The 48,730-nt window shown below is 63.5% G+C and carries 52 protein-coding genes, 2 tRNA genes and 1 pseudogene (1 of these 55 cut by a window edge); 9 read left to right on the forward strand and 46 right to left on the reverse strand.

The genetic code is table 11. The annotated features are described in order from the left end of the window. Positions 1-1,172 carry the start of a translation initiation factor IF-2 gene (gene infB / locus AC1AXT_RS04595; protein ID WP_476541752.1) on the reverse strand. The gene continues 1,648 nt to the left of window position 1, outside the view, so the window shows 1,172 of its 2,820 coding nt (coding positions 1-1,172); its start codon is at positions 1,170-1,172; its stop codon lies off the left edge, out of view. A gap of 211 nt (positions 1,173-1,383) precedes the next feature. Beyond that, positions 1,384-2,436: a transcription termination factor NusA gene (gene nusA / locus AC1AXT_RS04600; protein WP_476541750.1), complete on the reverse strand. Its 1,053-nt coding sequence runs from the start codon at positions 2,434-2,436 to the stop codon at positions 1,384-1,386. 159 nt (positions 2,437-2,595) lie between these two features. Here nusA and AC1AXT_RS04605 point away from each other — a divergent pair, with 159 nt between their 5' ends. After that, complete coding sequence (locus AC1AXT_RS04605) at positions 2,596-3,825, forward strand: hypothetical protein (protein ID WP_476541749.1); 1,230 nt, start codon at positions 2,596-2,598, stop codon at positions 3,823-3,825. Positions 3,826-3,915: 90 nt separating this feature from the next. Then, positions 3,916-4,004: transfer RNA gene (locus tag AC1AXT_RS04610), tRNA-Ser, on the forward strand. Between the two features lie 354 nt (positions 4,005-4,358). On the opposite strand, the gene AC1AXT_RS04615 is transcribed toward AC1AXT_RS04610, so the two are convergent. Beyond that, a complete protein-coding gene (locus AC1AXT_RS04615; RefSeq protein ID WP_476541747.1) occupies positions 4,359-5,306 on the reverse strand; it encodes a BsuBI/PstI family type II restriction endonuclease in 948 nt (315 codons plus the stop codon). Beyond that, a complete protein-coding gene (locus tag AC1AXT_RS04620) occupies positions 5,288-6,691 on the reverse strand; it encodes an Eco57I restriction-modification methylase domain-containing protein (RefSeq protein ID WP_476541746.1) in 1,404 nt (467 codons plus the stop codon). Before AC1AXT_RS04620 ends, AC1AXT_RS04615 begins: the two co-directional genes overlap by 19 nt. Before the next feature lie 564 nt (positions 6,692-7,255). Between AC1AXT_RS04620 and AC1AXT_RS04625 the strand changes: the two genes are divergently transcribed. Further along, positions 7,256-7,648: a hypothetical protein gene (locus tag AC1AXT_RS04625; RefSeq protein WP_476541744.1), complete on the forward strand. Its 393-nt coding sequence runs from the start codon at positions 7,256-7,258 to the stop codon at positions 7,646-7,648. A gap of 36 nt (positions 7,649-7,684) precedes the next feature. Here AC1AXT_RS04625 and AC1AXT_RS04630 read toward each other — a convergent pair whose 3' ends face one another. Next, the gene (locus AC1AXT_RS04630) at positions 7,685-8,596 is read right to left on the reverse strand and encodes a tRNA pseudouridine synthase A (protein WP_476541742.1); all 912 of its coding nucleotides are present in this window, start codon (positions 8,594-8,596) and stop codon (positions 7,685-7,687) included. Between the two features lie 372 nt (positions 8,597-8,968). Between AC1AXT_RS04630 and AC1AXT_RS04635 the strand changes: the two genes are divergently transcribed. Then, a complete protein-coding gene (locus AC1AXT_RS04635; RefSeq protein WP_476541741.1) occupies positions 8,969-9,577 on the forward strand; it encodes a thymidine kinase in 609 nt (202 codons plus the stop codon). Positions 9,578-9,787: 210 nt separating this feature from the next. On the opposite strand, the gene rplQ is transcribed toward AC1AXT_RS04635, so the two are convergent. The 32 genes from rplQ to adhE form a co-directional block, all read right to left on the reverse strand. Next, positions 9,788-10,285, reverse strand: a complete 498-nt coding sequence (gene rplQ, locus AC1AXT_RS04640; RefSeq protein WP_476541740.1) for a 50S ribosomal protein L17 — start codon at positions 10,283-10,285, stop codon at positions 9,788-9,790. Positions 10,286-10,457: 172 nt separating this feature from the next. After that, the gene (locus AC1AXT_RS04645; RefSeq protein ID WP_476541738.1) at positions 10,458-11,453 is read right to left on the reverse strand and encodes a DNA-directed RNA polymerase subunit alpha; all 996 of its coding nucleotides are present in this window, start codon (positions 11,451-11,453) and stop codon (positions 10,458-10,460) included. A gap of 84 nt (positions 11,454-11,537) precedes the next feature. After that, positions 11,538-11,936, reverse strand: a complete 399-nt coding sequence (gene rpsK / locus AC1AXT_RS04650; protein WP_006295251.1) for a 30S ribosomal protein S11 — start codon at positions 11,934-11,936, stop codon at positions 11,538-11,540. Positions 11,937-12,021: 85 nt separating this feature from the next. Beyond that, complete coding sequence (rpsM, locus tag AC1AXT_RS04655) at positions 12,022-12,399, reverse strand: 30S ribosomal protein S13 (protein WP_476541736.1); 378 nt, start codon at positions 12,397-12,399, stop codon at positions 12,022-12,024. Positions 12,400-12,580: 181 nt separating this feature from the next. Continuing rightward, positions 12,581-12,694, reverse strand: coding sequence for a 50S ribosomal protein L36 (rpmJ, locus tag AC1AXT_RS04660; protein ID WP_003814578.1), 114 nt, complete (start codon positions 12,692-12,694; stop codon positions 12,581-12,583). A 22-nt stretch (positions 12,695-12,716) separates the two neighbouring features. Further along, on the reverse strand, positions 12,717-12,935 hold the full coding sequence (infA, locus tag AC1AXT_RS04665) for a translation initiation factor IF-1 (RefSeq protein ID WP_006295254.1): 219 nt from the start codon (positions 12,933-12,935) through the stop codon (positions 12,717-12,719). Between the two features lie 123 nt (positions 12,936-13,058). After that, the gene (locus AC1AXT_RS04670; protein ID WP_476541734.1) at positions 13,059-13,646 is read right to left on the reverse strand and encodes an adenylate kinase; all 588 of its coding nucleotides are present in this window, start codon (positions 13,644-13,646) and stop codon (positions 13,059-13,061) included. Positions 13,647-13,964: 318 nt separating this feature from the next. Beyond that, a complete protein-coding gene (gene secY / locus AC1AXT_RS04675) occupies positions 13,965-15,437 on the reverse strand; it encodes a preprotein translocase subunit SecY (RefSeq protein ID WP_476541733.1) in 1,473 nt (490 codons plus the stop codon). Positions 15,438-16,190: 753 nt separating this feature from the next. Further along, positions 16,191-16,649: a 50S ribosomal protein L15 gene (gene rplO / locus AC1AXT_RS04680; RefSeq protein WP_476541732.1), complete on the reverse strand. Its 459-nt coding sequence runs from the start codon at positions 16,647-16,649 to the stop codon at positions 16,191-16,193. 2 nt (positions 16,650-16,651) lie between these two features. Continuing rightward, positions 16,652-16,834, reverse strand: a complete 183-nt coding sequence (gene rpmD, locus AC1AXT_RS04685; protein WP_476541731.1) for a 50S ribosomal protein L30 — start codon at positions 16,832-16,834, stop codon at positions 16,652-16,654. 3 nt (positions 16,835-16,837) lie between these two features. Beyond that, positions 16,838-17,560 (reverse strand): 30S ribosomal protein S5, encoded by a 723-nt coding sequence (rpsE, locus tag AC1AXT_RS04690; protein ID WP_476541730.1) that lies wholly within the window; start codon positions 17,558-17,560, stop codon positions 16,838-16,840. Beyond that, positions 17,557-17,928 carry a 50S ribosomal protein L18 gene (gene rplR, locus AC1AXT_RS04695; RefSeq protein WP_476541728.1) on the reverse strand — a complete coding sequence of 124 codons (372 nt, stop codon included), beginning with the start codon at positions 17,926-17,928 and terminating at the stop codon, positions 17,557-17,559. The genes rpsE and rplR overlap by 4 nt, the downstream gene beginning before the upstream one ends. Before the next feature lies 1 nt (position 17,929). Continuing rightward, on the reverse strand, positions 17,930-18,469 hold the full coding sequence (gene rplF, locus AC1AXT_RS04700; RefSeq protein ID WP_476541726.1) for a 50S ribosomal protein L6: 540 nt from the start codon (positions 18,467-18,469) through the stop codon (positions 17,930-17,932). A 17-nt stretch (positions 18,470-18,486) separates the two neighbouring features. Further along, on the reverse strand, positions 18,487-18,885 hold the full coding sequence (gene rpsH, locus AC1AXT_RS04705) for a 30S ribosomal protein S8 (RefSeq protein ID WP_476541724.1): 399 nt from the start codon (positions 18,883-18,885) through the stop codon (positions 18,487-18,489). Positions 18,886-19,017: 132 nt separating this feature from the next. Then, positions 19,018-19,203 carry a type Z 30S ribosomal protein S14 gene (locus tag AC1AXT_RS04710; RefSeq protein ID WP_476541723.1) on the reverse strand — a complete coding sequence of 62 codons (186 nt, stop codon included), beginning with the start codon at positions 19,201-19,203 and terminating at the stop codon, positions 19,018-19,020. Between the two features lies 1 nt (position 19,204). Continuing rightward, the gene (gene rplE / locus AC1AXT_RS04715; protein ID WP_476541722.1) at positions 19,205-19,777 is read right to left on the reverse strand and encodes a 50S ribosomal protein L5; all 573 of its coding nucleotides are present in this window, start codon (positions 19,775-19,777) and stop codon (positions 19,205-19,207) included. Next, the gene (gene rplX, locus AC1AXT_RS04720; RefSeq protein WP_476541721.1) at positions 19,774-20,109 is read right to left on the reverse strand and encodes a 50S ribosomal protein L24; all 336 of its coding nucleotides are present in this window, start codon (positions 20,107-20,109) and stop codon (positions 19,774-19,776) included. The genes rplE and rplX overlap by 4 nt, the downstream gene beginning before the upstream one ends. 2 nt (positions 20,110-20,111) lie before the next feature. Beyond that, complete coding sequence (gene rplN, locus AC1AXT_RS04725; protein ID WP_476541720.1) at positions 20,112-20,480, reverse strand: 50S ribosomal protein L14; 369 nt, start codon at positions 20,478-20,480, stop codon at positions 20,112-20,114. A gap of 92 nt (positions 20,481-20,572) precedes the next feature. Then, on the reverse strand, positions 20,573-20,833 hold the full coding sequence (gene rpsQ, locus AC1AXT_RS04730) for a 30S ribosomal protein S17 (RefSeq protein ID WP_476541718.1): 261 nt from the start codon (positions 20,831-20,833) through the stop codon (positions 20,573-20,575). Further along, positions 20,833-21,090 (reverse strand): 50S ribosomal protein L29, encoded by a 258-nt coding sequence (gene rpmC / locus AC1AXT_RS04735; RefSeq protein WP_476541716.1) that lies wholly within the window; start codon positions 21,088-21,090, stop codon positions 20,833-20,835. The genes rpsQ and rpmC overlap by 1 nt, the downstream gene beginning before the upstream one ends. Continuing rightward, on the reverse strand, positions 21,090-21,509 hold the full coding sequence (gene rplP, locus AC1AXT_RS04740) for a 50S ribosomal protein L16 (protein ID WP_476541714.1): 420 nt from the start codon (positions 21,507-21,509) through the stop codon (positions 21,090-21,092). Before rplP ends, rpmC begins: the two co-directional genes overlap by 1 nt. 8 nt (positions 21,510-21,517) lie before the next feature. Then, positions 21,518-22,336, reverse strand: a complete 819-nt coding sequence (gene rpsC, locus AC1AXT_RS04745; RefSeq protein WP_476541712.1) for a 30S ribosomal protein S3 — start codon at positions 22,334-22,336, stop codon at positions 21,518-21,520. Positions 22,337-22,338: 2 nt separating this feature from the next. Continuing rightward, a complete protein-coding gene (rplV, locus tag AC1AXT_RS04750) occupies positions 22,339-22,698 on the reverse strand; it encodes a 50S ribosomal protein L22 (RefSeq protein WP_476541710.1) in 360 nt (119 codons plus the stop codon). Between the two features lie 17 nt (positions 22,699-22,715). Beyond that, a complete protein-coding gene (rpsS, locus tag AC1AXT_RS04755; RefSeq protein WP_006295273.1) occupies positions 22,716-22,994 on the reverse strand; it encodes a 30S ribosomal protein S19 in 279 nt (92 codons plus the stop codon). Between the two features lie 15 nt (positions 22,995-23,009). Then, positions 23,010-23,840 (reverse strand): 50S ribosomal protein L2, encoded by an 831-nt coding sequence (rplB, locus tag AC1AXT_RS04760; RefSeq protein ID WP_476541708.1) that lies wholly within the window; start codon positions 23,838-23,840, stop codon positions 23,010-23,012. 35 nt (positions 23,841-23,875) lie between these two features. Beyond that, positions 23,876-24,172: a 50S ribosomal protein L23 gene (gene rplW, locus AC1AXT_RS04765; protein WP_476541707.1), complete on the reverse strand. Its 297-nt coding sequence runs from the start codon at positions 24,170-24,172 to the stop codon at positions 23,876-23,878. A gap of 5 nt (positions 24,173-24,177) precedes the next feature. Then, on the reverse strand, positions 24,178-24,837 hold the full coding sequence (gene rplD, locus AC1AXT_RS04770) for a 50S ribosomal protein L4 (protein WP_476541705.1): 660 nt from the start codon (positions 24,835-24,837) through the stop codon (positions 24,178-24,180). Positions 24,838-24,842: 5 nt separating this feature from the next. Next, positions 24,843-25,493: a 50S ribosomal protein L3 gene (gene rplC, locus AC1AXT_RS04775; RefSeq protein WP_476541704.1), complete on the reverse strand. Its 651-nt coding sequence runs from the start codon at positions 25,491-25,493 to the stop codon at positions 24,843-24,845. A 17-nt stretch (positions 25,494-25,510) separates the two neighbouring features. Next, complete coding sequence (gene rpsJ, locus AC1AXT_RS04780) at positions 25,511-25,819, reverse strand: 30S ribosomal protein S10 (protein ID WP_004268570.1); 309 nt, start codon at positions 25,817-25,819, stop codon at positions 25,511-25,513. Between the two features lie 384 nt (positions 25,820-26,203). After that, positions 26,204-27,121, reverse strand: coding sequence for a YwiC-like family protein (locus tag AC1AXT_RS04785; RefSeq protein ID WP_476541702.1), 918 nt, complete (start codon positions 27,119-27,121; stop codon positions 26,204-26,206). 481 nt (positions 27,122-27,602) lie between these two features. Further along, on the reverse strand, positions 27,603-27,938 hold the full coding sequence (locus AC1AXT_RS04790) for a helix-turn-helix domain-containing protein (RefSeq protein ID WP_476541700.1): 336 nt from the start codon (positions 27,936-27,938) through the stop codon (positions 27,603-27,605). A 500-nt stretch (positions 27,939-28,438) separates the two neighbouring features. Beyond that, positions 28,439-31,192 carry a bifunctional acetaldehyde-CoA/alcohol dehydrogenase gene (gene adhE / locus AC1AXT_RS04795; RefSeq protein ID WP_476541698.1) on the reverse strand — a complete coding sequence of 918 codons (2,754 nt, stop codon included), beginning with the start codon at positions 31,190-31,192 and terminating at the stop codon, positions 28,439-28,441. A gap of 397 nt (positions 31,193-31,589) precedes the next feature. On the opposite strand from adhE, the gene AC1AXT_RS04800 reads away from it, so the two are divergent. Both AC1AXT_RS04800 and glgX read left to right on the forward strand, forming a co-directional pair. Then, on the forward strand, positions 31,590-32,804 hold the full coding sequence (locus tag AC1AXT_RS04800; RefSeq protein ID WP_476541696.1) for an ROK family protein: 1,215 nt from the start codon (positions 31,590-31,592) through the stop codon (positions 32,802-32,804). A gap of 18 nt (positions 32,805-32,822) precedes the next feature. Beyond that, positions 32,823-35,096, forward strand: a pseudogene (gene glgX / locus AC1AXT_RS04805) (glycogen debranching protein GlgX); the annotation flags it as partial. 405 nt (positions 35,097-35,501) lie between these two features. Here the strand turns inward: glgX and rpsI are convergent. The 6 genes from rpsI to AC1AXT_RS04835 form a co-directional block, all read right to left on the reverse strand. Beyond that, a complete protein-coding gene (gene rpsI / locus AC1AXT_RS04810) occupies positions 35,502-35,987 on the reverse strand; it encodes a 30S ribosomal protein S9 (protein WP_476541694.1) in 486 nt (161 codons plus the stop codon). A 20-nt stretch (positions 35,988-36,007) separates the two neighbouring features. Then, positions 36,008-36,457, reverse strand: coding sequence for a 50S ribosomal protein L13 (rplM, locus tag AC1AXT_RS04815; RefSeq protein WP_476541693.1), 450 nt, complete (start codon positions 36,455-36,457; stop codon positions 36,008-36,010). Positions 36,458-36,862: 405 nt separating this feature from the next. Beyond that, positions 36,863-39,031: a 4-alpha-glucanotransferase gene (gene malQ, locus AC1AXT_RS04820; RefSeq protein WP_476541691.1), complete on the reverse strand. Its 2,169-nt coding sequence runs from the start codon at positions 39,029-39,031 to the stop codon at positions 36,863-36,865. Between the two features lie 127 nt (positions 39,032-39,158). Further along, positions 39,159-39,926: an AbrB family transcriptional regulator gene (locus tag AC1AXT_RS04825; RefSeq protein ID WP_476541689.1), complete on the reverse strand. Its 768-nt coding sequence runs from the start codon at positions 39,924-39,926 to the stop codon at positions 39,159-39,161. Between the two features lie 30 nt (positions 39,927-39,956). Beyond that, positions 39,957-40,595, reverse strand: a complete 639-nt coding sequence (locus AC1AXT_RS04830; RefSeq protein WP_476541688.1) for an IMPACT family protein — start codon at positions 40,593-40,595, stop codon at positions 39,957-39,959. A gap of 12 nt (positions 40,596-40,607) precedes the next feature. Next, positions 40,608-41,621, reverse strand: a complete 1,014-nt coding sequence (locus tag AC1AXT_RS04835) for a D-2-hydroxyacid dehydrogenase family protein (RefSeq protein ID WP_476541686.1) — start codon at positions 41,619-41,621, stop codon at positions 40,608-40,610. A 434-nt stretch (positions 41,622-42,055) separates the two neighbouring features. Here AC1AXT_RS04835 and AC1AXT_RS04840 point away from each other — a divergent pair. Both AC1AXT_RS04840 and dinB read left to right on the forward strand, forming a co-directional pair. After that, positions 42,056-42,142: transfer RNA gene (locus tag AC1AXT_RS04840), tRNA-Ser, on the forward strand. A 448-nt stretch (positions 42,143-42,590) separates the two neighbouring features. Continuing rightward, entirely contained in the window at positions 42,591-43,922 is a 1,332-nt protein-coding gene (gene dinB, locus AC1AXT_RS04845; RefSeq protein ID WP_476541684.1) for a DNA polymerase IV, read from the forward strand. Positions 43,923-44,046: 124 nt separating this feature from the next. Here dinB and dapC read toward each other — a convergent pair whose 3' ends face one another. The 3 genes from dapC to AC1AXT_RS04860 form a co-directional block, all read right to left on the reverse strand. Then, the gene (dapC, locus tag AC1AXT_RS04850) at positions 44,047-45,204 is read right to left on the reverse strand and encodes a succinyldiaminopimelate transaminase (protein ID WP_476541682.1); all 1,158 of its coding nucleotides are present in this window, start codon (positions 45,202-45,204) and stop codon (positions 44,047-44,049) included. 3 nt (positions 45,205-45,207) lie between these two features. Beyond that, positions 45,208-45,534 (reverse strand): ferredoxin, encoded by a 327-nt coding sequence (fdxA, locus tag AC1AXT_RS04855; RefSeq protein ID WP_476541680.1) that lies wholly within the window; start codon positions 45,532-45,534, stop codon positions 45,208-45,210. Between the two features lie 88 nt (positions 45,535-45,622). Beyond that, positions 45,623-47,206, reverse strand: coding sequence for an amino acid permease (locus AC1AXT_RS04860; RefSeq protein ID WP_476541678.1), 1,584 nt, complete (start codon positions 47,204-47,206; stop codon positions 45,623-45,625). Between the two features lie 593 nt (positions 47,207-47,799). Between AC1AXT_RS04860 and AC1AXT_RS04865 the strand changes: the two genes are divergently transcribed. Continuing rightward, on the forward strand, positions 47,800-48,730 hold a 931-nt coding region (locus tag AC1AXT_RS04865), incomplete at its 3' end, for an IS481 family transposase (protein WP_476562932.1).

The following is a 48,730-nucleotide window of genomic DNA, read 5'->3' on the forward strand; positions in this document are numbered from 1 at the left end:
AGAATCTGGAACGTCGCCTCGTCGAGGGACTGCGTGGCCGTCGCCATTTCGCCAAGGTGGAACAGCACCGTCACCAGCGCCGCCGGATTGACGTTGATCTTCTCGGCGAGGTCGGCCAGCGAGGCGCCCTGGCGCAGCTTGACCATCTGGCCGTCGCCGCGCGGAATGCGCACGCCGCCGATGGTAGGCGCTTTCAGCTCTTCGTATTCATGACGCTTCGCGAGACGGTTCTTGCGGGCCTTGCTGGACTTGCCGCCCTGGCGTCCGAAGGCGCCTGCTGCGCCGCCGCGCCCACGGCCGCCGCCGCGGGACGGACCGTTGGACGGACCGCCGGAGAAGCCGCCGCCATTGCCGCCAAAGCGGTTGCCGCCTGGACGTCCGTTGCCGCCGGCGCCCTGGCCGGTGCGGCTATGGCCCCACTGGCCCGGCTTGGAGCCGGTGTTCTGGCCCGGACGCGGACGGAACCCGCCACGCTGGCCCGGCTTGCCGCCGCGGCGTTCATTGTTGTTGACGGTCGGGCGCGCCATCGGGTGCGGGCGCGGGATGTCGCCCGGCGTGGGCGTGTGCATGCCCTGCTTGCGGCTGAACGGATTGTTGCCCGGACGCGGCGCGTTCGAGCTGCGGCCATTGCCGGATGCCGGCGCAGCACCCGGACGCGGAGCGCGCGGCCCCGGCACCGGAGCGCCCGGCTTGGCCCCGCGGGCAGCCCCGCCCTGGCCCGGCTTGGCGCCGGCATGCGGGCGCGCGGAACCGCCGCGCGGCGCGTCGGCTGCGTTGTTCTTGCGCGGGGCGTGCGCACCCGGCTTCGCGGACGTGCGGGCGCCCGGCTTGGGTGCGGCCGGTCCCGGCTTGGGGGCCGGGGTTGCGGAAGATTTCGCGGCTGCCGGAGCCGCGGGCTTGGCGGCAGGCTTTGCCGCCGGCTTCGGGGCAGCAGGCTTCGCTGCCTTCGCACCCGGCTTGGGCGCGGCCGGCTTCGGCGATGCCGGCTTATGGGAAGATTCCTGCGAGGCCCCCTCCTGCGGGAAGGCGGCCTTGAGGCGACGCACGACCGGCGCCTCGACGGTGGACGACGCCGACTTGACGAATTCGCCCATGTCCTTGAGCTTTTCAAGGACGGTCTTGCTGTCTACGCCAAATTCCTTGGCGAGTTCATATACGCGTGCTTTCGGCACTCAATTTCTCCTATTTCCCAGCCGCGCATATGTAGTATGGCAGCTGCTTATGCTTTCACGGCGAGCTTGCTTCTCATCGTGCAACCATGATCGTGATACCTCGTCCTGTGTGTGCAGGCGCATGGTGTCCCCACGCACCCGGTCCGAGCCTCAAGCATACTCGCGGCGGCGTATTTCGCGCCGCCGCGAAACGCATGGGGCGCCGGTCCTTTCACTGGGCGTCCTGGTCGTCCTTCTTGGCGCGCTCTTCGGCCACCTTGCGCTGGTGCGCCTCGAACGATTCGATGCCGATCTTCCAGCCGGTCAGCTTGGCCGCGAGGCGCGCGTTCTGGCCCTCCTTGCCGATGGCGAGCGAAAGCTGGTCGTCGGGGATGAAGGCGATGGCCGTCTTGTTCTTCTCGCTGACGACCTGCACGCCCTTGGCGGTGGCCGGCGAGAGGGCCGCGGCGACGAACTGCGCCGGATCGGCGGACCAGTCGACGATGTCGATCTTCTCGTTGCCGAGGTTCTCCATCACGGCGCGCACGCGCGAGCCGCCGGGGCCGATCAGCGCGCCCTTCGGGTTGACGCCGTCGGTGTTGGCGCGCACGGCGATCTTCGTGCGGGCGCCGGCTTCGCGGGCGATGGCCATGATCGACACGGCGCCGGAGACCAGTTCCGGCACTTCGCGTTCGAACAGCTTGCGCACGAGCTCGGGGTGTGAGCGCGACACGGTGATTTCCGGGCCCTTGATGCCGCGGTTGACGTTGACGACGTACACGCGGATGCGTTCGCCGTGGCGGTAGCGTTCGCCGGGCACCTGCTCGCGGCGCGGCAGCAGCGCTTCGACGTCGCCGACGGCGACGTGCACGTTCGCCGAATCCTTGACGTCCTGCTGGACGACGCCGGTGATCAGCTTGCCCTTCTGGCCGGAGAAGGCGCCGAATACCTTGTCGTCCTCCGCCTTGCGGAACAGCTGCGAAATGACCTGGCGGGCCGTCGAGGCGGCCAGGCGCCCGAAGTCCTTCGGGGTGTCGTCATAGGGTTCGCCGAGCAGCGGCGCCGGGTGCGGGTCGTCCTCGGTGGGTTCCTGCTTGATTTCATCCTGCGCCCACACGGTGAACGTGCCGGCACGGGGGTCGAGTTCCACATGCGCATGCTTGGCCGCATGCGGGGTCTTGAGGTATGCAAGGCGCAGCGCTTCCGACAGCGCGGCGTCAACGGTTTCGGTATCGATGCCCTGCTCTTTGGCAAGCTGGTGGATGCCGGTCAGGTCCAGGTCCATGGGAGACCTCCTCGTATTCGTTCAGTTATTGTTATATCTTCATTTTTCCTTGCGCTCCGGCTTCATCTCTCCGTTCCGAAAGCGCGGGGGCCGGGCGGCTCCCCATCGTTGCTCCAACGGCGCCGCAGCGGTCACAGTCGGCTATTAGTGTAGTGACTCATGCAGACAGCCCTTCCCCATTCGCCGCGGCTCGCGGCCGCGGCCCGGCGCGCGGCGAGCGCCGCCGCCGCAGCCTTGCTGGCCCTCGGACTGGGCGGCTGTTCGGGGCTGCGCGTCGAAGGGCGTGCCGAATCTCAAATAGAGTCGTCGCCGTGCGAAACGGCGTACTATGCCGCGCAGGACCATACAGACGCGGCCGGCGACGGCACCGCGCTCACCGTGCAGCGGTACATCGCGGCGGAGCAGGCGGCGCACGACTGGCTCGACGTGGCGATCCAGTGCCCGCAGCGCTTCTCCGAAGGCACGCTGCGCAGCGCCCAGATGCAGTACTCCGCCATGACGCTCGCCGCGAAGCTGGGGCAGTCCTACCAGCCGCTGACGGTGCGGCGGCTCGACGGCATCGATTCGATGGCGATCAGCGGCACGAGCCTGGCGCAGATGGCGCTGGCCGAGGACCGCGCCGGCTTCATCACGGAAGTCCTGGCCGGCAAATACGTCGTCAAGGCGCCGTCGACGAGCGTCGCCGCATGCTCTTCTTCTTCCTCGGGCTCCTCTTCCTCCTCTTCCGGGACGGAATCTTCCTCCTCTTCTTCCTGCGTGACTGCGGCGAGCGGGAAGTTCGTGGCCGCGCTGGCTTCCAACGGCGCCTCGAAACTGCTCGGCTTCAGCGACGACCATAAGGAAGCGGCGTCCCAGATGATGTCGATCGCCGGCAGCGGCACCGAAGACCTGCGGCGCAAGGTGTACGCGACGGACGACATCCTCGCCGACCCGTACACGATCGTCGACCCCGTCACCGGCGCGAAGGCCAACACCGTCGCCGTCGCCGAAATCAACGCCGCCCGCGCCGAACTCACCGCCATGGAATCCGCCTTCGACGGCGCCTCCTCGGCTTCTTCCTCCGCGGCTTCGTCCGGCTCAGATTCCTCCGGTTCCGCCTCCTCTTCGGCTTCTTCCGGTTCGGCTTCCTCCGGTTCCGCCTCCTCTGCGGCTTCGTCCGACACCGCTTCTTCCGGTTCCGACGCCTCTAGGGAAGATTCGTCTTCCAGCGGCACTGCTTCTTCGCACGATACCGCTTCTTCCGCCTGGGGGAACGCTTCCTCGTCGTCCGCAAACGAAGCGCTGAAGAACGATCTGCTGCAGATTTCCATGCTGATCGCCACCCACGCCTACACCGCCTTCACCCTCGGCTACCCCTCCACCGACCACTATCTCTTCCAGCAGGAATAGCCGCAACACGCCGCGTTTGCCGCTGGAATTTGACTCGCTGGGAATCTGTGTAATAATAAACAAGTTGCTTACGAGCATTCGCGAGTGACTGGATGAGTGTCCGAGCGGCCGAAGGAGCACGCCTCGAAAGCGTGTGAGGGCAACCCCCTCCGAGAGTTCGAATCTCTCCTCATCCGCCAGCAGGGTTTCCAGCTTCGGCTGGAAACCCTTTCTCGTTTCCAGAATGGCTATTTTCCAGCGTTCTCAGCCAATCATCCCATTCCACGCAGTCTTGTGCACCCCAGCGAAAAACGCCCGTGAAGTATGGCATTTAATATGGCACGCGACATCGGGCGCCGCCCCTTCTACCACACTTCTACCACACTTGCGCCGTACTCGCCCCGCATATCTCCCACGTTTAGCCGGCGGCCGGCTATTCCGCCGCCGGCATTACCAACTTCAAGTTCACGGCAACTGGCGCGCGAACCGAGACCAATCATCATCATGCACCAACGATGACAATCCTGATCTAATCGAACCGAAAGGTATCGATGTCAGTCTCCGTATGGCCCCATGAAGCGGGATCCGTTGAAATGCATCATGTGGTCCGGAGTATCAGCGCACCATGCCTCCGTCTCCCAGGCGAGCAGTGCGAGGTATTTCTGCATGGTCTTGCGGTCCGGGAAACAGGAGACCAGTACGACCTTGTCCCACTGATCGGCAAACAGCTCACGGAGCTCGCTTTTGCGCGTTACATCTACCGGCCCGTGAGTGCTAGCCGCCTCCATCAGGAACAGCCATTCACGGTCTGGGTCCCATGCAATCACATCCGGCGCTTTTTCGCGGGCCTTCAGGCTGATGCCGAGATCGTTCATGAGCTGCGCATCGACAACGCCATGCTTGTGATCGGTGTCATCAATGTAGGCAACGCGGCAGCCCGGCGCGAAACGAGGCAGCATTTCTTCAACCATGGCTTTGATAAGCACCGACTGACCGCTCGGAGAGAGCTCAAGAGATGCGCCGGACGGAAGCAGCACTGGCGTTTTGGGCATGTTGCGGCGCTCTTCCGCCAATGAAGCATAGGAAGTGTGTTGCGCCAAGAAGGACTCAAGCTGAGATTCAAAAGTCTGATTCCCGTAATGCCGGAAAACGTTCAGGGCGTCCTCGGTGACTCGATAGTTCCATTTCGGCGAATTAATCGGGCGGTCGGGCTTGTCAGCATTTTCCTCAACTATTTCAGCCATAACGAACTGATGCAGCGTGAACCGACGGATGGTTTCGCGCGTATTCGGCTTGTAGTCCACACCGAATTGATCTCGGATCCAGTCCATGATGGCACGGGTACCCATCATGGGGTTCTGGGCCTGCTCCCATGAATCGCCGGGCTTGAGCCGTAACAGCGCCAGCAACGTCATGGCGCTGCGTTCATTCAACTGATCTTTGCCGACCCCGAAGTCGCGCAAAGCCTCAATCGCCTCATCAATCAACTTGCTTGCCCCCATGAAAAAATCCTTTCAATAGTCTCGTCAATGAGCTCTTGACTGGCGCTGTTATCGACAGGCAACTTATCGGCCAGCATAGCTAGCTGCGTTTGCGATGGACACGGCATTTGCCTCAAATCAGTCGCATTGACTTGTGTGCTCCCCGACACCTCTCGATACCATTCATCGATAATCGAAGAAGACAGCCATAAGGTCAATCCACGCGCGGTTTTGTCATCCAATGGAACCGTATGGCGGGACGTGCCCTGATGGACATAGTTGAGCTTGTTATCAGCTACGAACTGCACGTCGCTGCATAGATACGATGCATGGATGCGACGCTGCTGTTCCTTTGCGGAAAAACGGTTCACCAAACAATAGCTGCCGGACGGCAGGACAAGATTCCGTGAATCAGCTGCACGGGTTACCCACTGCTCCCGGTTGCAATCAACCGGATGGGCCGTCATGATGCCATTCTGGTTATCGGCCCAATACAGCGGATACCCTTCCCGAGATTCCTCCACGGAGAGAATGTCACGGTTGCGGAACCACACCAGCTTTCCCGTGGACACCCACAGACCTTGCTCGGCTAGGGTCTTGAATCCAGAGAGACGGGAATCTTGCCGCCGAATGCGCACTACGCAGTCGCGTCCCATTAGCAAGTCCTCAAGCAATACCGACTCATGTGATTGGGCGTCCAATGGCTCAGTCGGAGTGATATCGGCATACACTTCAACGCGCTCGTGCTGGGGGCGCTTCGACAGTTTCACCAGCATTATTTCTTGCAGAATATTCATATCCTTGAAATGCTCTTGCCGGGACCCATACACTGCCAACGCATCCAGGCTGCATTCACGAAGCATCCATTTACGGAAATCCTTAAAATAGCCGCCGTTCATCCATGAACGGGGAATGATGGCAACGCATTCGCCGCCATCCGCTAACGCTTGGATGGCTATCACCAGAAATGCCGCATACAGGTTGGTGACCTTCACGCAACCACCATTTACGCTCAATGCCGTCGGCCTGATCTTCTTATAGGGTGGATTAAGAATTGCGCGATCGAATTCGGCATCCAATAGGAGATTAAATACCGAATCATTGATTACCTCGACATCATCACACACCTGCAGGAGTGATGATCTGGACGCTTCGGCAAGATCCGCGTCCTGCTCAATGGCAACGGCGCTACTCCCTTTCGCTGAATGTTTAGCCGTCATTGCACTCAAAATACCAGAGCCGGAACCGAGGTCAAGGATTCGCACGGGATCATCACTATCGCTAAACAGGCTAACGGCTTGTTCGGCAACCGGCACAGGCGTCAAGAACTGCTCCCATTGCTGCTGCTGCTCGGGAGAAAGCGTTACCGCTGCTTCGTTGCGGATTTGAGCAATGGTCTTAGTCATATCTCACAGGATAGTGGATTGAAGAGAACAAAATCTATGCCGCCAGCTCTTCGCCGGATTCGTATCGGCGGCCATGCGGTCAAGCTGTTCGTCGGTCACTCCGAAACTCCTGCATCCATCATCCAAGCGCGCGCTGCCCGGACAACCGCACATTGTTCATTTTCGCATCCAAACGAGGAGGTTGGAAACGCCAGCGAAATGGCAGGGATTGCGCCGGGTGCGACCGGGGGTGCGAGGGACGGCAGCGGCGTTTTACCATCGAATTATCGGCTGAATCAGTCGCCCCCCCCCCCCGACACCTAGGCGCCTAGCCGCACACCCGGCATCCCGCCATGCGGACGCGGCCGTGGTCGCCCCGCATGGTTTTCTATAGTGGGCAGGTAAGCGGTGAGCGAACGCAACAGTGAGTGACGGAGCAACAAAGCAGTCGGCTCCGTACCCACTGCACGCTGCAACAGCCGCGACCACAACGAAAAACGCAGATAGGCCGCCAGTACTGCCAGCAGTTGGGATCGACAGCAATCTGGCGGCTAGGCATACATACCAAATATAAAGGGGACCATCATGCTGCTTGCACTGCTCGTAACGTTCTATATCTACCCGGCTATCTGGCTGATCGCCATGGGCATCGTCGCGCTGATTACCTCGGTCAAGGGCCGCGGCCTGTACAGCGCCGCCATCATGAGCCTGCTGCTGCCACTCATCACGCTGCTCGGCTTCGTCGGCCCGCTCAAGTCCATGCAGGGCCTGGTGTGGGTGTGGTGCGTCGTCAGCGTCCTGATTTCGGTTGCCATTTCGTGGGCCTTGTGCGCCGCGTATGCCCGCACCCCGCAGGCGCGTGACGGCGGCACGATCGCCGTGCGCGCCAAAAGCGCCGTCATCGCGCGGCCGGTCGCCAGCGTCATCTCGATTGCCGTCGTCGCTGCCGCAGCCGTAGCGCTCGCGCTCGTTCTGTAGGACGGCAGGAACCCGGAGAAAATCTAGATTAAAAACTCACTCCAGCGTGCGCTTGGCGCGGATGGCTTCGGCGCGCGCTGCCAGCTCGCCGTCCGCCGGGTACGCAACGTGTTCCAGCGTCAGCCCTTCCGGCGCAATCGGGCCGGTGGAACCCTCCCGCAGCGGCACGGCGATCTTGTCCGCGAACCAGTCGACGCTGCGCTTGCCCAGACCGACCTGAACGCAGCCGTTGACCAGCGAACGCACCATGTTGCGCGCGAATGCGTCGGCGACGATCGTGAACGCCAGCAAGCCGGATTCCGCAGCCGGCGCGACGTATGCCGGCGAATCTTCCTCCCCCGCATACGAAACCAGCGGCCGCGGCTGCACGCGCTGCCAGCGCGCGAACTTGACGTCGCGGATCGTCGTGCCGCCGGGATTCGGCGTGGCGAAGGAACCGAAATCGTGCAGTCCCAGCGTCAGTGCGGCGGCTGCGTTCATCTTCTCCTCATCGAGATCGGCATCGACGTGCCATACGAAGCCAGCGAGCCGCGGGTCGCGGCGCACCGAGCGGTCGGCAACCCTATATATATAGGTGCGTTCCAGCGCGGAGAAGCGCGCGTCGAACCCTTGCGGCGCCACGGTGACCGAATACACCGAAATATCGGCCGGCAGCATGCGCTGCAGCCGCCGTTCGAGCGCTACCGTCGGCTCCACGTTCATATGGCCGACGCAGCGTTCGAGCGCGGCTTCGTCGACGTCGAGATGGCATACCTGGTGGCTCGCGTGCACGCCGGTATCGGTGCGCCCGGCCACCGTCAGCCGCGGCGAGCCCTCCCCCTGCTCCGGAAGCCGCAGCAGCTTTGCCAGCGCCGCTTCGAGCGTTCCCTGCACGGTGCGCAGCGCCGGCTGCTTCGCCCAGCCGTAGAACGCGCCGCCGTCATACCCTAAATCAATCCGCAATCGCACGCGGCAATTCTACCAATGGGGGCTTCTCAGGAAAATGCGACCTAGCTTTTTCCGACGCCGCGAATCGTAAACCGCGAATCCGGCGAAATATGGCGTGTCGGAGGTTTACATTCCGAGGCGAGGAAAAATTGCTGGACGGAAGAAAGAGGAAAGGTCCCGGAACCCCATGGGTGCCGGGACCTTCGATCAGCAAGACGCCCGGACGGCGCCGGGCTACGAGCTTTTCAACCTTCCATTTTATCTGAAACGCGACAGGAATGCACCGCGTGGCGTACGTTCCGGAAGTATCTTTCTTCAACGCCACGGCTTAGAATGGCGGCTCGGACGAACCAGAGGTTGAAGGAACCGAAGACGGAAGGGACCGGAAGGACCATGGCCAAGCTGTACTTTAAATTCGGCGCGATGGGCGCCTCGAAGACCGCCAACGCGCTGATGGTGCGCTACAACTACCTGGAACGCGGCAAGAAACCGCTCATGCTCAAGCCGCGGATCGACGACCGGGACGGCGAACGGATGATCCGCTCCCGCATCGGGCTCGAAGCCGAATGCGGCTTCGTCGAGGAGTTCCTCGAGGACGTGGCACGCCACCCCGGCCAGCCGCTGGATGCCGATGCCATCATCGTGGACGAAGCGCAGTTCCTGACGACGGCGCAGGTGGATGCGCTGGCGGCGATCGTCGACGACTACGACATTCCCGTCATCTGCTATGGCCTGCGCACCGATTTCCAGGGGCACGGGTTCGAGGGGTCGACCAGGCTGCTGCTCATCGCCGACAAGCTCGAGAACATCAAGACGGTCTGCTGGTGCGGGCGTTCCGCCACCTTCACCGCGCGTCTCGACGGCAGCGGGCGCATGGTGCGCAGCGGCGACAAAATCGTGCTCGGCGGCAACGGCACCTATATTTCGCTGTGCCGCAAGCATTACCGGGAAGGCATCACGCAGGCGCCGGCCCTCACGCAGGCAATCGACAACGCAGCGTAGCGACAGGGGCCCGGCGCGCCCGTCACGCAGGCAACTGCAGAGAACCGGCAAGCAGCCCTCCTCCATCAGGAAGCGGGCTGCTTTTCGTAGCGCCAGTCAACCAACAGGCAGCGCCTAGGCGCACTCCACCGGCCTGAAAACGAAACTGCCCCGCAGGTACACAACCTGCGGGGCAGTTCAATCAAGCTGACTGGAAATCAGCGGGAAGCCTCACTCGGCGGCTTCGGTGGTCTCCTCGGCAGCGGCCTCAGCCGGAGCCTCGGTGGCCGGAGCTTCAGCAGCCGGCTCTTCCTTGGCGGCGACCTTCGTCGCGGCTTCGGCTTCCTTGACGACGGCCTGCTTCGGGCTCACCGGCTCCGTGACGAGCTCGATGATGGCGGCCGGAGTCGAGTCGCCCTTGCGCGGCGCGATCTTGATGATGCGGGTGTAGCCGCCTTCGCGCTGCTCCATCTGCTCGGCGATTTCGGTGAACAGCTTGTGCACGACGGACTTGTCGCGGATGACGCGCATCACGCGGCGGCGCGAGTGCAGGTCGCCACGCTTGGCGAACGTGATCAGGCGCTCGGCGAGCGGGCGCAGGCGCTTGGCCTTCGGCAGCGTGGTGGTGATGCGGCCGTACTTGAACAGCGCGGTGGCCATGTTGGCGAGCATCAGGCGCTCATGTGCCGGGCTCGAAGCCAGACGCGGGCCTTTCTTAGGGGTAGGCATTGGTTTCTCCTTGGGTGTCGGAACCGCTGCCGGCCAGGTGGGCATGATGCCCGAGCATCCGGCCGGCTTGGCGCCGACGATTGTTGTGACTGGCCCGAAGGCGGATCCGGTGGCTCAGTTGGGTGCGAACTACTTCCCGATAGCCCTGCCGGAGCCGTCAGCCGGCCCTTGCTTACTCGTCTTCCGGCGAGAAGAAGGTGCCGCCTTCGAGATTGGTGGTATCGAAGCCGAGCGGCGAAGCCTTCAGGGAGAGGCCCAGAGTCTGCAGCTTCTCCTTGACTTCGTCGATGGACTTCATGCCGAAATTGCGGATGTCGAGCAAGTCCTGCTCATTGTGCGCAATGAGCTCGCCAACCGTATGGATGCCCTCGCGCTTGAGGCAGTTGTAGCTGCGCTGCGTGAGGTTGAGGTCCTCGATCGGAACGCTCATTTCCGGGTTGTCTTCCTCCACCACGGGTGCCGGGCCGACTTCAACGCCTTCGGCGGCGGTGTTGAGCTCGCGGCACAGGCCAAACAGCTCAACGAGGGTGGATCCAGCGGACGCGACGGCGTCGCGCGGGCTGATTGCGGGCTTGGTTTCCACATCCAGGATGAGCTTGTCGAAATCGGTGCGCTGTTCAACGCGCGTCGCTTCGACCTTGTAGCTCACCTTGAGCACCGGAGAGTAGATGGAGTCGACCGGGATGCGGCCGATTTCATCGGTATCCTGCTTGTTCATCTGTGCGGGCACATAGCCGCGGCCGCGTTCCACGGTGAACTCGATCTCGAGTTCGCCATCTTCGGCGAGCGTAGCGATATGCATCTCCGGGTTGGCGATGGTAACGCCAGCCGGAGGGGTGATGTCGCCTGCCGTGGCTTCGCCCTGGCCGCTCTTGCGCAGATACATGACAACCGGCTCATCGTATTCGCTGGTGAGCACGATGCCCTTGATATTCAGCAGGATCTCGGTAACGTCTTCCTCAACCCCGGGCAGCGTGGTGAACTCGTGCAGCGCGCCGGAAATGCGCACCGACGTAACGGCAGCCCCAGGAATGGAGCTGAGCAGCGTACGGCGGAGCGAATTGCCCAGCGTGTAGCCGAATCCAGGTTCCAGCGGTTCGATGACGAACTGCGAACGCTGAGGGGTGATGTTTTCCTCGGTAAGTGTCGGACGCTGTGCGATAAGCACTGTGGTTATCCTTTCAGCTTCGGGCCGGTGGTGCACTCACCGGACTCAAGCGGCTTTGATTGGATGGATATTGAGGAGTAGTGCTCAGACGCGGCGACGCTTCGGAGGACGCACGCCGTTGAATGCGACCGGGGTGACGTCGGTGATCGAACCGACTTCCAGACCGGCGGACTGCAGGGAACGGATAGCGGTCTCGCGGCCGGAACCCGGGCCCTTCACGAAGACGTCGACCTTCTTGACGCCGTGTTCCATGGCCTTGCGGGCCGCGGACTCGGCTGCCATGCCGGCAGCGTACGGCGTGGACTTGCGGGAGCCCTTGAAACCGACATCGCCACCGGACGCCCAGGACACGACTGCGCCGGACGGATCGGTGATCGAAATGATGGTGTTGTTGAACGTAGACTTGATGTGCGCCTGCCCAACCGGGACCGACTTGCGGTCGCGGCGACGCGGCTTGCGCGCGGCTTGCTTTTGAGCTGCCATTGACCCTCGTTTCCTTGTAACGAACTTGTGATTTGCGCACGGGCGATGGGGTGTCTACTCCCCGTGGCCGGTGCGTGCCGCCAAATTACTTGGTGGCCTTCTTCTTTCCTGCAACCGTGCGCTTCGGGCCCTTGCGGGTGCGAGCGTTGGTCTTCGTGCGCTGGCCACGAACAGGAAGTCCCTTACGGTGACGCTGGCCCTGGTAGCAGTTGATCTGAATCTTGCGACGGATGTCCGCGTCGACTTCACGGCGCAGATCGCCCTCGATCTTGTAGTTCGCTTCGAGGTAGTCACGCAGCGTAATCAGCTGCTCGTCGGTAAGATCCTTGACGCGGGTATCCGGATCGATACCGGTCGCGGCAAGAGTTTCCTTAGCGCGAGTGCGGCCCACACCGAAGATGTAGGTGAGCGCGATCTCGATGCGCTTGTCATTGGGGATGTCGACTCCGGCAAGACGTGCCATTGCGATTCCTTCTGTTTCACGCAGGTCTCGCACCGAGCCTCCCGGATCGCTCCGGCCCGGGCCTGCGTTCCCGGGGTTCAGTTACGTTTCGTTGGGAAAAATCTTGGTTTGTAAACAAGATTTTCCGCTGGAACGTTCCTGTGGCTTAGTGCCTTTCTTTGGTGCCGCTGAAGATCTGCTCTCAGCCCTGGCGCTGCTTGTGGCGCGGGTTGGTGCAGATCACCATGACGCGGCCGTGACGACGGATCACGCGGCAGTTTTCGCATATCCTCTTCACACTTGGGCTGACCTTCATGGTTTTCCTTTGCTTTTGTACCTTACTTGTAACGGTACGTAATGCGACCACGGTTCAGGTCGTACGGGCTCATTTCGAGCACCACGCGATCCTGCGGGAGAATGCGGATGTAGTTCTTGCGCATCTTCCCGGAGATGGTGGCCAAAACGATGTGCTTGTTCTCCAGCTGGACGCGGAACATCGCATTCGGCAGTGCCTCCACTACCTGGCCTTCGACTTCAATCACGCCGTCTTTCGCCATGTCTCTCGATTCCGTTTCGTTGATCGATTACACTGGCATGTCCGAAGACACACCAAATTGCAAGAATACACGAAACGCCGAGACTGTCAATCCCGGCGTGTCATGTCGTAGACGCTAGCGCGTTCACTCCCCGCTCTCGTCGTTCGTCTTGTTGGCGAGCTTGGAGACGATGACGTCGTGGATTTCGTCGATGTCGCCGACGCCGTTGACGGTGATGAGCAGCCCGCGGTCCTTGTAGATATCGAGCAGCGGAGCTGTTTCCTTCTCGTAGGTCTCCAGGCGCTTGGCGATGACTTCCGGCGTGTCGTCGGAGCGGCCCTGCTCCTTGGCGCGCTTGGCCATGCGCTCCATCAGCACGTCGCGGTCGGCTTCCAGCGCGACGACGGCGTCGAGCGGCGTGCCCAGCTCTTCGAGCATGGCGTCGAGCGCCTCGACCTGGGAGGCGTTGCGCGGATAGCCGTCGAGGATCCAGCCGTTCTTGGCGTCGTCCATCGCGAGGCGGTCCTTGACGATGGTGTTGGTCAGCTCGTCCGGCACCAGCTCGCCCTTGTCCGTATAGGAGAGGGCCTTGAGGCCGAGTTCCGTCTTGTTCTTGATGTTGTAGCGGAAAATGTCGCCGGTCGAGATGGCGGGGATGTCGTAGTAGGTTGCGAGCAGCGCAGCCTGCGTGCCCTTGCCGACGCCCTGGGGGCCCATGATCAGAAGACGCATCGTTGTATCCTTTTCATCGCGTATGTCCAACGGTTACGCCCCAATCCTACCGTTGCCCTCCCCCACCCCTTTTCCAAGCCGTTTTCTTCATCCCGCCGTCCGCTGCCCCACGGAAGCCGGAGCCGGGCTGCTCTGCCGAAACTGCCCCAAGAAAAGACGGACGTCGCCAAGGAAGAGGAAAGGATGGAAGAAGGAGAAGGAAAGGACGAAAAGGAACGGAAGTAAGAAAGGAAGCTGTTGCGGCAACCGCCACCAAAATAAGAAATCTCCCGCAAAGCGCGGGAGATTTCTCATTGGATAGGGTTCACGCACCGAACGTCAGTCGACGGCCGCTTCCTTTTCGGCATCCGAAGAATCTGAAGGAGATTCGCCGCCGTCGGCGGAACCGGAATCTTCAGCCTTCGCTTCCAGCTTGGCCGCGGCCTTCTTGCCGGCGCCGGTGAGCGCCTTGACGTCGCCGCCTTCCTTATGGTCGGTGTTCTCGAACAGGAAGCCAGCGTACTGGAACTGTTCGGTCTGGGCCTTCGCCTGGCGCAGCGTGTCGAGGCCGACGCCTGCGATGATCAGGATCGTCGTGCCACCGAACGGCAGCTGCGAGTTGAGGTTCAGGGCCATGATCAGCACGGTCGGCAGGAGCGCGACGAACAGCAGGTACACGGCGCCGACGGTGTTGAGGCGGTTGATGACGTACTTGAGGTACCGGGCGGTGGACTTGCCGGCGCGGATGCCGGGGATGAAGCCGCCGTACTGCTTCATGTTGTCGGCCGTCTCCTCCGGGTTGAACGTGATCTCCGTGTAGAAGAAGCAGAAGAACACGATCATCAGCGCGTAGAGCACGATGTACCACACGGACGTGGTGTTGCCGAGGTTGCTGTTGATCCAGGTGACCCACGACTGCTCGGAGTTGCCGAACTGGGCGATCAGCGTCGGGATGGCGAGGATCGACGAAGCGAAGATCGGCGGGATGACGCCGGACATGTTGACCTTGAGCGGCAGGTAGGTCGAGGAGCCGCCGTACATCTTGCGGCCGATCATGCGGCGCGTGTACTGCACCGGGATGCGGCGCTGCGAAAGCTCGACGTAGACGACGAAGATCATGATGACGAGCAGCACGCCGGTGACGATGCCGAAGTGCATCCAGTTGCCGTCGGTGCCGTTGGTGCCCCAGCCGATCTCCCACAGCTGCGGCAGGAAGCCGGAGCAGATGGACAGGAAGATGAGGATGGACATGCCCTGGCCGATGCCCTTGTCGGTGATGAGTTCGGCCATCCACATGATCAGGCCGGTGCCGCCGGTCATGACCATGACGATGACGATGAGGTTCCATACCGAGCCGTCGGGGATGACCTGCGAGCACTGGTAGTTGAACAGCGCACCGGAGCGGGCCGTCACGACGATCGTGGTGGACTGCAGCACCGCGAGGCCGATGGTCAGGTAACGCGTGTACTGCGTCAGCTTGGCTTCGCCGGACTGCCCTTCCTTATGCAGCGCCTCGAAGCGCGGGATGACCACGCGCAGCAGCTGCACGACGATCGATGCGGTGATATACGGCATGACGCCGAGCGCAAAGATCGACAGCTGCAGCATGGCGCCGCCCGAGAAGAGGTTGACGAGGCCGATGAAGTTCTCTGAGTTGTTCGTGGTAGTGGCCACGCAATCGTGCACGACCGTCTCGTCGACGCCGGGCGCCGGGATGAACGAGCCGATCCGGTAGATCACGATGATGCCAAGGACAAAGAGGATCTTGTTCCTCAGCTCCTTGGTCCGAAAGGCCTGGATTAACGTCCTCACCTGGTGTTCCCTCCAATACGCTGTGCGGCAATGCACACTCGACTTAGACACTCTAGCGCTTGACTTTACAGCACAGTGCCTACGTTTTCCAATTGAATCTCATTCATCTTCGGAATATCGTCACATACTCCGGCGCCGTAGCGTGCAAACGTTCCCATCGTAACACCCGCCCTGATTCCGTCCAGTTTTCCTTTCACAAGATTCGCAAACGCCCCCCTTTCCCCAGCCGACAGCGAACACCCTCCCAGCGACTGAAACGTAGCGAGATTGCTACTTTCCAGTCACTGACAGCCCGTGAGCAACTGGAAAATAGCGAGATAGATACATTCCAGTCGGTGACGGGTAGTCAGCGACTGAAAAATGGCAAAATTGATACATTCCAGTCACTGACGCGACGTAGACGACTGAAACATAGCGAGATTTCCACACCCCAGTCGGTCAGGACACAAGCAACTGGAAAATACTAGATCCTCTATATTCCAGTCGGTGACGGCTTCCCAGCGACTGGATTGTATCAGTTTTCCCACTTTCCAGTCGGTGGGAACCTAAGCGACTGAAGCATAGAGAGATTTATACATTCCAGTCAGTGAGGCGGCGCCAGCGACTGGAACGTAGAGAAATCTATACATTCCAGTCGGTGAGGGGTTGTCAGCGACTGGAACGTAGATTGAGGGACCGAGATTGCGGGGATAGAAAAAGGGAGGGCACCCTTATGGGGTGCCCTCCCTTCGCTTCTTCGAAGCGTTAGTCAGTTCACTCGAAGATGGAGCCGCCAGCGGCTTCGATCTTCGTGCGGGCGGAGCCGGAAGCCTTCACACCGGAGATGTTGAAAGCAACGCTCACTTCGCCGTCGCCGAGGACCTTGACCGGCTTGTTGGCGCGCACGGCGCCCTTGGCGACCAGATCGGCGACCGTGATGTCGCCGCCCTGCGGGAAGAGTTCCGCAAGGGTGGCCACGTTGACGACCTGGTATTCCGTCTTGAACGGGCTCTTGAAGCCACGGAGCTTCGGCAGACGCATGTACAGCGGCAGCTGGCCACCTTCGAAGCCAGGACGGACCTGGTAGCGCTTCTTGGTGCCCTTGTCGCCACGGCCCGAGGTCTTGCCCTTCGAGCCTTCACCGCGGCCGACGCGGGTCTTCGCCTTCTTGGCGCCCGGAGCCGGCTTGAGGTCATGCATCTGCAGGATCGTGGTCTCTTCTTCGTTTGCCATGATCAGTCGACCTCCTCAACCTCGACCAGGTGGCGGATGACGTTGATCGTACCGCGCACCGCCGGGGTGTCTTCACGCACGACGCTCTTGCCGATCTTGCGAAGGGTCAGCGTCTGGGCTGCAGCACGCTGCTTCGGATTGGCTCCGCACAGGCCGTGCTTCAGCGTAATCTTCAGGTTAGCCATCTATCACTCACCATCCTTAGCGGCCTTGGCGGCAGCTTCCTCGCGGGCCTTGGCGGCTTCCGCGATGCCTTCGGCGCGGGCGCGCAGCAGGGCGTCAGGGGTGACTTCCTGCAGGCTCAGGTCGCGGCGGGAGGCAATCTCTTCCGGAGATTCGAGCTGCTTGAGGGCGTCGACGGTCGCACGCACCACGTTGACGGCGGTGGTGGAGCCCATCGACTTGGTCAGCACGTCGGTGATGCCAGCGCATTCCATGACTGCACGCACGGCGGAGCCGGCGATAACGCCGGTACCCGGAGCGGCAGGACGGAGCATGACGGTGCCCGCGTGGTCGTGGCCGGTCACCGGGTGGGTGACGGTGCCGCGGATGCGCGGAACGGTGAACATGTGCTTCTTGGCATCCAGCTGGCCCTTGGCGATGGCGGCGGGGACTTCGCGGGACTTGCCGTAGCCGACGCCCACGGTGCCGTTGCCGTCGCCGACCACCACGAGGGCGGCGAAGCTGAACGTACGGCCACCCTTGTGCGTCTTGGACACGCGGTTGATGGTCACGACGCGGTCGAGCAGCTCGTCGCCGCGGTTCTCCTCGCGACGGTTGCGACGCTCGCCACGGCGGCCTTCGCCGCGCTGGCCACGACGGGACTTGCGCTCGTCGTTGCTGGTCTCAGCGGTTGCCTGAGTGTTCTCAGTTTCTTCAGCCACTTGGGTTTCCTTTTCGATGTCGCTCACAGTGCCAGACCTCCCTCACGGGCGCCTTCAGCGACGGCTGCGACGCGACCATGGTACTTGTTGCCGCCACGGTCGAAGACGACCGCGGTGATGCCGGCGTCAAGCGCCTTCTTCGCGATGAGCTCGCCGACCTTGTGGGCGGCTTCCGTCTTGGTGCCTTCGAAGCCATCGAAGTCGGCCATGAGCGTGTTTTCGCTCACCAGGGTGACGCCCTTCGTGTCGTCGACGATCTGGGCGATCATGTTGCGGTTGGTACGGGTAACCACAAGGCGCGGCATTTCCGGCGTGCCGGAGATGCGCTTGCGGATACGGGCGTGGCGGCGCTTGAGCGCAGCCTTCTTGCCCTTGCCGAGGATCTTGACGCTCATATCACTTACCAGCCTTTCCAGCCTTGCGGCGGATCGTCTCATCCGAATACTTGATGCCCTTGCCCTTGTAGGGTTCCGGAGCGCGCAGCTTGCGGATGTTGGCAGCGGCCTGGCCGACGGCCTGCTTGTCGATGCCCTTGACGATCACCTGGTTCGGGTTCGGCAGTTCGAAGGTGATGCCCTCCGGCGGTTCCACGGTGATGGTGTGGGAGTAGCCGAGCGAGAACTCGATGCCCTTGCCCTTCATCTGGGCGCGGTAACCGGTGCCGACGATGTCGAGGCTCTTCGCGTAGCCTTCCGACACGCCCTTCACGATGGAAGCGACGATGGAGCGCGCGAGGCCGTGCTTGGCACGGATCGGACGCGTATCGTTCTCCGGCGTGAGGATGATTTCATTGCCTTCGACCTTCGCGGTGATGCCTTCGGGGATAACGAAGGAATCGGTGCCCTTGGGGCCCTTCGCCGAGAAGTCCTGGCCGTTGATCGTGACTTCCACGCCTGCCGGAATGGCGACAGGGAGCTTACCAATATGCGATGCCATGATTCAGCTCTCCTTTCTCACCACACGAAGGCGACGATTTCGCCACCGATGCCACGGTCAAGGCATTCCTTCTGCGTCATCAGGCCCGACGAAGTCGAGATGATGGCGATGCCGAGGCCGCCGAGCGGCATCGGCAGGGCGTCGGACTTTGCGTAGCGACGCAGGCCCGGCTTGGAAATGCGCTTGATGCCCTGAATGGAACGCTCGCCGTGGGGGCCGTACTTGAGAGTGATCTCGAGGGTCTGGCCGACCTTGGCTTCCTTAGCGGTGAAGTCCTTGATGTAGCCTTCGCGCTTGAGGATTTCGGCGATGTTCTTCTTGAACTTGGAGTACGGCATATCCACGGTTTCGTGCTTTGCCGCGCTCGCATTACGCAGACGCGTAAGCATGTCTGCGATCGGATCTGTCATTGTCATTATGGGCTAACGCCCTTTCTCGCCGCGGTTTCCGCCGTCCTGTCCCGTTCGGCGGGGGTTGCGTTGGTTTTTTAACCAAGATTTTTCCCCGCACCGGCCGGGTTCAGGACCGCGGACCTTCAGCGTCGATATTTACCAACTGGACTTAGTAACGCCTGGCAGTTCGCCGCGGTGCGCCTTCTCGCGAAGGCAGATACGGCACAGACCGAACTTGCGATAGACGGAGTGGGGACGGCCGCACACCTGGCAGCGCGTGTAGGCGCGCACCTTGAACTTAGGCTTGCGGTTCGCCTTGACCCTAAGACATGTTTTCGCCATTTCAGTTCTCCTTGAACGGGAAGCCGAGGTGCTTGAGCAGTGCGTAGGCTTCCTTATCACTCTTGGTGCTGGTCACCACGGTGATGTCCATACCGCGCTGGTGGTCGATCGAATCGGGATCGATCTCATGGAACATGGACTGTTCGGTCAAACCGAAGTTGTAGTTGCCCTGGCCGTCGAACTGGTTGCCGTTGATGCCGCGGAAATCGCGGATGCGCGGCAGCGCCAGCGTCAGGAGGCGGTCGAGGAACTCCCACATGCGGTCGCCACGCAGGGTGACGAACGCACCGATGGCCTGGCCTTCACGAAGGTGGAACTGAGCCACGGACTTCTTGGCCTTGGTGACCTTCGGCTTCTGGCCGGTGATGGCGGTCAGGTCGCGGACAGCACCTTCGATGAGCTTGGAATCGCGGGCAGCGGCGCCGACGCCCATGGAGACGACGACCTTCTGCACGCGAGCAACCTGCATCGGGTTCTCGTAGTTGAATTCCTTTTCGAGCTCCGGAACGATGACTTCCTGGTACTGAGCCTTGAGGCGCGGGGTTTCGGGCGCTTCAACGATGGTATCGCTCATGCCAGCTCCTTTCCGGACTTCTTGGTCACGCGCACGCGCACGGTCTTCACCTTGCCGTCGCGGGCCTCTTCCTTTTCGACGATGCGCACGCGGGTCGGCTTGCCGGTCTCCGGGTCCACGATCATCACGTTGGAGCGATGGATCGGGGCTTCCACGGACACGATGCCGGACTGCTGGCCCTGCTGGGTCGCGCGCACGTGCTTCTTGACCATCTGGACGCCTTCGACGATCAGGCGGTCGTTCTTGAGCACGCGAAGGACCTTGCCTTCCTTGCCGCGATCCTTGCCGCGGATGACCACGACCTGGTCGCCGCTCTTGATCTTGGCTACCATAATCAGATCACCTCCGGGGCGAGGGACACGATGCGCATGAAGCGCTTGTCGCGCAGTTCACGCCCAACGGGTCCGAAGATACGAGTGCCCTTCGGTTCACGGCCGGAGCCGAGAATAACGGCGGCGTTCTCGTCGAACTTGATGTAGGAACCGTCGGCACGACGGTGTTCCTTGACAGTGCGGACGACGACGGCCTTGACCACGTCGCCCTTCTTGACCGACCCGCCAGGGATTGCGTCCTTGACGGAGGCGACGATCACGTCGCCGATGCCGGCATAGCGTCGCTTCGATCCGCCGAGCACGCGGATGGTCAGGAGTTCCTTCGCACCCGTGTTGTCGGCGACATGAAGCCGCGTTTCCTGCTGAATCATTGATTCTCCTTAGCCGAGCTGGTTCTCCCCATTCACCGGCCGCCACGCACGGATGCATGGCGGCCGGTGAAAGCGGAGCCTTGCCGAACTTGTTACTTAGCGCGCTCGATGATGCTTTCGAGACGCCAACGCTTGGTCTTGCTCAGTGGACGAGTCTCCATGATACTCACGAGGTCTCCCACGTGGGCATCGTTGTTTTCGTCATGGGCCTTGACCGTGCGAGTCGTACGAACGACCTTGCCATACAGCGGGTGGGTCGAACGCTGTTCCAGTTCCACGGAAATGGTCTTGTCCATCTTATCGGACACCACGTAACCGCGGCGAACCTTGCGGGAATTGCGCTCTTCAGCCATTACTTCTCCTCAGCTTTCGTTTCCGTGGCCTCGGGTTCCTGGCTGATGCCGAGCTCGCGTTCGCGCAGGACGGTGTACATCCTCGCGATGTCGTGCTTGACAGCCTTGAGGCGAGCAGTGTTGTCGAGCTGGCCGGTCGCGTGCTGGAAGCGCAGGTTGAACAGCTCTTCCTTGGACTTCTTGAGGAAGCCCTCGATCTCCGCGTTGGTCTTCTCGTTCAGATTCTTGATGGAATATTCCGGGGTACCGACTGCCATCAGATGTCACCACCTTCACGTGCAATAACGCGGCACTTCATCGGGAGCTTGTCGATAGCGCGGCGCAGGGCCTCGCGAGCGACGTCCTCAGAAACGCCACCGATTTCGAACATCACGCGGCCAGGATGCACGTTGGCGATCCAGAACTCCGGAGCGCCCTTGCCGGAACCCATTCGGGCGCCGAGCGGGTGCTTGGTGAGCGGACGATCCGGGAAGATCGTGATCCACACACGGCCGCCACGCTTGATGTAACGGGTCATGGCGATACGGGCCGCTTCGATCTGGCGGTTCGTGACGTAGGCCGGAGCCAGCGCCTGGATGCCGAAATCGCCGAATGCGATCTCGTTGCCGCCCTTGGACATGCCGTGGCGGTCAGGGCGATGCTGCTTACGATATTTGGTCCTCTTTGGGATAAGCATCTTTCAGCTCACTCCTTCGTTTCCGTTGCAGCCGGGGCTTCAGTGGCGGCGGCTTCGGCCTTCGGGGCCTCGGCTGCTGCGTTCTGATGCTGGCGGGCGGAGCGGTTGCCACCGCGACGCTGGCGGCGATCGCCGCGGCGTCCCGGACGGCCAGCGCCCTGCTGAGCCTGCTGCTCTTCGAATTCACGCTCGGTCATGTCGCCCTTGTAGATCCACACCTTCACGCCGATGCGGCCGTAGGTGGTCTTGGCCTCGAAGAAGCCGTAATCAATCAGAGCGCGGAGGGTCTGCAGCGGAACGCGGCCCTCGCGGTAGAACTCGGAACGGCTCATTTCGGCGCCGCCAAGACGGCCCGAGAGCTTGATGCGGATACCCTTGGCACCGGCGCGCATGGCGTCCTGCTGGGCCTTGCGCATCGCGCGGCGGAACGTCACGCGGTTCGTCAGCTGCTCAGCGATGCCCTGGGCGACAAGCTGCGCGTCCAGAGCCGGGTTCTTCACTTCGAAGATGTTCAGCTGGACCTGCTTGCCGGTGAGCTTCTCGAGCTTGGCGCGAACGCGCTCGGCTTCGGCGCCGCGGCGGCCGATGACGATGCCCGGACGGGCCGTGTGGATGTCCACGCGGACGCGGTCGCGGGTGCGCTCGATGATGATGCGGGACACGCCCGCACGCTCGAGGTCCTTGCTCATGGCCTTGCGGATGGCGTCGTCTTCGAGGACGAAGTCGCGGTAGCGTTCGCCGACCTTGTTCGAGTCGGAGAACCACTTCGAGCGGTGGTCTTCGGTGACGCCCAGGCGGTAGCCCAAAGGATTAATCTTCTGACCCATCTTTAGCGGGCTCCTTCCTTGCTAGCGACGACGACCGTGATGTGGGAGGTGCGCTTGTTGATACGAGCGGCACGGCCCTGGGCGCGGGCGCGGAAACGCTTGAGCGTCACGCCTTCGTCCACGTAGGTCTCCTTGACATAGAGGTCGTTCTCGCGGAACGGCTCGCCTTCCTTGTCGGCCTTGAAGCGAGCGTTGGCGATGGCGCTCTCAAGGACCTTGAGCACCGGTTCGGATGCGTCCTGCGGAGCGAACTTGAGGATGGTGATGGCTTCAGTCACATTCTTGCCTCGGACGAGGTCGACCATGCGGCGAGCCTTGCGCGGCGTCACGCGGACGTGACGAGCGATTGCTTTAGCTTCCATAAAGTCTTTACTCTCCTTTAGCGACGCGACTTCTTGTCGTCCTTGACGTGACCCTTGAAGGTCTTCGTCGGGGCGAACTCGCCGAGCTTGTGGCCGACCATCGCTTCGGTAACGAACACCGGCACATGCTTGCGGCCATCGTGAACAGCGAAGGTATGCCCGATGAAATCAGGGGTGATCATCGAACGGCGCGACCACGTCTTGATGACGTTGTGCGTGCCCTTCTCATTCTGCTCGTCGACTTTCTTCTGCAGGTGGGCGTCGACGAAGGGGCCCTTCTTGATGCTACGAGTCATCTATTCGACACTCCCTTACTTGCGGTTCTTGCCATTCGGACGACGACGAACAATGTACTTGTTCGAAGCCTTCTTCGGACGGCGGGTACGAACCTCGCCCTTGCCCCACGGGGAAACCGGCGGCTTGCCACCGCGGGTACGACCGCCGTGCGGGTGATCGACAGGGTTCATGGACTCGCCGCGGGTGATCGGGCGCTTGCCCATCCAGCGCGCACGGCCGGCCTTGCCCAGCTGGATGTTGGCGTGGTCGGAGTTGCCGACTTCGCCAACGGTCGCGCGGCAGGCAGCGAGCACGTTGCGGATTTCGCCGGACGGCATGCGCAGCTGCGCATAGTCGCCGTCCTTCGCCACGAGCTGCACTGCGGCGCCGGCAGAACGGGCGATCTTGGCGCCGCCCAGCGGGCGGAGCTCAATGGCGTGGACGATCGTACCGGTCGGGATGTTCTTCAGCGGCAGGTTGTTGCCCGGCTTGATATCGGCCGTCGGGCCGGTCTCGATGCGGTCGCCCTGCTTGATGCCTTCCGGAGCGATGATGTAGCGCTTCTCGCCGTCTGCGTAGTGCAGGAGGGCGATGCGGGCGGAGCGGTTCGGATCGTATTCGATCTCGGCGACCTTCGCCGGCACGCCGTCCTTGTCCCAACGCTTGAAGTCGATGAGACGGTACTGGCGCTTGTGGCCGCCACCGCGGTGACGGGACGTGATGCGGCCGTACGAGTTGCGGCCGCCAGTCTTGCTCTTCTTGCGTACCAGCGACTTTTCAGGGGTGCGGCGCGTCAGGTCGGAGAAGTCCGAAACGGACGCGTTGCGACGGCCCGGAGTCGTCGGCTTATAAACGCGGATAGCCATAATCTAGTTCTTCCTTAACTTTTCTCGGCTAACCTTCAGTTGCCGAAGATGTCGATCGACTGGCCCTCTGCCACCGTCACGATGGCGCGCTTCTCGTTGTTGCGCTGGCCGAAGCCGGTGCGCGTACGGGTGCGCTTGCCCTTGCGGTTGAGGGTGTTGACGTTCGTCACCTTCACCTTGAAGATCTCCTCAATAGCCTGCTTGATCTGCACCTTGTTCGCATCGGGCGCCACCACGAAGGTGTACTGGCCCATGTCGGACAGGGCGTAGCTCTTTTCGGAGACTACCGGCTTGAGGATGATGTCATATGCTGGCTTGTGGATTGCGACCATGGAAATCAGGCCTCCTTAGCTGCCGGCGCCTTCGCCTCGAGGAACGCTTCGTAGCCTTCCTTGGTGAAGACGATGTACTGCGCCGTAATGACGTCGTACGTGTTGAGCTGGTCAGCGAAGATCGGGTGCACGTACGGAAGGTTGCGCACCGAGAGCCATTCGTTGACGTTGTCACGCGAGAACACGACGGTCGTGAACTTCTCGCCCACGATCGGGTTCAGGGCAGCCACAGCGGCCTTGGTCGACGGCTCGGAAACGGCGAAGTCGATCACGGCAATGCGGCCGTTGTTAGCGCGGTCGGAGAGGGCGTAGCGCAGGGCAGCGGCCTTCATCTTCTTGGGGGTGCGCTGCGAGTAGTCGCGCGGAACCGGGCCGTGCACGACGCCGCCGTGGTACCACTGCGGTGCGCGGATCGAGCCCTGGCGGGCGCGGCCGGTGCCCTTCTGCTTCCACGGCTTGCGGCCGCCGCCGGAGACCTTCGCGCGGTTCTTGACCGCGTGGGTGCCCTGGCGCGCAGCAGCGAGCTGGGCCGTAACGACCTGGTGGATCAGCGGGACGTGGGCCTGCACTTCTTCGGCGGTGAAGCCGAAGACCTCGGACGGAGCCTCGATGGTGCCGGCTTCCTGGCCCTTGTTATCGGTGACGTTCAGGGTAACGTTTGCCATCTAGATCAGGCTCCCTTCACTGCCGAACGAACGAGAACGATGCCGTTCTTCGGGCCCGGAACGGCGCCCTTGACGGCGATGATGCCGTTCTCCACATCGGAGGAAACGATGGTGAGGTTCAGCACGGTCTTGTTATCGTGGCCCATGCGGCCAGCCATGCGCTTGCCCTTGAGAATGCGGCTCGGAGTCGCGCACGCGCCGACGGAGCCGGGGCGGCGTTCGTTCTTGTGCGAGCCGTGCGTACGGCGGTAGGACTTGAAGCCCCAGCGCTTGATGGTGCCGGCGAAGCCCTTGCCCTTGGTCGTGCCGGTCACGTCGACCTGCACGCCTTCCGGGAAGAGCTCGGCGGTCAGTTCCTGGCCCGGCTGGTAGTCGGCGGCATCCTCGGTGCGCACCTCGGCGAGGTGGCGGCGAGGGGTGACGCCGGCCTTGGCGAAGTGGCCAGCCAGCGGCTTGGAGACCTTCGTCGGGTCGACCTGGCCATAGCCGAGCTGGACGGCGTCGTATCCGTCGCTTTCCTCGGTCTTGATGGCGGTCACCACGTTGGTGGAAACATCGATCAGGGTAACGGGAACGAAGAAGCCGTTCTCATCCCACACCTGCGACATGCCGAGCTTCTTGCCCAGCAGAGCTTTGCGCTTAATGTTCTGAACCATGCGGTCTTCCTCCTCCCTTACAGCTTGATCTCGATGTTGACGTCTGCGGGCAGATCAATATGCATCAGGGAGTCCACAGCCTTGGGGGTGGGGTCCACGATATCGATGAGACGCTTGTGGGTACGCATCTCGAAATGCTCGCGAGAATCCTTGTACTTGTGAGGAGAACGGATAACGCAGTACACGTTCTTCTCGGTCGGGAGCGGAACCGGGCCAACCACAGTTGCACCCGCGTTCGTCACCGTTTCGACGATCTTCTTCGCCGATTGGTCGATGACCTCATGGTCATAGGACTTAAGCCTGATGCGGATTTTCTGTCCCGCCATTGCCTTCCGCCCTTTCTAGCGATTCGTTTTCTATTTACCAACCTGAATAAAGGGCACCGGCGGGAGGCACGGGGGCGCACGGCACCCCACGCTTCACACATCAGTGCGCACCCATGCAAAGACCCACGGAACGTGGGTCGGTCGCTGGCGCGCTCGCTTTTTCAATTCCAATTTGCGAGCCTTCAAACAGGCAACTGTTTTATTTAACCATCAGGGGTCGCCTGACGCACCAATCCGGGCGTGTCGGCGCAAAACGAGCGTCCGCGGACCCCAATCTTGTTGAAAATGGCGGCGTTTGCCGGGCATCGAACGTTCCGGCACGCAATAAAGCCAACCGATGGCGACGCGGAAATCTTCCGTAAGAGGAAAAACGTTACGATATCGTCACGATTGCCACAGCGCCCACACAATCAGCACCCAGCCGATGACAGCGCTGACCGCTTCGAGCACGCCGGCGACGATCGGGCGGGCGTTGCGGCGGATCGCCATCGGCGGCGCAACCGTCGCCTTCGCCGCCAGCAGCAGCCCCAGGATCCCCAGCGTCGGCGACACCAGGAACCCGGCGAACGCAGCCAGCACGCACCAGCCGATCGAGGCGCCGTAGTACGCCGGCTCGCCACGGTGGCGGATCATCGTCTTGACGAACAGCACCGACGCGAACTGCATACAGGCGAACGCGGCCGCCGCCAGCAGCCCGACGGAACTGATGGCGTACGCCGGCCACAGGTTCACGCCGAAATCAGCCGTCGCCGCTACGTTGGCCGCGCCCGTGCCGGTGCTGGCGATATGCCGCACCGCCCAGCGTTCGGCTTCGGGGACGCCGTCCGAGAACGAGTAGACTACCGCGGCCATGCTGCTGGCGGCGAGCACCTGCGCCGCGTTCGACCACAGGCTGCGTTCGCGGCGCAGGTACGCGCCGAGCATTGCCACCGCCGCCAGCACGGTGAACCACACCGCCCAGCGCAGCACGCCGGGGCATAGCGCGACAAACGGGATGCCGGCGGCGGCCAGCACGGCGCAGTAGGCCACGAACGGCGCAAGCCAGGTGCGCTTGAACCGGGATTTGAACCAGCGCGCCCCGGTATACTCCACGCAGTAGCACAGCGCCCACAGCGCCGTCAGCCACGCGGCCCACCAGCCGCCGCGCCCCAGCGCCAGCCCCGCCAGCGCCGGCGACATCGCCATCACCCATCCCCCCGGCTCGTTCGAAGTCCACCGCCGCAAAGACTTCCGCCGCTTCGCCGCCGCCTGCGACGCGGCTCGGCTGCCAGAGGATTCCCGTGTCACGCTACGTTCAACCATGTTCCCCACCTTACGAGATTGCCCGCGCCCCCGCCAGCGTTCCTTCCCGAGCAAAGAAAAAGGGGCGCGGCCGCCCCTAAAGAAAAACGGCGGCCAGCGCCCCTTGGCAGGGAATGCACGCCAGCGCCGAAAACGGCGCCTTAACTGCGGCTCACCTGCCCGGGAAGAAGAAGCCGGCGCAATCCAACGCTCCCATACATAGATATATAGGTGCGGGCGCACTCAGACGCTTCTTCCACGGATGCGTTGCCGGACCCGCAGGCCCAGCGCTCAACCAGAATCCACTATAGTACGGTCTCTTCCCGCCCGTTCCCCCGTTTCCCGCAACGGAAAAAGCCGCCGATGCCACCGCAGCGACAGAACGGGATTTCACGACCTATGCCACTTTTTGGTATCAAAAAGTGTATTCCTATGCCACTTTTTGATACCAAAAAGTGGCATAGGTCACCGAATCTGAGCGCTGGAAGAGAATGTACAAGGCCTAGGAGGCCGACTTTTTCAGCTGTTGCCTTCTGGCTCGTCGGGTAGCGGCCTTGACGTCCTCCAGCGTGCGGTAATAGGGCGTGGCGAACAAGGCGGAAAAATCGCCCTCGCAGCCCAGCGCAAACGCGATGTTGATCAGCGACTGCAATGAGATCTCGTGCTGCTGCTCAAACCTGCGCAACGACCCTAGGCTCATTCCGGCCCGTTTAGCCAGCTGTGCCTGCGTCCATCGGTGTTCCTTGCGGCGTTCCTTCACCCGCTGCGCCAGCTGCGCCGCCACCTCCCCCGGCATCGGCTGGTTCAGCAGCGCCGAGAAATCCGCGGTATCGTTCATGCTTTTCCTTTCGCGCTTTCCCTTGCTCCCCTACCCTAACGTTGAACAGGACGCCCGGCAGCGCGTACGGCATCCTGCATGAACGCCATGGTCTCCTTGCGCTGCACTTTTCAAAATACCCACATATTAGCAAAAATAGCCTTTCTTGGCCTTTTTTGCGCAAATTTTGGTAGTTGACGATCGGTCTTTCCTAGATTTGCTCCCGCGCTGCTGACGCTGACGGCACCAGCAGAGGGGGCCGGATAGACAGCTCTGGTTGCGGATAGCAGAAGGGCCCGCACCATAAGGTGCGGGCCCTGGGCGCGAACCGGCGTGCCGCCGATTCGCTTGACCACCCCTCGCTTCGCGCTTTGCCTTCGGCTCGCGCTCAGCGGTCCCCGAACAAGGCCGCAAACGCTTTCGCGCTTGCATATTTCAGCGGCCGGTGCTAGCGGGGACGGCGTCCATGAGAGTCATCTCACTCCTCATGGATGTGTCCGGCAGCGGGGACGGCAGAGGGGCTAGAGGCGCTCGGAGGCTTCGGCAGTGGCGGCAGCGCCTTCGCGCTCGACGCGCAGGCGGTGGCCTTCAGCCTGCGGGACGCCGTAGTAGGCGGCGATGGCGATGTCCTTCATGTCCTCGATCTGCGGGATGCGCGGGTTCGCCGGGGAGCACTGGTCCTCGTAGGCGCGCATGCCGATCTGGTCGAGGATCGACCAGAAGTAGTCCTCGTCGACGCCGCATTCCTGGAAGCTCTTGTTCATGCCGAGCTTATTGTCGCGGTAGTCCTCGACGGCGCTCGCCAGGTTCTCGACGGTGTCCTCCGGGGTCTTGCCGACCTTGACGCCCAGCACCTTGGCGATCTCCTCGTAGCGTTCCGGCGCGATGTACTTGTTGTACTTCGGCCAGCTCGTCGGCTCTTCCGGCACCTGGCCGTTGTAGCGGATGACGTACGGCAGGAGGATGGAGTTCGTGCGGCCGTGGGCGATGTGGCACAGCGCGCCGATGGTGTGGGCCATCGAGTGGCACATGCCGAGGAACGCGGAGCCGAACGCCATGCCGGCCATCGTGGCGGCGTTGTGCATGTGCTCCTGCGCCTTCGTCTTGGCTTCGCCGGGCTCGCCGTTGACCGATTCGGCCAGGTTGTCCCAGATCAGCTTCGCGGCATGCAGCGCCATCGAGTCGGTGAAGTCGTTCGCGTACACCGACGCATACGCCTCGAACGAGTGCGTCAGGGCGTCGAAGCCGGCGTCGGAGGCCAGGCGGCGCGGCTGCGTACGGGCGAGCACCGGGTCGACGATGGCCACGGACGGGGTCAGCGCGTAGTCGGTGATCGGGTACTTGTAGCCGGTCTTATGGTCGGTGATGACGGCGAACGGCGTCACTTCGGAGCCGGTGCCCGACGAGGTCGGGATGCACACGAGCTTCGCCTTCTCGCCCAGCGGCGGGATCTTGAACGCGCGCTTGCGGATGTCGAAGAACTTCTCGCGCACGTCGGAGAACGAGATTTCCGGGTGCTCGTACAGCAGCCACATGATCTTCGCGGCGTCCATCGGCGAGCCGCCGCCGACGGCGATGATCGTATCGGGCTGGAACTCGTCGCGCATCATGGCGGCGCCGCGCTCGACGGTCTCGACGCTCGGCTCCGGCTCGACGTAGTCGACGATGCGGAACGTCACGCGGTTGTTGCGGGCGCGCAGCTGGTCGATGACCTTGTCGACGACGCCGAGCTGCTCCATCACCTTGTCGCACACGATGACGGCGCGCTCGATGCCGTACATGTCGCGCAGGTACTTGATGGCGTTCGGCTCGAAGTACGTCTTGGACGGAATCTTGAACCACTGCATGTTGTTGTTCCTCCGAGCGATTCGCTTGATGTTGAGCAGGTTGACGGCCTGGACGTTGCCGGACACCGAGTTGCCGCCATAGGAGCCGCAGCCCAGCGTCAGCGACGGCGCGATGGCGTTGTAGATGTCGCCGATGCCGCCCAGCGAGCTCGGGGAGTTCCAGATGATGCGGCACGCGTGCATGCGCTGGCCGTACTCGCGCACCAGGGCCTCGTCGTTCGTGTGGATGGCGGCGGTGTGGCCGGCGCCATGCTTGAGCATTTCCTCGCACATCTCGAAGGCCTGCTCCTTGTTGTCCGACTTGAGGACGGCCTGTACCGGGGCGAGCTTCTCCATCGTCAGCGGCTCGTTCTCGCCGACCTCGGAGCACTCGGCGGCCAGGATGGTGGCGTCTTCGGGGATTTCGAAGCCGGCGGCCTTGGCGATGTACTGCGGGGACTTGCCCGGCACCACCGAGTTGAGCTTCGGGGTCTGGCCGGAGAACGCGGTGCAGCCGAACATGTACTGCTCGAGCTTGGCCTTCTCCTCGTCGTTGACGAAGTAGGCCTTGCGGCGCTTGAGTTCCTTGACGAGCGGCTCGTACACGTCCTTGTCGGCGATGACGGCCTGCTCGGTGGCGCAGATCATGCCGTAGTCGAAGTGCTTCGACAGGATCAGGTCGTTGGCGGTGCGCTGGATGTCGACGTTCTTGTCGATGTAGGCCGGGGCGTTGCCCGCGCCGACGCCGAGGGCCGGCTTGCCGGACGAGTACGCGGCCTTGACCATGCCCGGGCCGCCGGTCGCCAGGATCGTGGCGATGCCGTCGTGCTCCATGAGGGCGCCGGTCGCCTCGATCGACGGGTGCTCGATCCACTGGATGCAGTTCTCCGGGGCGCCGGCCTCGATGGCGGCGTCGCGCACGATCTTCGCGGCGGCGACGGACGACTTCTGCGCGCCCGGGTGGAAGCCGAAGATGATCGGACAGCGGGTCTTGAGCGCGATCAGGCTCTTGAAGATGGCGGTGGACGTCGGGTTGGTCACCGGGGTGACGCCGGCGACGACGCCGACCGGTTCGGCGATTTCGTCGATGCCCAGCACGTCGTCTTCGCGGATGATGCCGACGGTCTTCTGGCCGGCCATGTAGTTGGTGACGTGCTCGCACGCGAAGATGTTCTTCGTGGCCTTGTCCTCCACGAGGCCGCGGCCGGTTTCCTCAACGGCCATCTTCGCCAGCACCAGGTGCTTGTTCAGGGCGGCGATGGAAGCCTTCGCGACGATGCGGTCGACCATTTCCTGGTCCAGCTTCTCGAACTCCTTGAGGGCTTCGAGGCCCTTCGCCACGAGAGCGTCGACCTCGGCCTGCGCCTGGGCCTTCTTCTCTTCGGGGGTGGGAGCGACGGCCTTGGCCTCTTCGGCCTTCACGGCATCGTCCTTCTTCGCTTCTGCCATTAATCCTCCTCGACTTAACTCACTATGGGGTTAGGCACACCGACACGGCAGGTGTGACTTGCTTCACAATCTAACGCAAGGGGACCTCCGTTGTCAGCCCCTTCGACGTGTCGCGTCGAAACGTTAGATTATGTGAGATTTGCGAGCGCTTACGTTCGTTATTTGGTTTCGTACGCGTTCTTTTTCGGTGTTTTGAAACATTTTGTGATGTTTCGAACTACACTTCACAACAAATCTTGAATCTCCCTATTCCCTCTTCTGTAAAGCGGGTTGCAAAAAGCACAATTTCTCCGCAAACTTTTTAAAAACTGTTTTACGTTTCTTCGGCGCCGCTTCCGCCTTTCCTTGCGCGGCAAGCGTTCCAGCCGCTACGATAGGGAAGAACGAAAGCGTATCGATGGCGATTCATTTCATGAAGGGGACTGGCGGCATCATGACCGATAACGGCAATTCAGCGATCAAGCAGCGCAACCGGGTGGCGCTGCTGACCGTGCTCTATGAAGGCTCTCCGGCAACGAAGCAGGACATCGCCAGGCGCGTGAACCTCTCGCTGCCGACGATCACCTCGAATCTCAAGGAACTCGAAGAGCGCGGGCTGGTCGTGCGGGCGGACCTGCAGGAATCCACCGGCGGACGCAAGCCGCAGACGTTCGCGTTCAACGCGCAGCATTGCGTCGCCATCGGCGTCCAGACGGCGCCCACGCGGGTGTCGATGCTCGCCGTCGACCTGCACGGCGGCACGCTGACGGAACGCGAACGCAGCATCCCCTGGAGCTCCGGCGCCTCCTACTGGCGGCGTATCGGGACCGCCGTCAACGAATTCGCTGGCGCCATCGAGGCTTCCGGCAGCCACGTCCTCGGCGTCGCCGTATGCGATGCGGCGAGCGGCGCGGCGGCAAACGGCAATGGCAGCCCGGCAAGCGGGACGGCGGCCAGCGCCACGGCCAGCAACACCGCTGCGGCCGAACCGGGCACGGAAGCGCTGGAAATCCTCTCGCGGGAAACGTCCCGGTCCTGCACGGCGATGGCGCCGCAGGAAGCGGAGGCGATGGCGGAACTATGGCACGACCCGACGGTGGGCGACGCCGCGTACCTGTCGATCGGGCGGGAAATCTCGTGCGCGCTGGTCCTTGGCGGAGCGCTGCACCGCCCGCAGGGCGCCGCCGGCCGGCCGCTCGGCCACATGACGCTCGTTCCCGGCGGCCGCCAGTGCGCGTGCGGCAACCGCGGCTGCGTCAACGCATACTGTTCGCTGCCCTCCCTGCCGGAGGACGGCGAAAGCCTCGCCGGCTTCTTCAGCGTGCTCGAACAGGGCGAGCCGCACCACCGCCAGCGCATGGGCGAATGGCTCGACCACCTGGCGCAGGTCGTCACCAACATCCGCACCGTCATCCCCGTCGACGTCATCATCGGCGGGGCGGCCGCCTCCTACCTCGACGACGCCGACATCGGCGCGCTGCGCACGCGCGTCGGGCGCATCGAACGGCGCGGCGACGATGCGGCGCCGGCACGCATCCGCAAATGCCTGGCGATGGACAGCCAGGGCGCGCTTGGTGCCGGAATGATGCTGGTACGCGAATATCTGGACCATCCCTACAAAATCTGCCAGTAAGCCGTTACAGTAGGGGGCATGCAACTGCCTCCGCTTCACCGCTACGCGACGCGCCCGGGCCTGTACTTCACCGACGATGGCGGCGCCGACGTCGTGGTGCGCTCCGAAACCGCCGACCAGCTGTGGCTGTGCGTGCTCGAGCCGCTCGACAAACCAAGCCTGTTCTACAACAAGGCGCTCAAGCTCACGCGCGAACAGGCCGCCACGTTCTTCCACAGCAGGCACCGGCATACCGTGTACGCGCGCGACGTCGAGGCGCTGGGCCTGCGCGAAACGCTGTTCGCCATGGACGGCCCCAACTACGGGCTGTGGTACGTGCACCTGCCGCGCGCCTGGGACGGCATGCGCTACGGGTTCCGCGCCGAGGGCGCGTGGAACCCGGCGAATGGCCTGCGGTTCAACCCGCACAAGCTCCTGCTCGACCCGTTCGCCAAGGGCGTCGAAGGCAAGATCGAGCTGCACCCGGCGGCGTTCTCCTATGAATGCACGGTTGAGGACGGGGTGCTGGAAGGCACGCCGAACGGCCCGATGAGCACCGCCGACTCGCTCGGGCACGTGCCGGTGTCGGTCGCCATCGACGACCGCAGCCCCGGCAAGCACGACCACGACCCCTCGCACCCGCACGTGCCGTGGAGCAAGACCGTCATCTACGAGCTGCACGTCAAGGGGTTCACTGCGCAGGCGCCGTGGCTGGAACCCGAACTGCGCGGCACCTACGCGGGGCTTGCGCACCCGCGTACGCTGTCGTATCTGCAATCTCTGGGAGTGACGTCGATCGAGCTGCTGCCGATACAGGCGAAGCAGCCGGAACTCTTCCTCATGAAGAAGGGGATGGAGAACTACTGGGGCTACTCGACGCTAAACTACTTCTCCCCCGAGCCTTCGTACGCCACGAAAGCGGCGCAGGAAGCCGGGCCGAAAGCGGTGCGCGAGGAAGTCATCGCGATGGTGGCGGCGCTGCACGAAGCCGGCTTCGAAGTGATCATGGACGTCGTGTACAACCACACGGCGGAAGGCTGCAGCGACGGGCCGACCGCATGCTGGCGCGGGCTGGACAATCTTACGTTCTACCGCCAGCAGCTGCACAACGTCGGCGAGCTGGAAGACACCACCGGCTGCGGCAATACGATAGATTTCACGAATACCCACAACGTGACGTTCGCCGTCGACTCGCTGCGGTACTGGGCGAAGCGGATCGGCATCGACGGCTTCCGCTTCGACCTCGCCGTTTCGCTCGCGCGGCTCAACGGCGACTTCACGCCGTACCATCCGTTCCTGTACGCACTGCGTTCGGACCAGCTGCTTGGCAATCTCAAGATGATCATGGAGCCGTGGGACCTGGGAAGGCAGGGCTGGCGGACGGGGCAGTTCCGCACGCCGTTCGCCGAATGGAACGACCGGTTCCGCGACACCGCGCGCCGCTTCTGGATTTCGGAAGTCGCCCAGCGCGCCGCGAACCCTACGAACGCGGTGGGATTGCAGGAGATTGCGACGCGGCTGTGCGGTTCCGCCGACCTGTTCGCCACCGACCCGGGGCGCGGCGCCATTTCGTCGGTCAACTACGTGTCCTGCCACGACGGCTTCACGCTCGCCGACCTGACCACCTACTCGCGCAAGCATAACGAGGCGAACGGCGAACGCAATCTCGACGGGTCGAACGTGAACCACAGCGCGAATTTCGGGCACGAGGGGCCTACCGACGACCCGGACGTGCTCGAGCGTCGCGAACGGGCGGCGATGAACATGCTCGGCACGCTGCTGCTGTCGCTGGGGACGCCGATGCTGCTCGCCGGCGACGAATTCGGCAACTCGCAGGGCGGCAACAACAACGCCTACTGCCAGGACAACCCGACGACGTGGCTGGACTGGAGCTGGACGGAACGCGGCGGCGGCGCGGCAAGCAACCCGCAGCTGCGGCGCAAGGAGGCCGTGTCGAGGCTCGTCGCCATCCGCAAGTCGCTGGACGTATACTCGCACGAGGATTTCTTCACGCGGCTCAGCCAGCTGGGGCTGCTCAAGCCGTCGAGCCGCGTGCAGTGGCTGCTGCCGGACGGCACGACGCCGATGGAGGAGGACTGGTTCGACGTGTCGGTACGCTCGTTCACGATGCAGCTGCACGCCAGCGACGACACGAGCATCGCCATCGTCGTCAACGGATCCAACGAGGCCCGCGACTTCCATCTGCCGGCCGAATGCTCATGGCAGGCGCTGTGGAGCTCCGCCCAGACGTTGGGGGAAAAGCCGGAGCCGGTCCCCGACGCCGAAAACCAGTGGACGGTCCCCCCGACGTCGATTTCCCTGCTCATGCAGGAATAGTTTTCTACATTCCAGTCGCTGACAAGCCGTCACCGACTGGAAAATATCCCCCTCACTACGTTTCAGTCGCTCAGGGCGCCTCAGCGACTGAAACGTAGAACCCAGCCTACGTTCCAGTCGCTCACGGGCCGTCACCGACTGGAATGTAGATCACTCGATACGTTTCAGTCGGTGGGAGGCCGTCACCGACTGGAATGTAGATCACTCGATACGTTTCAGTCGGTGGGAGGCCGTCACCGACCGGAAAGTAGAAACCCCTCTACGTTCCAGTCGGTGAGGAGTTGTCAGCGACTGGAACGTAGGGAGGTGGGAATGAGGCAGCGGGGTGGATACGAAAAAAGGGCTCCCGAGTGGGAGCCCTGTGCGCCTGGTAGGCAGACCTTAACGCTTCGAGAACTGCGGAGCGCGGCGGGCCTTGTGCAGGCCAGCCTTCTTGCGCTCCACGACGCGGGCGTCGCGGGTCAGGAAGCCGGCCTTCTTCAGGGCCGGACGGTTCGCTTCGCGGTCGACCGCGTTGAGCGCGCGGGCCACGCCGAGGCGGATAGCGCCGGCCTGGCCGGTGGTGCCGCCGCCGTCCACGAGGACGATGGCGTCGAACTTGCCTTCGAGCTTGAGGAGCACGATCGGCGAGTTCACTTCACGCTGCAGCAGCTTGGACGGGAAGTACTCTTCCAGCGTGCGGCCGTTGATCGTCCACTTGCCGGAGCCCGGAACGAGGCGAACGCGGGCCACGGCTTCCTTGCGGCGGCCGGTGCCGTAGCAGGGAGCGATCGTGGAGGTGCCGGTGCCGGCGCCAGCGTTGGTCTCGCTAGTGTATGCAGCCTCTTCGGTTTCGGTAACCGCGGAGTTGTTGGTGTTTTCAGCCATGGTTCTTTATCTCCTTCGGTTCACTTCGCCTGCTGCGAGATCTGCTCGATCTCGTAGACCTTCGGCTGCTGGCCAGCGTGCGGGTGCTCAGCGCCCGCGAACACGCGCAGGCGGCCCAGCTGGACCTTGGACAGCTTGTTCTTCGGCATCATGCCCTTGACGGCATGAGTGATGATGCGTTCCGGCTTCGACGCCAGCAGCTGCGCGTAGCTGTCGCGGCGCAGGCCACCGGGGCGACCGGAGTGGGAGTAAAGATCCTTGCCCAGCTTGTTGCCGGTAAGGGCAATCTTGTCGGCATTGATGATGATCACGAAGTTGCCGGAATCAGCGTGCGGAGCGAAGGTCGGCTTGTTCTTCCCGCGCAGCAGATCCGCTGCGTGGGAAGCGAGACGGCCGAGCACGACGTCCTGCGCGTCGATGATGTACCAGTCGTGAGTCAGATCAGCTGGCTTCGGTGTGAAAGTTTTCACGATGTACCTTTTCTTTATATTGTGTTCCGGACCGCTGGCCGCTTCTTGCTCGGGCGTGCGTTGGTTAGGCACTGCGCCGTTGCTCGTTGCCGCCGGCAATCTCATTACCGTGGGCTCCCTGAAAGTCCTATTGGCGAGTGGGAAAGCGCTTTGAAGGACCCCGTAGGGAAACACAACAATCCCCCAGTATATCGCAACCGCTGACAACGCGGGGATATCGTTCCGCTTTCTTCAAGATTCCCGTCGCCAAACGCTGCCGTCATTTTCCCCAGACTGCCGCCGCCGGAAAATCTTGATTCCTCCCAGCCCGCCCCCCCCGTTCCGGCGACCCGGCAACGCAAAAGCGCTCCCGGACGCCAATGGCGCCGGGAGCGCTTGCTGCCGCAATCTGAAAAAACGCGCGGCTCAGTCGTTCATGATGTCCGCGAGGCGCTTAACGCCCGGCTCCTTGAACAGCTGCTCGAGCATGACGACGTCGCCGTGGCCGTCGGCCAGCGGGATGCGCCAGTTCGGGTACTCGTTGTTCGTGCCCGGCTGGTTCTGCGTGCGCTTCTCGCCGACGGCGTCGACGAACGAAACGACCTTGAGCTTGCTCGGCGCGGCCTTGAGCGCGCGGTGCAGCGCGTCGATGATCTCGTCCTGATGGGACGCCTCGTCGGCCAGCGCGGACGCGTCGAGGTAGCCTTCGTCGCACAGCATCTGCAGCATGGCCTGATGCTCGAGCTCGGCGCTCTGCTTGAACGCGCTGCCGTCGCCCTCGAGCAGGCCGAGCTTCTCGCGGATCTTGACATGCTCGTACTCGAGGTAGCCGGCGGCCGGCGGCATGTCGTGGTTGTCGACGGAAGCCAGCGCGTACTCGCGCCACTTCTTCGGCGGGATGAACACGCCGTCCATCTGCTCGAACCATTCGACGGCGCAGCCGAGGATGCCGCGGCTGGCGAGCGCCTTGGTGACGTACGGCGGCACGACGCCGAGGTCCTCGCCGACGACGACGCCGCCGGCGCGCGTGGCCTCGATGGCCAGGATGCCGAGCATGACGTCATGGTCGTAGTACACGTACGCGCCATCGGTCGCGCTCTTGCCTTCCGGAATCCACCACAGGCGGAACAGGCCCAGGATGTGGTCGATGCGCACGGCGCCGGCGGTGCGGAACATGCCGTGCACCATGTCGCGGTACACCTGGTAGCCGGTGCGCTTGAGCTCGACGGGGCTCAGCGGCGGCTGGCTCCAGTTCTGGCCCTGCTGGTTGAACATGTCCGGCGGGGCGCCGACCGTCGCGCCCTTGGCGAAGCGCTCCGGGTTCCACCACACGTCGGCGCCCTGGGGGTGCACGCCGACGGCCATGTCGGCCACGAGGCCGATCTTCATGCCGGCCTGGCGCGCGGCGCCCTGGGCGGCTTCCAGCTGCTCGGTGGCGACCCACTCGAGCCAGCGGTAGAACTCGAGGGTGTCCGGGAACTGCTCGCGGATCTGGATGATTTCCGGCGATTCCTTCGTCAGGCGCACTTCCCAGTTGTCCGGCTCGGTGGTCGGGGCGCCCCACTTGTCGTAGCACAGGCACCAGGTGGCGTACGCTTCCAGCTCCTGGCCGCAGGAGGCCTTGTACTGGTCGAACGCGGCCTTGCGCTCCGGGCTCATCGGCGCCTGGAAGATGATCCACAGGGCCTTGGCCTTCGCCGCCCACATGGCGTCGCGGTCGATGAGCTGCGGGTCCTCGTTGTAGGGCTCGACCGACTCGTGCAGCTTCTCGACCTGCGCCTTCGCCTGGGCGTCCAGCCCGTAGTATTCGGGGATGTTCTCGGGGCAGATGTAGGTGAAGTTGACGAACCGGCGCGATACCGGCAGGTACGGCGACGGCGTGAGCGGGGAGACCGGCTCGGCGGCGTGCACCGGGTTGATGAGGATGAAGTCGGCGTCGGTGTCGCGCTTCGCTTCGGTCAGCAGGTAGCGCAGGTCCTCGAAGTCGCCCACGCCCCAGGACTTTTCGGAGCGCATCGAATACAGCTGGCCCTGCCAGCCCCACAGCGTGCCGTTTTCCAGCGCCGGGATCATGTCGATGTGCGTCGGCGCGCAGATCAGCGTCGCGTCCTCTTCGCGCTCGCCGGCCTTGACGTGCAGCGTGTGGTAGCCCATCGGCAGGTCGGCCGGCAGCTCGAGCGTGGAGGCGCTGACGAACTCGCCGTTGACGGAATGGGCCTTGGCGCCCTCGACCGGGGAGATGGCCAGCGCGCCGGCGTATTCCTGCCCGTTTTCGAGGGTGATCGTCGCTTCCGGCACGTCCATGATGCCGGCGCGCACCTCGACGGTGCTCGGCTCCCCGACGGTGTGCAGCACGGTCGGGTCCACGAGGTGCGAGCGCTGCTCCTCGAGGATGCGGTTGATGGACGACTCAATGGCTTCCGGAGTGGAGGCATCCACGCCAAGCGCGGCCAGGATGGCCACGAGCACTTCGTCGCTGATTTCGTGGTAGTCATGGGACATGCCCATGTAGCTGGTCCCCACTCCCAGCATCTTGGCCAAGCGAACCAAAGGGCGCGCGAGACGCTCAGGGGATTCCGTTTGCTCTGTTGTCATAGTTTCTTAGTCTAGAACGTCAGAGGGCTGAAAACACACTGAATGCTGGGTTTTTGCGTGGCTCTGCGCGAAATTTCCGCATTACGGACGCCGCGGCGGCACCCCACGCCCGCGGGACACGCCGGCGCTACCGCTGCAGCCTGCGGGCGGCCGCGCGGGCCACTTCCGGCGCTTCGTCCTGCGCCAAGCGTTCGAGCGTTTCCGCTGATGCGTTCGGGTTGAGCGCTACAGCTCGCCGCACCATCGTGGCCAGGATCGCCGGCGCGTCCGGCTCGGCGCTCGCCCCCAGCGTGGAGAGGAAGTCGAGCGTCTCGGCATCGACGTCCGCATTCTGGGCACCTTCCAGACGCATCTTCCACGACGTGCGCTTGTTGCGCAGCGCCGTGTCGCGCACGTCGGGGTCCGGATCCTTCGTCAGGCGCCCCACGAGCCAGTTCTTGTCTTCGCCGTTGGCCGCCACCGCGCGGCGCACCGCGGCCGACGGATCGCACGACAGCTTGACGAGGATGTTCGGGAACGGCATCGTTTCGGCGAGGAAGATGCGGTCCTCCTCCGGCGTATTGAGATTGCCGGCCACCGCTTCCAGCAGTGCCGTCGCGCGGGAGAACGCCGCCTGTTCGGCGCGGTCCGGCAGCTCGCGCCGCGCGAACTCGTGCAGCTCCTGCGGGTCCTCGGAGTGCCGCAGCCGCTCATACATCACCGTCAGCGCCTCGAAGTGCTGTTCGTTCTGCCCTTCACCGCTCCCGGCTTCAGATTCCTGCGCCTCCTGCGTTTCCGGTTCCGCTTCGGCTTTCGGTTCCGTTTCAGTTCCTTGGGCCTCCGGCTCCGTTTCGGCCCCCTGGGTTTCCGGTTCCGCTTCATCCTGCGGGGTTGCCGTCGTCATCTCGTCGCTCATGCCTCCACCCTAACAGCGGGCACGCCGTTCCTACCGCGCGGCGGGGCGCAGCAGCAGGTCGCCTTCGGTGGCGGCGACCGAGCCGTGGAACAGGTCCGTCAGCCGCTGATGGAACTGTTCCAGCACCGCCTGCGGCACGATGGCGGTGACGGCGACGCGGTCGGTGAACTCGGCGTGCTCCTGTTCGCCGCCGAGGGAGGACAGCAGATTGGCAAACGGCCCCAGCTGCGCATACTCGAGCGTCACCGCAACCCGGCGGCACTCGACGATCTCGGCGACGGTGGCCGCCTTGACAGCCAGCGACGCGCCGGTCGAATAGGCGCGGATGAGCCCTCCGGAACCCAGCAGGATCCCGCCGAAATACCGCGTGACGGCGACGGCCGAATCTATGAGGTCGTTGGCGCGCAGGACGTCGAGGATCGGCTTGCCTGCCGTGCCGGACGGCTCGCCGTCGTCGCTCATGCGTTCGATGAGCCGGCCGTCCGGGCCGGAAACCAGCGCCGCGTACGCAACGTGGCGGCTCTTGGGATGCTGCTCGCGAATCTTGTCCACGAACGCGAGCGCTTCGTCGACGGAGGCGACGTGGCAGGCGTCGCCGATGAACTCGGATTTCTTCTCGACGAACGCGTCGTGCGCCGGCGACGCGGCGGTGTCCAGTACGGTACGCAACTAAAGCCTCCCCTAGTTCGCGACGTTGAAATCTCGGCCCTGAAGGAAGGCGACGACCGCTTCGACGCACTGGTGCGTCAGCTCGGCGTACGCGCCGTCGCTTTGCCACGCGGCGTGCGGCGTCAGCACGAGGCCGGGGATGGCGAACAGGGGCGAGTCCTTCGGAAGCGGCTCGGTGTCGTAGACGTCGAGCGCGGCCGGAATGTCGCCGCGCTCGAGGCGCTTGACGAGCGCGCCCGGCTCGATGACCTCGGCGCGGGCGGTGTTGACGAACATCGTGCCGGGGCGCAGCGACTCGAGGTTTTCCGCGGTGATCAGCCCGCGCGTCGCTTCGTTGAGCGGCATGTGGATCGAAACGACATCGGCGAGCGCGAACAGTTCGTCCATGTCGTCGACCGGGGTGACGTCGAGCGCAAGATAGTCCTGGCGCGACGACGGCGAGCGCCACGCGTATACCTTCATGCCGATGCCCTGCGCGATGCGCGCGACGGTGCGGCCGATGCCGCCCAAGCCCACGATCGCGAGCTTCTTGCCGTACAGTTCGATGCCGCTGGGGGCGCGCGTGTCCCACAGGCCGGCGCGGGTCTGGGAGTCGAGTTCGCCGACGCGGCGCGCCAGTTCGAACATCAGCGCGATGGCGAACTCGGCGACAGCGTGGTCGCCGTAGTGCACGGCGTTGCACACGCGCACGCCCAGCTCGCGCGCCAACGCAAGATCGATGTAGCTGGCGACGCCGGTGCCGCCGAACGCGAGGCACTCGACGCCCTGCGCCGCCAGCGCGCGCAGCGTGGCGTCGTCGATGTGTACGCCGATGACGATGACCGCGCGGGCGCCGGCGCAGCGGCGGACGAATTCGGCCTTGTCGTGGGTGAATTCAGTGTAGACGTCCAGCCGCGCCACGTCGTCGAACAGGCCGAACCAGCGCTCGAACGGGGCGATCATCGGCTCGGTGACGCACGGCATCGCCACCAGCGGCAGGTCGGTGCGTTCCGGGTTGACATGCAGAATCGGCGGGTACTTGCTCATGCGTCCCACTCTATCGCCTGCCATGGCAGCCCCCGGTTGCCGGTTTGGGGTCCGCCTCCTCCGGCTACAGGGGCATCCAGAGGCGCTGAGCCTCCTAGGCCGTCCAGAGTTTTCGGGGCGCCGGGCCACTGGACACAAGCCCGATGCTGCTTCATTGAAAATCCGCCATTTTGGAGGGGCGAAGGACCGCTCTTGTGTCCAGTGAAGCCAATGGTCCCGAAACTCTGGACGCAAGAGCATCCACAAAGCGGTCATGTACGGCCCCCGGGATTTGCCTTTTCGCCAGCAGCGTGACTACACTGGTCAACCGAGCGGGGGACAAAGGCGTACCTTCGCTTATTTCATTCCTGACAAATTTTGAGATTTTTTCGTGTACGGCGTGTTTTGCGGCGGAAAAGATGCTATGCTCTATCACTGTTGCTGTTACGCAACGTGGAGTCATGCCTGAGTGGCCGAAAGGGGCACCCTGCTAAGGTGTTAGTCGCGTTAGCGGCTCGAGGGTTCGAATCCCTCTGACTCCGCCCATAGGGTTTTCGAGGTCTTCTCGGAAACCCTTTTCCGTTTCCAGAACCGCTTCATTCCAGCAGTTCGACCCTGCCAGTAGCAGCGCGCCGTCAATGCGCGCGGCTGCCTCGAAAGTCTACGAAAACGCCGGAAATCAGCCGAATACTTGACATTTTAGTTGACACGGGTTGGCGGATTAGGCTTCCGTCCTTGGCTCCGTTCCCACCGTGCACAAGCAATCATCGGTGCCTGCCAGCAGCGCAGGAACCGCGGACGATAAACACCCGATAAGACACCACACAAGACACCAGAAAGGGTACACCTAAGGGAACGTTGGACAGCATTTTAGACAGCACGTTCGAGGGCACTTCCCGGCATACCGGGGAACAGGACTCTCTTCGGGTAGCTAGCATATGTCCTAGGAGAGCCCTTTCCAGCACACGGGGAACGGGATAGAGTGGGGGTATGAGCAACGCACCACGGATCGCGGCCGCCAAACGGGACTGGGGGCATGACGAAACCGGCTGCACGGTGCTGCATATCGACATGGACGCGTTCTATGCGTCGCTGGAAACGGCGCGGCACCCCGAACTGCGCGGCAAGCCGGTCATCATCGGCACCGGCAACCGCTCGGTCGTGTCGGCGGCCAGCTACGAAGCGCGCCGCTATGGCATCAACTCGGCGATGGCAAGCGCCAGGGCGCGCCAGCTGTGCCCGGACGGGATCTTTCTGCCGGTCGACATGGCCTACTATCGCGACGTTTCGCACCGCATTTTCGACGGGATCTTCCACCAGGTCACCGACTGCATCGAGAAGGTCTCGGTCGATGAATGCTTCATGGACGTTTCCGGCGCGCTGCGCCAATGGGGTTCGCCGAGCCGCATCGGCGCGTGGCTGCGCCAGGAGGTACGCCGCCAGTTCTCCATCACCTGCTCCGTCGGCATCGCCTCGAACAAGCTGGTGGCGAAGATGGCGTCGACGAACGCGAAGCCGGACGGGATGCTGCTCATTCCCGTCGACCGGCACGCCGAATTCGTCCAGATGATGCCGTTGCGCGGCATTCCCGGCATCGGCCCTGCGCTGGAACGCAAGCTCAACGGCTGGGGCGTCGATTCGGTCGCCGCCCTCGCCAAGCTCACGCAGGAGGAACTCGAGCGCGTCACCGGCTCCCCCGCCGCGGCACGCTCCCTATACGCGGCGGCGCGCGGCATCGACGCCCGCAAGGTCACGCCGGTGCGCGAGGAGAAGTCGATTGGCGCCGAACGCACGTTCGACGAGGACACGCGCAGCCTGCGCAAGGTGACGTCCCTGCTGCGCTGGTGCGCCGGCGACGTCGCCGAAACGCTGCGCCGGCGCGGACTGGTCGGCCGGACGGTGACAGTGAAGCTGCGCTTCGACAATCTTGCGTATAAAACGGCGTCGCGCACGGTCGAGCAGCCGCTGGATTCGGCGGCGCAGATCCTGCCGGTAGCGCTTGCGCTGCTGCACGCGATGATGGGATTCGAGGAAGATTCGGCCGCCCTGGCCGATTCGGTCGCCGCAAGCCGCGTGGCCGCGCTCGCCGACGGCGACACGGCGTTGCCGCGGCTGGTGCGGCTCGCCGGAATCTCGGTGAGCGGCCTGGAAGACGCCGCGACCGCGGTTTCGCAGCCGACGTTCGACGACGTGATGGAACCGGCCGGCGAGTCCGGCTCGCCGAGCCGGGCCGAGCAGACGGCGCACCGCAAGGCTGCGGAAGCCGCCCTCGACGCCGTCCGCAGCCGCTTCGGCGACAAAGCCGCGCAATTGGGCTTCTGACCGACTTAACGAAACCCACAGCTGAAACTTTTTGAAAACCGGAATCCAGTACGGAAAAAATCCCGTCCCAAAAGCAAGATTCCCGGCTGGAACTGGCGAGCCGGGAATCTTGGATTGGGGAAAACTAGCAGTTGGTGAGGCGCTGGACGGCTTCGGCGATGGCGGCGTCGGTGGCGGTGGCCGAGAATCGCAGATAGCCGGCGTCGCCGTAGAACTCGCCGGGGCTCGGCACGATGCCGATGCGGGCGAGCGCGGCCATGTCGCTCCAGCAGTCGCCGGACTTCGCCTTGACCCACACGTACAGCGCGCCGTCCGGCATGTCGGTGGCGTAGCCGTACGCACGCAGCGCGCCGACCAGGTCCAGCAGGCGGCTGCGATAGCGCGAGAACTGCGTGCGCAGCGCTTCGTGGTCGGCGAGCCCCGCCGCCATCGCAGCCTGGACGGGGCCGGGGACGATCTGGCCGATCTGCTTGCGGTCGGCCTTCATCGCGCCGACGAGCGCGGCGTCGCCGGCGATGAACGCGGCGCGGTAGCCGGCCATGTTGCTTTGCTTGGAGAGCGAATACAGCACGAGGATGCCGTCGGCCGAGCCGCCGCACACGTTCGCGCCGAGCGCGCAGGGGGCGCCTTCCAGCGGCGTTCCGGAGATGATGGCGGCGGCGTTCGCGTCGCTCCAGTTCATCATCGCGTAGCATTCGTCGGACAGCACCGTCGCGCCGATGGCGCGCGCCGCGTCGACGATGGCCTTCAGTTCGTTCTCGCCGTACGTTTCGCCGGTCGGGTTGTTCGGCGAGTTCACCCACACCGCCTTGACGCCGGGAATGCCGCGCCAGGACGCGGTGTCGGCGACGTCGGCGACCTTGACGACGCGGGCGCCGGAAATCTGGGTGCCGATTTCGTACGTCGGGTAGGCGACCTGCGGCTGGACGACGACGTCGCCTTCGCCCAGATGCAGCAGCGACGCCATCAGCGCGACCGCTTCCTTCGAACCTACCGTCGGCACCGCGTCGGCGTTGATCTGTTCAAGATTCACCCCGCGGCAATCTTGGAACCATTGCGCGATGGCGCCGCGCAGTTCCGGGGTGCCGACGGTGGCCGGGTAGCCGTACGCGTTCGGATCGTTGGACGCTGCGGCGAGCGCCTTGCGCACCGAGTCGGGGACGGGATCGACCGGGGAGCCGATCGACAGGTCGATCAGGCCGCCGGGAGCGTTCGCCGCCGCTTTCTTGAAGGAGGCTACGCGGCTCCAGTCATAGGGGGTTGCGTAGCTGGCGAAACCCATCGCTCACTCGCCCTGGTTCTGCGGGGGCAGCTCGGCCACGCGCTGCGGGTCCTTGCCGATAGGGCCGGCCGTCGAGGCGCCGCCGAGGTCGCCGACTTCGGCGAAGAAATTGACGGCCGCGTCCTTGTACCACTCCCACTCTTCCGGCAGGTCGTCTTCGTAGAAGATCGCCTCGGTCGGGCAGACCGGTTCGCAGGCGCCGCAGTCAACGCACTCGTTCGGGTTGATGTACAGCGAACGCACGCCTTCGTAGATGCAGTCGACCGGGCACTCGTCGACGCAGGCCTTGTCCTTGACGTCCACGCACGGCTGCGCGATTACGTATGCCATCGTTTCCTCCTGACTTTCCGCTTGGATTGCCGCCTTCAGGCTTCGGATACCCTCCAAGGATACCCCAGCCCGTTGCTGTTTGGCTTGCTTATTCGGCAGCCGGCTTTTCCTTGGCTTCCAGCTTCCCCTTGGCGGCGGCTTGGGCGGCGGCGAGTTCCTGGTCGCGCTTGAACTTCTCGAACTCGCGGTCGAGTTCGCCGGTGCCCAGGCGGGCGTGGTTGTAGCTGTAGGCGAAGTAGACGATGAAGCCGACGACGAGCCACACGAGGAAGCGGATCCAGGTGAGCACCGACAGGTTGAGCATCAGGTAGAAATTGGCGAGCGCGATGAGGATCGGCACCCACGGGTTGCCGGGCATCTTGAACGTGCGCTTGAGGTCGGGACGCTTCTTGCGCATGATCGGCACGGCGATGGCGACGAGCGTGAATGCGGAGAGCGTGCCGATGTTGACCATGTCGGAGAGCACGTCGATGTTGAAGCAGGCGGCGATGATGGCGACGACGATGCCGCAGATGATCTGCAGGCGGGCGGGGGTGCCGTGCTTGCCGGTCTTGGAGACGCTGCGCGGCAGCAGGCCGTCGCGGCTCATCGCGAAGATGACGCGCGTGAGGCCCAGCAGCAGCACCATGACGACGGTGGCCAGGCCGACGACGATGCCGAACGAGATGATCTTGGCCGCCCAGTTGGCGCCGACGAGCTCGAAGGCGGTGGCCAGCGACGGACTGTCGACGGCGGCGAGCTGCTTGTAGGAGACCATGCCGGTGGTGACGATGGCGACGAGGACGTAGAGGATGACGATGAGCACCATGCCCACGCCGATGCCGAGCGGCACGTTGCGCTTCGGGTTCTTCGTTTCCTCGGAGGCGGTGGCGACGACATCGAAGCCGATGAAGGCGAAGAACACGAGCGCCGCGCCGGAAATGACGCCGCTCCAGCCGTAGATCGACGGGGTCTTGCCGGTGATCCATTGCGTCAGCGGCATCGACATCGTGCTCGTCGCGGCGGCGCCGGGCACGTCGGAAGCGGGCTCGCTCGGCGGGATGAACGGCGTGAAGTTGGAGGACTTGACGTAGAAGAAGCCGACGACCACCACGAAGAGGACGACGCCGATCTTGAGGATCGTCATCGCGCCGTCGACACGGGCGCCGATCTGCGTGCCTAGCACGAGCAGCGCCGTGAAGAACGCGACGATGATGATCGGCGCGATGTCGATGGTGAACGAGCCGCCGATGGTGATGTTCGTGTCCCAGTTGACGCCCATCAGGCGCATGAAGTCGTTGAGGTACACGCCCCAGTACTTCGAGATCACGGAGGCGGCCATCAGCATTTCGAGGATCAGGTCCCAGCCGATGATCCACGCGGCGAACTCGCCGATGGTTGCGTAGGTGAACGTATAGGCCGAGCCGGCAACCGGCATCAGCGACGCGAATTCCGCATAGCACATCACGGCCGCCCCGCACACGACGCCGGCGATGATGAACGAGATGATGACGGCCGGCCCGGCATGGAACGCCGCGGCCTGGGCGCCGACCGAGAAGATGCCCGCGCCGACGGCGACGGCGACGCCCATGACGGCAAGGTCCCACCAGCCAAGATTGCGCTTGAGCTTGTGGCCTTCTTCTTCGGTTTCGGCGAGCGTTTGCTCAACCGATTTGGTACGGAAAATCTGCACGGAAAGCCTCTCTAACTTGGGTCGCGGCCGGCGGGCGGGAAACAGACGGGCTGGTCAATGGCTGGTTCGCTCCGTTGCGCACGGAAAGTCGCGGGGAGCTGCCCCGTCCCGGGTTGCATCGTCAGGTCGGACTCCGCGGGAATCGCAGGCGTGGGGAGCTGAGCGAACTTTACAAAATATTCACTAATACACCCACCTCATACCCCCTAACCCCCCAACGTCCAAAATATGGACAATCCCCTCCCACCTGCCTACTACCCCACCGGTTGTCTGCCGCCCTACGCGCTGGCTTATTCCCCACAATCTACTTTCCAGTCGCTCACGACGCCCCACCGACTGAAACGTATCCACCAATCTACTTTTCAGTCGCCGACGGGGCGTAGGTGACTGGAAAGTAGAAATCTCGGAACAAAGCACACGGTGACAGCGTCAGCGACTGAGACGTGCCCCAAATAGAACTTTCCAGTCGCTGACGGGGCGTAGGCGACTTGTCCTGTTCGACCGGATAGTTGACAGCTGTGTCAGCGGATGGTTGACAGTGGTCCGAGGGGATGGTTGACATTTTTCAGGCCGTTGCCGTGGTTGTGATTGGTATGGTCAATAGCAAACACAACCAAGGCAACGACAATCACAAGACTACCCGTGAGGTCGATCCGTCCGCTTTGAGCCGGCAGGCGCGTTCCCTCTACGAGCGCAACGTGCGCATCATCGAGGCCCTCGCCGAAGGCGAGGCGGTCGCCAGGGTGGCCGCCCGCTATGGCGTGAGCAGGCAATGGGTCTACCAGCTCGAGCGCCGCTACCGCCAGGACGGCGAGGCGGCGCTGGTGCCGGCCAGCCGCGCGGCGCGCCGGGTCGCCAACCGCACGGACCGGGCCACGCGCCGGCGGGTGGCGCAGCTTCGCCGCGAGCTGCGCGACGGCGGCATGGATGCGGGAGCCAGGTCGATCCGCACGCTGATGCTGCGCCGTGACGGCGCGGCGCCGGCGGCGTCGACGATCCACCGCATCCTGGTGGACGAGGGGCTGGTGACCCCGGAGCCTGCCAAGCGGCCGCGCGCCAGCGTGCAGCGTTTCGAGGCGGAGCTGCCCAACGAGACCTGGCAGTCGGATTTCACGCACTGGGTCCTCGCGGACGGCACCGACGCGCAGGTGCTGACCTGGTTCGACGACCACTCCCGGTTCGTGCTCGCCTCGCGCGCCTACGATCCGGTCCGCGTCGACGACGTGGCCGCCCTGTTCCTCGAGGCGTGCGGCGAGCACGGCATCCCCGCCAGCACGCTGACCGACAACGGCAAGGTATTCAGGAGCCTGCCGGGATCCGGCCAGCGCCACCGGCTCGAGGGGCTGCTGGACTCGCACGGGGTGCGCCAGAAGCACGGCCGGCCCTACCATCCCCAGACCCAGGGCAAGATCGAGCGCTGGCACCAGACGCTCAAGCAATGGCTCGACGCGCGCCCCCTGGCCGCGAACCTGGACGAATTCAACGCCCAGCTGGCCGAGTTCGTCAGCTACTACAACCATGAAC

This window comes from Bifidobacterium sp. LH_450, from assembly GCF_056356715.1.

What these genes read in the sequence shown, in the direction of transcription:
- AC1AXT_RS04615 (WP_476541747.1), bottom strand. Translation starts at nt 5,306, where the DNA reads ATGGGGGCAAGCAAGTTGATTGATGAGGCGATTGAGGCTTTGCGCGAC.
- fdxA (WP_476541680.1), bottom strand. Translation starts at nt 45,534, where the DNA reads ATGGCATACGTAATCGCGCAGCCGTGCGTGGACGTCAAGGACAAGGCC.
- rpsJ (WP_004268570.1), bottom strand. Translation starts at nt 25,819, where the DNA reads ATGGCGGGACAGAAAATCCGCATCAGGCTTAAGTCCTATGACCATGAG.
- adhE (WP_476541698.1), bottom strand. Translation starts at nt 31,192, where the DNA reads ATGGCAGAAGCGAAGAAGGACGATGCCGTGAAGGCCGAAGAGGCCAAG.
- rplB (WP_476541708.1), bottom strand. Translation starts at nt 23,840, where the DNA reads ATGGCTATCCGCGTTTATAAGCCGACGACTCCGGGCCGTCGCAACGCG.
- rpsM (WP_476541736.1), bottom strand. Translation starts at nt 12,399, where the DNA reads ATGGCACGTCTTGCCGGAGTCGACATCCCCAATGACAAGCGCATCGAG.
- rpsC (WP_476541712.1), bottom strand. Translation starts at nt 22,336, where the DNA reads ATGGGTCAGAAGATTAATCCTTTGGGCTACCGCCTGGGCGTCACCGAA.
- AC1AXT_RS04710 (WP_476541723.1), bottom strand. Translation starts at nt 19,203, where the DNA reads ATGGCGAAAACATGTCTTAGGGTCAAGGCGAACCGCAAGCCTAAGTTC.
- rplC (WP_476541704.1), bottom strand. Translation starts at nt 25,493, where the DNA reads ATGGTTCAGAACATTAAGCGCAAAGCTCTGCTGGGCAAGAAGCTCGGC.
- rpmC (WP_476541716.1), bottom strand. Translation starts at nt 21,090, where the DNA reads ATGGCAGTCGGTACCCCGGAATATTCCATCAAGAATCTGAACGAGAAG.
- AC1AXT_RS04835 (WP_476541686.1), bottom strand. Translation starts at nt 41,621, where the DNA reads ATGAGCAAGTACCCGCCGATTCTGCATGTCAACCCGGAACGCACCGAC.
- nusA (WP_476541750.1), bottom strand. Translation starts at nt 2,436, where the DNA reads ATGGACCTGGACCTGACCGGCATCCACCAGCTTGCCAAAGAGCAGGGC.
- AC1AXT_RS04625 (WP_476541744.1), top strand. Translation starts at nt 7,256, where the DNA reads ATGCTGCTTGCACTGCTCGTAACGTTCTATATCTACCCGGCTATCTGG.
- rpmJ (WP_003814578.1), bottom strand. Translation starts at nt 12,694, where the DNA reads ATGAAGGTCAGCCCAAGTGTGAAGAGGATATGCGAAAACTGCCGCGTG.
- rplR (WP_476541728.1), bottom strand. Translation starts at nt 17,928, where the DNA reads ATGAGCGTCAAGATCCTCGGCAAGGGCAAGAAGGCTGCGCTCAAGCGC.
- rplD (WP_476541705.1), bottom strand. Translation starts at nt 24,837, where the DNA reads ATGGCAAACGTTACCCTGAACGTCACCGATAACAAGGGCCAGGAAGCC.
- dinB (WP_476541684.1), top strand. Translation starts at nt 42,591, where the DNA reads ATGAGCAACGCACCACGGATCGCGGCCGCCAAACGGGACTGGGGGCAT.
- malQ (WP_476541691.1), bottom strand. Translation starts at nt 39,031, where the DNA reads ATGACAACAGAGCAAACGGAATCCCCTGAGCGTCTCGCGCGCCCTTTG.
- AC1AXT_RS04620 (WP_476541746.1), bottom strand. Translation starts at nt 6,691, where the DNA reads ATGACTAAGACCATTGCTCAAATCCGCAACGAAGCAGCGGTAACGCTT.
- rpsQ (WP_476541718.1), bottom strand. Translation starts at nt 20,833, where the DNA reads ATGGCTGAAGAGCGCAATTCCCGCAAGGTTCGCCGCGGTTACGTGGTG.
- rpsK (WP_006295251.1), bottom strand. Translation starts at nt 11,936, where the DNA reads ATGGCAGCTCAAAAGCAAGCCGCGCGCAAGCCGCGTCGCCGCGACCGC.
- AC1AXT_RS04785 (WP_476541702.1), bottom strand. Translation starts at nt 27,121, where the DNA reads ATGGTTGAACGTAGCGTGACACGGGAATCCTCTGGCAGCCGAGCCGCG.
- rplP (WP_476541714.1), bottom strand. Translation starts at nt 21,509, where the DNA reads ATGCTTATCCCAAAGAGGACCAAATATCGTAAGCAGCATCGCCCTGAC.
- rplQ (WP_476541740.1), bottom strand. Translation starts at nt 10,285, where the DNA reads ATGCCTACCCCTAAGAAAGGCCCGCGTCTGGCTTCGAGCCCGGCACAT.
- AC1AXT_RS04635 (WP_476541741.1), top strand. Translation starts at nt 8,969, where the DNA reads ATGGCCAAGCTGTACTTTAAATTCGGCGCGATGGGCGCCTCGAAGACC.
- rplW (WP_476541707.1), bottom strand. Translation starts at nt 24,172, where the DNA reads ATGGTCGCAATCCACAAGCCAGCATATGACATCATCCTCAAGCCGGTA.
- rplF (WP_476541726.1), bottom strand. Translation starts at nt 18,469, where the DNA reads ATGGCATCGCATATTGGTAAGCTCCCTGTCGCCATTCCGGCAGGCGTG.
- rpsI (WP_476541694.1), bottom strand. Translation starts at nt 35,987, where the DNA reads ATGGCTGAAAACACCAACAACTCCGCGGTTACCGAAACCGAAGAGGCT.
- infA (WP_006295254.1), bottom strand. Translation starts at nt 12,935, where the DNA reads ATGGCGAAAGACGGCGTGATTGAAGTCGAAGGCCAGGTAGTGGAGGCA.
- rpsS (WP_006295273.1), bottom strand. Translation starts at nt 22,994, where the DNA reads ATGACTCGTAGCATCAAGAAGGGCCCCTTCGTCGACGCCCACCTGCAG.
- AC1AXT_RS04825 (WP_476541689.1), bottom strand. Translation starts at nt 39,926, where the DNA reads ATGAGCGACGAGATGACGACGGCAACCCCGCAGGATGAAGCGGAACCG.
- rplV (WP_476541710.1), bottom strand. Translation starts at nt 22,698, where the DNA reads ATGGAAGCTAAAGCAATCGCTCGTCACGTCCGCGTGACGCCGCGCAAG.
- AC1AXT_RS04670 (WP_476541734.1), bottom strand. Translation starts at nt 13,646, where the DNA reads ATGCGTCTTCTGATCATGGGCCCCCAGGGCGTCGGCAAGGGCACGCAG.
- rpmD (WP_476541731.1), bottom strand. Translation starts at nt 16,834, where the DNA reads ATGGCTAACCTGAAGATTACGCTGAAGCACGGCCTGTGCGGAGCCAAT.
- rplO (WP_476541732.1), bottom strand. Translation starts at nt 16,649, where the DNA reads ATGGCAAACGAAGAAGAGACCACGATCCTGCAGATGCATGACCTCAAG.
- rpsH (WP_476541724.1), bottom strand. Translation starts at nt 18,885, where the DNA reads ATGACAATGACAGATCCGATCGCAGACATGCTTACGCGTCTGCGTAAT.
- AC1AXT_RS04800 (WP_476541696.1), top strand. Translation starts at nt 31,590, where the DNA reads ATGGCGATTCATTTCATGAAGGGGACTGGCGGCATCATGACCGATAAC.
- rplX (WP_476541721.1), bottom strand. Translation starts at nt 20,109, where the DNA reads ATGGTAGCCAAGATCAAGAGCGGCGACCAGGTCGTGGTCATCCGCGGC.
- rplE (WP_476541722.1), bottom strand. Translation starts at nt 19,777, where the DNA reads ATGAGCGATACCATCGTTGAAGCGCCCGAAACCCCGCGCCTCAAGGCT.
- rplN (WP_476541720.1), bottom strand. Translation starts at nt 20,480, where the DNA reads ATGATTCAGCAGGAAACGCGGCTTCATGTCGCCGACAACACGGGTGCG.
- AC1AXT_RS04605 (WP_476541749.1), top strand. Translation starts at nt 2,596, where the DNA reads ATGCAGACAGCCCTTCCCCATTCGCCGCGGCTCGCGGCCGCGGCCCGG.
- dapC (WP_476541682.1), bottom strand. Translation starts at nt 45,204, where the DNA reads ATGGGTTTCGCCAGCTACGCAACCCCCTATGACTGGAGCCGCGTAGCC.
- AC1AXT_RS04790 (WP_476541700.1), bottom strand. Translation starts at nt 27,938, where the DNA reads ATGAACGATACCGCGGATTTCTCGGCGCTGCTGAACCAGCCGATGCCG.